Below are 57671 nucleotides of genomic sequence, written 5' to 3'. Positions count from 1 at the left end.
GATCGTAGCTATATCCAAAGCATGCGTAGTTTTCCACTTAACGTAGAAATTAGCACCATGAAAACGTATAGCTTAACCGCTGCTCCTTCACCATTTGGCCCAGCTGCTCCAGCTATGGGTGGTGGTGCTTCTGCAGGTTCTGCAACAATAGAATTAAATACATCGTTGGTTATTTTGCCAAAAGTACCAATGAAAGCTAGATATGCTGATCCTCGTGTAGGTTATTTCACAGTAGGTTATACCGACTTTGATTTAAATCCACAGGGTGTAAAAGAAATCGACTTAATTAAACGTTGGAGATTAGAACCTAAACCTCAAGATTTAGCAAAATACAAACGCGGAGAATTAGTTGAGCCACAAAAACAAATTGTGTATTACATAGATCCGGCGACGCCAAAGAAATGGGTTCCTTATTTAATTGCTGGAGTTAACGATTGGGCAAAAGCATTCGAAAAAGCTGGCTTCAAAAATGCAGTTGTAGCTAAAGAAGCACCGACATTTGCACAAGATTCTACTTGGAGTATCGATGATGCTCGTCACTCGGCAATTGTGTACAAACCTTCTGAAATTGCTAACGCTAGCGGACCAAGTATTTCAGATCCACGTAGTGGAGAAATTATGGAAAGTCATATCAACTGGTTCCATAATGTGCAATCATTAGTACACGATTGGTACATGATTCAAACTGCTGCAACTGATCCTAGAGCTCGTAAAATGGTTTTTAGTGATGAATTAATGGGCGATTTAATTCGTTTCGTTTCTTCTCATGAAGTTGGACACACTTTAGGTTTGTTGCATAATTATGGTTCAAGCTCAACCGTTCCTGTAGAAAATTTACGTAATAAAAAATGGGTAGAAGAAAATGGACATACACCTTCTATTATGGATTATGCTCGTTTCAACTATGTTGCGCAACCAGAAGATAATATCACAGCCAAAGGATTGTATCCTCGCATTGGTGATTATGACAGATGGGCAATTGAATGGGGTTATAAATACTTTCCAGATACGAAAACTCCGGGAGATGAAGTGGAGAGATTAAACAAAGCTGTAATCGAATCTGCTAAAAACAGACGCTTATGGTTTGGTACTGAATCTAATCCTGATGATCCACATTCGCAAAATGAAGATTTAGGTGATAATGCCATGAAAGCAAGTGATTATGGTATTAAAAATTTAAAAGTGATTTTACCAAACTTACCAGCATGGACAAAAGAATCTAATGAAGGTTATGATAACTTGTCAAATATGTATGGTCAATTGACAACCCAATTTGGTCGTTACATGGGTCATGTGGCTAAAAACGTAGGTGGTATTTACGAAAACCCTAAAATGGTAGAGCAAGCTGGCTTAGTTTACGAACGTACACCAGCAGCTACTCAAAAAGAAGCAATGGATTTCTTAAACAGACAATTGTTTACTACACCAAAGTGGTTGTTAAATCAGTCTATTTTAGATAATATCGATCAAAATCCATTAGAAGTTGTAGCTAAACTACAAGGGTCTACTTTAAATCGTTTATTGAGCAATAGTACATTAGGTAAATTGGTTGCTGCTGAAGCTGCTGATGGTTCGACCGCTTATAAAATCACAGATTTATTTACAGATTTAAATGGCTCAATTTTCACCGAATTGAAATCGAACTCAGCAATAGACGTATATCGTCGTAATCTACAAAAAGCATACGTAGAAAAATTAATTGCTATAGTAAAACCAGCTCCAGCACCAACAGCTACTAATGCTATTTTGGTAGGTAGAGGAGGTGCATCAAGTGGTTTAACTGCTTCTCAAAGCGATGTAATGTCAGTTGTAAAAGGTCAATTGCGTGATTTAGACAATCGTATTAAATCTGCAGCTACTTCACAAGCAGATTCATTAAGCAAATACCATTTGTTAGATTTAACAGATCGTATTGAAAGTGCTTTAGATAGTAAGAAAGATTAAATAATTTACATGTTAACTAAAGCGTCCTGATGTAAGTTGGGACGCTTTTTTTATTTAGTAGTTTTAGCTAGCAGTGCGAAAATGACAACAGTTGATGCAACAACAATAGTTCCTGCGCCTAGAACAACATAATGTGCAGCAGTACGTCTACTTTTAGTTTTATAATAAGCAGCAGTTCTATACGCATTAACGTAAACCGAATCTGTTAATAAAGAAGGATCGCTTACATTTAATTCGCTAGGTTTAAAAAAGTCAGAGCTACTAGTATATCTATATTTTCTAAAAGTATGCAACTTAGATTTTTCTAATTTAAAAAGGTTTCTGACATCTTTATCTGCAGTTTTTTCAATAGCATCTTTATTTACAGTTTGAGCAATTGATTTAGTTGAAATAAAAAATATTAATAATGTGCTGAATAGCAATTGTTTCCCCATGAATAAATATATAAATTATTTTGAAGCTGTGCGTGATACGAATGTTTTAAAAGTTAAAATTCTTTATCAAGTTAAAGGTTCTAAATAAATGCACTCCTATTGAATACTTTGTATGTAAGTAGTGGTTCTGCACACCTTTGTAGTCTTCATTATGAAAAAACAAACCAATTTATTGTAAGAAAAATCATTTTGCGTGATAGGAAATGTCCTTTGCGTGATAGGAAATGTCCTTTGCGTGATGGGAAATGTCTATTGCGTGATGGGAAATGTCGATTGCGTGATAGGAAATGTCCTTTGCGTGATGGGAAATGTCTATTGCGTGATGAGAAATGTCCTTTGCGTGATGGGAAACGTCCTTTGCGTGATAGGAAATGTCCTTTGCGTGATGGGAAATTTACTTTGCGTGATGGGAAATGTCATTTACATGATGGGAAAACCCCTTTGCGTTCAATACAAAGTCCTTCCACTAAAGAAAACTTATTATTATAATGTATGCAATTAATTAGGCTAATAAAGAAGGAGAGTTGAAATTAAATAAAATATTTAAGTACTTAGTTATTTAGTATGACATAATATTTCTTAAGTAAGTTATGAAAATAATAAAAATCCAGATCCTGCTTTGCATCACAATTTTTAGTTTGTCGTTTAATTCGATGGCTCAAACTAAACCCAACATTGTTATTATAGTTTCTGATGATCATGCTTATCAAGCTATAAGTGCCTATGGTAGCAAATTGATGCAAACACCAAACATAGATCGCATTGCAAAAGAAGGAGTTCGTTTTGATAAAGCTTATGTAACCAATTCCATTTGTGGGCCAAGTAGGGCAGTTATCCTGACAGGAAAATACAGCCACAAAAATGGCTTTAAAGATAATGAGAGTTCGGTATTTAATGGAGATCAAGATACCTTCGTAAAACAATTACAAAAAGGAGGCTATCAAACAGCATGGATTGGTAAATGGCATTTAGAAAGTAAACCCCAGGGCTTTGATTTTTGGCAAATCTTACCTGCTCAAGGGCAATATTATAATCCTGACTTTGACATGATGGATGGCACTAAGAAGCGTTTTGATGGGTACGTATCCAATGTAATTGAAGATGTAACTGAAGATTGGCTGAATAAAAGAGATACCTCTAAGCCATTTTGTTTGGTGATAGGGCACAAGGCTACACATCGCGTTTGGCTACCAGATACCGCCGATCTAGGTAAATTTGATAATATTACTTTTCCATTGCCACATAATTTCTACGATACCTATACAACCAGACCAGCAGCAAAAGTTCAAGACATGACCATTGCAAAAACTATGATTATGGGTTATGACCTTAAAATGTTTGGATCTGATGGAGCAGAAAGCAAGGATGGCAATTTTAGTAGAATGAATGCAAAACAAAGAGCCAAAATAGATGCGTATTATAAGCCAATTGAAGTAGATTTTAACCAAAAAAAACTAACAGGGAATGCATTAATTGAATGGAAATTTCAGCGCTACATGCGAGATTACCTGAGCACGGCAAATTCATTGGACCGGAACATTGGTCGTACATTAAATTATTTGGATAAACATAATTTGACCAAAAACACAATTGTAATTTACCTATCTGATCAAGGATTTTATATGGGCGAACATGGTTGGTTTGATAAACGATGGATTTATGAAGAATCTTTCCGTACACCTATGGTGATGCGCTATCCGGGAGTTGTTAGACCGGGCACGGTTTCTAACAACTTTGTAATGAACCTGGATATTGCGCCAACACTATTGGATGCCGCTGGTGTGGCAATTCCTAAAGATGAACAGGGACAATCAATGTTACCTTTACTTAAAAATAAGAATGCCAAGGGACGCGATGCGATATATTATCATTACTATGAAAATGGAGAGCATTCTGTTTCTCCTCATTTTGGCGTCAGAAACCAAGGCTACAAATTGGTTCGTTTTTACAAAAGAGTAAACGCTTGGGAGTTGTATGATTTGAACAAAGACCCTAATGAAATGAATAATTTGTATGAGCAAAAAGCATATCGTAAAATCATTTCACAGCTGAAAGTTAAATTGAATCAGTTAATTGATAAGTACGACGATCAGGATGCAAAGAAGATACTCACAGAAAATAAATAGTAGCATACTAAAAAGCCTTCGAAATCTCGAAGGCTTTTTTAATTAACAAGTGTTTATGAAGTATTATTTCATACTATCACTAATTTTTTGAATTTTATCTAAGTGTGCTTTTACGATAGGAGCAGTTTTGCTAGCAAAAGCCCTAAGTTCTGCATCTTTACCATCCTTTGCTTCTTTTTCCATTAAATCCAATGTCTTTTTGTGACCATCTACCATGGCGTTCACATACTCTTTATCAAAATCGCGACCAGTAAGTTTATTCAAGTCGTTCATTTTTTTAGTGTGTTCCTCATCTAGGGAAGTAGGAAGAGCCATGTTTTTAGAAGTTGCTATGGTTTTCAATTCCGCATTTGCTTTACCGTGGTCATTTACCATCATATCAGCAAATGCTTTAACTTCTGCATTAGTTGACTTACTCAAAGCGATCTTTCCAAACTCAACTTCTGCCATTCCACCAACAGCGGCTTTACCAGCAAATTCTCTGTCATCTTCTGTTGTTGCCATAGCTCCAGTTGTATCTGCATTCATCGTAGTATCCATAGCTTGGTTTAAACTATCGGTATTTGCATTCGAATCTTTTGAGTTTGAATTACAGCTTTGAAAAGTGAAAGCCAATAGGGCAATAACACTTAAATAACCTAATTTTTTCATAGTAAAATATTTTTAATTGATAAATTGATATATGCTTTCAACAATATAATTCGCAATATGTTTCAGATTAGCAAAAATTACTATTGACGTTTCTTATCGTACATTTTCAATTGTTTTTTTAGAATTTCTCTTGCCATATGAATTCTAGTCTTCACTGTTCCAATTGGGATATCAAGGTCATCCGCAATTTCGTGGTACTTATGACCTTCGAAATGAAGTATAAATGGCAAAGAATATTCCTTAGGTAATTTATTTAAGAGTGTATGTACATCGTTAAGAATGAACCTGCTTTCAGCAAGGTTTTTGGAAGAACTTTCCAAAAGCGTTACCGAAGATAAATCTACAGATTTAAGAATGATAGCGTTTGACCTAACTTCTTTTCTGTAATCATTAATAAATGTATTTTTCATAATGGTAAACAGCCAAGCTTTCAAATTAGTTCCCTCTTTAAAATTTTCAAAGTAACGAATTGCCTTCAAAATGGTATCTTGATAGAGGTCGTCCGCGTCATTTAAGTCTTTTGTAAACCTGAAAGCGAATGCCTTTAGTGGACGAGTGTGTTCATTTAGTATTACATTGAAATCGGATACTTGCATAATAGCTGGTTTTAATTATCGATTGATAGTAAGTTAACAATTGAAACAGGGCTACGTTTGGTGTATTTATACTGTTTCTTTAGGCTATTTATACGGTTTCTTACCAAGTGTTCACCTTGTTTTTCTTTAGGCAACAGTTAATAGCTAATTATGAATAAATACGTATTCTGTCGTGGTATATACGGTATTTAACGCTATATGAAAACTTTTAGTGGGTATTTTCTATTTAGTTATTAAGCTAATAGCTTAAGATTTTTGCGATAATTTATAGATCAAAAAAATCGCTTTTCATATATCATGTCAACAAATAAAACAATGGTAAATAAAGACGCAATTTCATTTCTTAGAAGGCATTTGGGTGCTAATAAAGAAGACATTATTAAAGCAGTATCAGCAGTAGGTAATAACCTTGAGAAAATTGAATTGTATTTATTGCAACAAAAATTGGTTTGTTCTACAAAATACGATGGCTTAAAATACGGTATTAAAGGGCTACGCTAATTTGATTGGTTAGTTAAGTAGAACATGGCTTACTATGTTTTGGAGAAGTTATGCCTATCCAATAAGCTTTGGATTATTTAATAAATGCCCACATCAGTCCATCCACCAATTAGCAAGACGCTTAAAAGTAGGAATAAAAGGTCTTATTTTATTAAATACTATTAATCGTTAAAAACCAATAGTCTGTATAACTTGTTAAATTGGTATTAGGTACTATTTTCAGGAACATATTCCAAAGTATTGCTATGAATTACGGTTGTAGCGTTCGAAAGCAATAGCCAATTTCAACCATGAAAAATAATAAGGATAAAATTATATCGAATTATAAACAACAAATTGAAGAGATAATTTCAAATCATGAACATCAATCCTTAACAGAAAATAAGTTAGTTACTTTATTAGTAGAACTCCAAATAGCCGAATCAGAACTGGAAGTGCAGAATGATGAATTAAGCATGTCTGCAAAAATACTGGAGACTGAAAGAGCTGAATTTGCTGATTTCTTTAATTTAGTTCCTGTTGGTTATTTTATTCTAGATCATTTAGGTAGAGTAACCAAAGCTAATGAAATTGGCCTTAAATTGCTTTGCGTAGAAGAAAGTGTTTTGCTAAATCAGCAATTTCAACGTTTTATTGCCCCAGATAGTTTAGAGAAATTCTACTCCTTTTTGCATAAAATGAGACCCAATGAAGCTAAACAGACTGCAGAAATTAAAATGCAGCTTTTTAATGGAGATCAAATTTATACAAAAATGGAAGGTATTGCTGTGCATAATTTGTTTTCTGATGTTTTAGTGTATTGTGTTACTGTTACTGATATTACAGCAAGTAAACTGGCAGAGCAAAAGCTTCAAGTAACTACAGAGCGTTTAGAAATGTCGTTAAAAGCTTCTGGTACTGGAACATGGTCTATTGACTTGATAGAAAATAGGGTATTTCTTGATGAGTTTAGTTTAAAGCTACTAGCCCTCCATTCTTGGGAGTTTGATGGTAGCATAAAAAAGTTTCTTGAGCTTGTCCATCCAGAAGATCAGTTTTATGTAAAAAGACAATTGCTAAATGATACTAACAATGAAGAAAAAATTGATTTAGAATTTCGAGTAATCATTAAAGGACAGACCAAATATATAGCTACAAAAGGTCATCGCATTCAAACGGAATTAGGTAAGCAGCTATCGATCGGAATATTATTAGATATGACCGAAAGAAAAAAAATCGTTCTTGCCAAGCAAGACCTTCATGATGAGAAACAAAAACTAATTCTAGCAACTACACTAAATGCGCAAGAAAATGAAAGGCAAAAAATAAGTAGCATATTGCATGATAGTATTTGTCAGCTTTTATATGGGATAAGACTTCATTTGCCTTCTATGAAATTGAATGATGATTCTAAGGCCGAATTTCAAATGGTAAATCATCTTTTAGATCAAGCAATTAAAGAAACAAGAGAACTTTCGTATGAATTAACCCCTTCTGTACTGCGTGATTTTGGTTTTGTTGAAGGCATTCGTGAAATGGCACAACGCTTAAGTTTTAAAAACTTTAGGATTTCTATTAAGTTAAGTGAAGAAGCAAATCTTTTGTCAGCAGATTTACAGTTGTCAGTATTCAGAATAGTTCAAGAATTGATTAATAACTCTATAAAACATGCAAATGCAGATAAAGCAGAAATTAATTTTTATACAGAAGGTAATAAGGTAACCATTTTGGTATATGATAATGGTAATGGTTTTGATGAGGATTTAGAAACATTAATGGCTCGAGGATCGGGTTTAAGGGGAATTAGAAGTAGACTTTCGCTTTTAAATGGACATATGGAAGTCGAATCATCTAATGTAGGAACACAAATTAAAATAAGCTTTACACATTAATAAGTTATGTTAAATATATTGTTAGCGGAAGACCATAACATAGTACGCAATGGAATTAAAATGCTGCTCGAGGCCGATGAGGAAATAAATGTTGTTGGTGAAGCTTTTGATGGAAAGCAAGCCTTAGAAATAGTTAAATCTGATTTGGAAATTGATATTGTACTAACAGATATTAATATGCCAGAGATGGATGGTATTGCATTGATAAAAGAAATAAAACAAATTAAACCTCATATTCATGTAGTGGTTTTATCTATGCATGATAATGAAAAATACATAATTCAGGCATTTGCTGAGGGGGCAATGGGATATATTTTAAAAAATGTAAATGCTGATGAACTTGTTTTTTCTTTAAAATTTATTGCTAATGGAGGTAGGTATCTTTGTTCAGAGCTAACCATGAAAATTGTAGAAAAGATGTTGGATTCGAAACAACTACAATTAGAAAACCATTTACCAAACATAGATTTTTCTCTTCGAGAAATTGAAATCCTTCAACTTATTGCGGAAGGATATACGAACCATGAGATGTCTGAAAAACTATTCCTAAGTAAAAGAACAATTGAAGGGCATAGGCAGAGTTTAATAGATAAAACTAATTCTAAAAATACGGCTGCCTTAATTAAATTCGCTGTTCGAAATGGCTTTATAAAATAGGCTAAATACTATTTGAAATTTATTTCATAATAAATTTCATTACTAAAGTCTCTAGATATAAATTACGACACTATAAATCTTTTAAATTCGATGAACTAAAAACAGCTATAAATCGTAAATTCGAAACCAAATAATATTACATGAATCATTGGCTAGTCAAATCAGAACCTTTTAAATACAGTTGGGAAAAATTTAATAAGGATGGACGTACTTTTTGGGATGGCGTTCGCAATTACCAAGCTCGTAATAATTTAAGAGAAATGAAGGAGGGAGATTTAGTGCTTTTCTACCACAGTAACGACGGTAAAAACGTTGTTGGAATTGCTAAAGTGGTAAAAGAATTTTATCAAGATCCAACAACTAGCGATCCAAATTGGGTGGTTGTAGATTTAGTCCCAGTTCAATCTTTAGCCAAACCAGTTTCATTAGAACAAATCAAGGCTGAAGAAAGCTTAAAAGATATTTCTCTAGTCAGACAAGGTCGATTATCAGTTATGCCATTAAAGGCAACAGAATTCGATAAAATATTAGAAATGGGAAGTTAATCCTTAAAAAACAAAGCTTTTAATTCGCTAGCATCATTAGGTTCCATTTTTCCACCAAGAATTAAACGCAATTGTCTACGGCGTAATGCACCGTTGTACAATTCAATTTCTTCTTCCGTTTCTGGTTTTAATTCAGGTACCGGAATAGTTCTTCCACTCTGATCTACCGCTACGAAGGTATAATAAGCCTCATTAGATTTTGCTCTAGTTCCTGATGGAATATTTTCTGCCCAAACATCTAAGCGAACTTCCACAGATGTGTTAAAAGAGCGAGTTACTTTGGCCTCAATTGTAATTACATCACCTAATTTAATAGCATGTTTAAAAGAAACATTATCTACAGATGCAGTCACCACAATTCTATTGCAATGCTTCTGTGCAGAAATTGCAGCAGCAATATCCATCCAATGCAATAAACGTCCTCCCATTAAATTGTTTAGAGTATTGGTGTCGTTGGGTAACACCAATTCATTCATTATTGTATGGGAATTCTTCGGGCTTTTAGCTTTTGTACTCATGTGCGGCAAAAGTACAGAAATTTGGGTGTTTTTTTACAAAAATGTAGGTCATTAAATTATTGATGAATAGCTTAGGCTTAATAGGTTAGTAAAAACTTAATCAAAAAGCAAACATATAGGCTAATTTAAAGTTATAGTAATTTGTAAAAGCACACTATGCAAAATCAAACTCTCCTTCAATATTTTCATTGGTATTATAATGAACAAGATAATTTATGGACGAAAGCAAAAAATGAAGCAGCAAATTTAGCAGAACTAGGTTTTACTGCAGTTTGGTTTCCGCCTGCATATAAAGGTGCCAATGGTGGGTATTCTATTGGTTATGATACCTATGATTTATATGATCTTGGTGAATTTGATCAGAAGAATAGCGTACACACAAAATATGGAAGCAAAACTGAATATATTGATGCAATCAATGCTTTACATGAGCATCAAATTTGTGTTTTGGCTGACGTCGTTTTTAACCATAAAGCTGGTGGTGATGAACTTGAAAAAATAGAAGTTAGAAAAGTCAACCCAGAAAATAGAAACGAATTTATTTCCGAAGTGATGGAAATAGAAGCATGGACGAAATTCACTTTTCCTGGCAGACAAGGGAAATATTCGGAGTTTATTTGGGATCATCACTGCTTTAGCGGTGTAGACTGGGCGCAAGATCTAAATGAAAGCGCCATTTTTGCTATTCAAAATGAATATGGTGAGGGATGGGAAAAAGTGCCGTCAAATGAATTAGGTAATTACGATTATTTAATGTTTGATGATATCGAATTTCGAAATCCTGCAGTAAAAGAAGAATTAAAACGTTGGGGAAAATGGTATTATGACACCTGCAAAGTTGATGGTTTTAGGCTAGATGCTGTTAAACATATTTCACCAGAATTTGTGATAGAATGGATAGATGAATTGAAAAAGGATTGCAATAAAGATTTTTTCATCATTTCAGAAAATTGGAATATAGCAGATGTAGAAGAATTAGAGCAGTATATAGAAATTACTGGAGGAAGAACACAATTATTCGATTCGTTATTACATCACAATTTTTATTTAGCCTCAACAGGAGGTAAGGATTACGATTTAGATAAAGTTTTTAACAATACATTGGTTGAGAGAAATCCACAACTAGCCATCACTTTTGTAGATAATCACGATTCGCAACCCTTACAGGCATTAGAATCATTTATAGATTTTTGGTTTCGCCCCCTAGCTTATGCTTTAATTTTATTAAGAGAACAAGGAATTCCCTGTGTTTTTTTTACAGATGTTTATGGTGCAAATTATGAAGACGAAGGTAAAACAGTCGAGTTAATTTCGTTGCCTGAATTACCTAAATTATTAAATGCTCGACAGTATTTGGCATATGGCGAACAAAAAGATTATTTAGATCATAATAATTGTATTGGCTGGACAAGAAGTGGCGATGAAGAACATCAAAATTCTGGTGTTGCTGTTCTAATGAGCAATGGCGACGAGGGTTTTAAAGCTATGGAATTGGGACAATCCTTTAAAGGTAAAACCTTTATTGATGTTTTAGGAAATCGAAAAGAAGAAGTAATAATTGATGAAAACGGTGTTGGAGAATTCTTTTGTAATGCAGGCAGTGTAAGTGTGTGGATTTTGAAAAGCTAGCTCATTTGCTCAATAGTTCATTGGTGCTAGATAGTTGAAGAATATCTTTTAGCATTTATCACAGATAAACAAATGACACTAATAATATGAATGAACTATTTTTTAACCGAATTCACATTTGTAAATCCAATTAACTCATCCCATCTGCCACCAGGTTTACGGTAATACACTAATACTTGATAGCTGTTATCAGTTTCAAAAAACGAACCTTCGAAAATGGTGTCATCAAACTTTTCATCTTCAGTTACCCAAACATATTTAAAGTCATACAAACCCTGTTTCAGTTTAACATTTCCGTAGAAACAATTTTTAACTACATCGTAAATTAATTTACTTTCGTCGTTTAGCGTGTAATTATTAAATCGACCAACAACATAAGCATTTCCTTTAGCAGTTGGAGGTGGAGCATTTAATGTAAAAAGAACATTTGCATAATCGCTGTCGGTTATATTATCTCTTCCGTCCTGATTACGAATAAAAAAGTTTCCATTTTCATCTAGCTGAGTACTATATTTCGCATTTCCATTAGGCTGATCAGGAAATAAAATCACGTTCAATGTGCTATCCTTATAAAAATCTTGTACATGCTCAGCTTTGTAGCGGAAACTTCTAATATCAAATTTGCGAAACTCATTTCCTGCCCAAAATTCGTTCGTATTTAATTCATTATAAATTAACGAACCTTGTTTTACAAATGTTGGTTTAGTATTGATAATTGCGGTCTGAGGAATTCCATTTTGCATCACCACAGCTTTTACATCCATATAAGGATTTTGGATAGGCATTGGATGAAATATCGTAAAATTCACTTTTTGTTTACTCATCCTAAATGCAACCTGACTGCTTGGCACAACTTCTACACCTACACTTGCTAAATTATCTACAATGTAAAAACGCTGCGTTATCACAACTTTCTTAGGATCATTGTTTTCGTAAACCTTTAGTAAATAATTGCCAGCTAGTTTAGGTTTAATTTGATCATTTGGAAGTGTAAGCTGATAATGGGTGAATTTTTGGAGGGTATTAAAAGAATAGCGATACTTAAAAATAATATCCTCTTTAAACGTTTCTAAATAATCTAATGCATTTATTTTAGAAGGTTTCCAATCGAAAGTACAATGTTCAATGGTATAATTGTAATTTTTGCTGCCTCCTTTTAAATCATCAAATGCAAAAGTAATAGTTTCATTACTGCGCAAAGCGATAATTGGGAAAGACTGTTCTTTATTTGTATTATAACATTCAACTGTTTTTATGGTGGGTTGATATACTTTATTATCGTACACAACAATTGGATTTTGTGCAAAAGCGTTCACATAAAACGCTAGCATAAAAAATATCAACCCAAGCCTTTGCATATTATGCTTCTAGTTCCATTATTTCTGAAGCTAATTCTTCCCAAGTTTTTTGGGCATGATCTAACAGCGCTTTTTCTGCTAAATACTTTTTATTAGTTTCATCCAATTTATGTTGATTAGAAAATACTTCTTCTTTCGCTAATTCTGCTTCAACAGTTTTAATGCTTAATTCAAAAGCTGAAATCTCCTCTTCAATTCTTTTCAATTTCTCGTTCAACTTTTTTAGTTGTTGTTGTGCATTTGCTGGAGCAGGTTCTGTTGCTTTTGGTTTCTTTTCTTCAGTAGGCCTAACAGGAATTGGTTTTGGCGTAGGAATTACCCTTTTGCTATTCCATTCTTCGTATTCTGCATACGTTCCAGGATATTCTTTGATTTTTTCTTCCTCAATAAACCAGATCTTATTAGCTACATTATCTAAGAAATACCTATCGTGAGATACTGCAATAAAAGTCCCTTCATATTGTTGTAAGGCCTGAATTAAGATATTTACCGACTGGATATCCAAGTGATTGGTAGGTTCATCTAAAATCAAGAAATTCGAATCAGTTGTTAACGATTTTGCTAATGCAACTCTCGATTTTTCTCCTCCAGATAATACTTTAATTTTTTTGAATACATCATCTCCAGTAAATAAGAAACAGCCTAAAATAGACCGTAATTCTGTATCCGTATGTTTAGGTGCAAATGCTTGTAATTCCTCTAAAATGGTATTATCAAGATGCAACGACTCCAACTGATGTTGCGCAAAGAAAGTAGTGGTTACATTGTGACCGGTTTCGCAAGAACCTTGAAATTTCTCTGTTCCAGCAATCATTCGTAACAAGGTAGATTTACCTTTACCGTTAGCACCAATTAAGGCAATTTTATCCCCTTTTTCTATTAATGCCTCAGCATCATCTAAAATATCAATGTTTGGATAACTTTTAGTAGCATGTTCAATTCTTACAACATGTCTGCCGGAAGGTTTAGAGAATTTAAAACTAAAATTTACTGTCGGATTATCATCATCAACATCTTCTACACGTTCCATTTTATCCAAGGCTTTCATCCGCGATTGGGCCATTTTAGCCTTACTTGCTTTCGCTTTAAAACGTTCAATTAAACGCTCTTCTTGCTTAATTTTAGCTTGTTGATTTTTAAATTCGCCTTTCTGAATTTCGCCACGCAATGCTTTTTCTTCTAAATAGAAAGAATAATTTCCAGCATAAACAGTTAGCTTTCCTTTTCTAGATTCTACTGTTTTGCGTACAATTTTATCTAAGAAATACCTATCGTGAGAAACAATAACAATTGCCCCTTCAAAACTTCCCAAATAAGTTTCTAACCACTTAATAGAAGGTAAATCCATGTGGTTGGTTGGCTCATCCAGTAATAAAATATCTGGGGTTTGTAGTAGAATTTTAGCTAACATTACACGCATGCGCCACCCACCAGAAAATGTATTTAATGGACGATGTTGATCTTCTGTACTAAAACCTAGACCGGCTAAAATCTCGTTTGCACGGTATTCAATGTTATAACCATCTAAAGCCTCAAACTCTTGTTGTTTATCGCTTAGTTTATATAAAATCTCTTCACTATAATCAGTTTCAATCTTTTTTAATAATTCCTCAATCTCATCATGTAATTGGTTTTGGCGCTCAAAAGCTTCCATTGCCACATGCAAAATAGTATGATGCGAATCGTATGATAATAAATCTTGGTTCAAATACCCAATTTTTAAATCTTTCGCCATCGATATGCTACCAGAAGATGGAGCATATTCTCCCACAATTATTTTAAGTAAAGTAGACTTACCAGTACCATTCGCACCGATTAGTCCAACTCTATCGCCTGGTTTAATGTGCCAGTTCGCTTCGTCATATAAGGCTCTTGAGCCAATTAAGAAGGTTAAGTCGTTTATAGAAATCATTTCGGTGCAAAAATACGATTTTTAAGCCTGTTTTCAAGTATAAGTTTTTGAAATGAAGGGAAGTAACTAAGTCAAATCCTAGTGCTCACATCAAATTTTATTTCTTTAGAAAGTTTGCAATTCTAAATTTAATCTATACATTTGTACTGTAATAAAAATAATTACAGAATGAACAACGGAAGATTTTCTATCGCTTTGCATATTTTAACACTACTAGATAAAGCTAATGGAGAGCTATTGTCTTCAGAATATTTAGCGGGTAGTATCAATATTAATCCAGCAATGGTACGTAAAGAGTTAATCAATTTACGTATTAATGGTTTTGTTCAAAGTAAAGAAGGTAAAAATGGAGGATCCTCATTGGCTATTTCTGCTAACGAAATTACCCTTGGAGCAATTTACCAAAGTGTAAAACAGATTTCACTTTTGGGAAGTCAAAAAAATACACCAAATCCAAAATGTCCAGTTGGAAAAAATATTAACGAACACTTAAATGATTTATATAACGATACAGAATTGATTTTAATTAAGCAATTGAATAAACAAAGCTTAGCAGATTTTAGCAGCAAATTCAGTTAGCTTTTTTTTATTAAAACTGTAATAAAATTAATTACACTTAAAATTAAATATATGAAAATAGCATTAGTAGGCGCTACAGGATTTGTAGGTAAAGCCATTTTAAACGAATTATTAACAAGAGGAAACGAAGTGATTGCCATTGCTCGAAATGTTGACAAAATTGAGGTAAGTAATGAAAAATTAATTAAGAAAGCTGTTGATGTTTTTGAAACAGAAAAATTAATCGAAATTTTAAAGGGAGCAGACGTTGTAATAAGTGCATATAACGGTGGTTGGACAAACCCAAACATTTATGATGATATTATTAATGGCTCAATTTCAATTCAAAAAGCTGTAAAGGAAGCAGGAGTGAAAAGATTTATATACATTGGGGGAGCAGGTACATTACAGATTGATGGTCATCAGTTAGTCGATGGTCCTGATTTCCCAACCGAATATTATCCAGGTGCATCTGCAGTAAGAAGTTATTTCAATACTTTAAAACAAGAAAAGGATGTAGATTGGGTGTTTTTTAGTCCAGCAATTGAAATGCATCAAGGAATCACGACTGGTCGTACAGGTAAATATCGTTTAGGTAAAACCAGTCCAGTATTTAATGAAGAATGGCGTTCAATTTTATCAGTAGAAGATTTAGCCATTGTAATTGCAGATGAAATAGAAAATAAATCACATCATCAAGAGCAATTTACTGCAGCATATTAACTCATACGAAATATAGTATTTCTTAAGCCGAAACATTTTGTGTTTTGGCTTTTTTTTGTCGTGAATATTAAAATATAAAAATGCTTCTTATCTTCGTGTCATGTATCGCCTCATTAAACCTGTTTTTTTTAAGTTCGACCCAGAAAATGTGCATCACTTTGTGGTAAAACGCTTAAAATGGTTTCATGATTATTTTCCATTCGGAAAAACTATTCTGAGAAGCAGTTATGATGTGAGTTTTAAAGGTCTAGAAAGAGAAGTTTTTGGCATTAAATTTAAAAATCCCGTTGGTTTAGCAGCAGGATTTGATAAAAATGGCGAATACGTTGAGGCTCTAAGCAACCTAGGTTTTGGATTTATAGAAGTTGGAACGGTTACGCCTTTGCCACAACCAGGAAATGACAAACCACGCATGTTTAGGCTACAAGATGATGAGGCAATCATCAATAGGATGGGCTTTAACAATAAAGGAGTAGACGTGATGGCAGAGCGTTTACGTTTGCTCAAAGAAAAAGAACCTCAAATTGTTATTGGTGGAAACATTGGTAAAAATAAAAATACACCTAACGAAGATGCAGTAAGCGATTATATCAAATGCTTTGATCGTTTGTTCGATGTAGTAGATTACTTTGTGGTAAATGTAAGTTCGCCAAATACACCTGGTTTGAGAGCCTTGCAAGAAAAGGAACCATTAAAGGAATTGTTGAATACTTTGCAACAACGCAATCTTAAAAATGAGATTTCTCGCCCTATTCTTTTAAAAATTGCTCCTGATTTAACTAATGAGCAATTAAATGATATAGTAGAAATTGTGAAAGAAACTGGTATTGCTGGTGTTATTGCTACAAATACAACAATAGATAGAAACGGTTTATACACCGAAGAAGGACTGAAAAGTGAAATGGGTGGCTTAAGTGGAAAACCACTAACGCAACGTTCTACAGAAGTTATTCGTTATTTAGCAGAGAAATCTGGAAAATCTTTTCCAATTATTGGTGTTGGTGGTATACATTCAGCCCAAGATGCAAAAGATAAAATAAACGCTGGAGCTTCCTTAGTACAATTATATACTGGTTTTATTTACGAAGGTCCAGGTTTAATTAAGCAAATTTGTAAGGAACTGGTTTAATTATTTATATTTTTCTATTATAGTCTTTACTCTATACTTGGTTATTTTAGCAATAAGATCGAATGGAATTGGTTGATTTAATGGAAATTGTACAGACCCTTTAGCGCTTTTATATTTTGATAATTCCTTTTTAAATACTTCAATTCCTCGTGAACCAGGATATAAACCAATATGGTTTTTGTAACCTGCAAAATGGATTAGATTTTAGTTTAAATAAAAAGTAGGAATACCATAACTGATTTTTTCTTTTGCCTCGGGAGCTATATTCCTAATGGTTTCTCTAACCTGTTGTAAAAGTTCTTGGACTTTAGAGGGGAAGCCTCTAATATAATAATCAATGGGAGAGAGCTCTTTTTCCATGCTGAAGAATGATTTTAATTATATACAATTTGCACCTAAACTTTAAATGATTCATTAGGTTCTAAATAATTTTTCAGTGCAGTATATACAAAGTAAGTCCAACCACCATTGAAACTTGTTTTTTCAAATTCAGCTCCTAAACCGGCAAAAGTTTCTAAACCAGCATGTGTTATTCTTAATAAAGTTTCTTCTCCTTTATCAAATAATTCCCAAGTTACAAACGAATTTCCTGGGTAATTATCATATCGCCAACTATATGTTATTTTTTTACCATCCACAACTTCGGTTACTTCACACAAATGAAGATATTGTTTTCCATCTTCTGGACCCCCAAGAAAATCAAACTTAAAACCAACTTTAGGTTTAAAATCCTCTAATTGGAAATACCAATTTCTCATTTCGTTAACATCGGTAATTGCACTCCAAACTTTAGCAATAGGAGCGTTATATGTTCTTTCAACAATTACATTATTTGATTTCATAGTATTATTTTTTAGGTTCTACTTTAGCTGTGTTAGTTGATAAATAAATTTCGAGTGCGTCCAGTTTGTCGTTCCAAAATGAACTGTATTGTTCTATCCATTTAGAAACTTCCTTTAGTTTTTGAAATTTAACTTCGCAAAACCGTTCACGTCCTTCTTTTTTAATGGAAACTAAGCCGCATTCTGTTAAAATTTTGATATGCTGAGAAATAGCAGGTCTACTCATGTCAAAATTTTCTGCAATGGCATTTAAATTTAACGATTGAAAAGCAATTAGGTTTATAATTTCTCTTCTAGTTGGATCAGAAATTGCCTGAAATACATCTCTTCTCATAATTACGTAAGCGTTTACTTACAAATTTATAAGTAAGCATTTACTTACGCAAATTTATTTACATTATAATTTTAAATGAAGGGAGGAGAGAGTTATCGAAAATATGGCGCACAAAAAAGCATCCCAAAAATAAATCTGAGATGCTTTTAAATTCTTAAAAGAAAAAAAATGACTAACCTTTAGCCTCTAATTGAGCTAATACAGCGTTGTTTTTAGCCAGCTGATCTGTTTTAGATTGCTTAGAACGGCTTCCTAACTCTAGGTTAGTAGCTAACTTTAAAGTTTTAACTTCTAAACGAGAAACGTTTTTATTATATCTGTCTTTTCTTTTTAATCTTGTTACTGCCATGATAATGAGCTTTATTTCTTTAATTAATATAAAATATGAGGTCGAGAGCGGATTCGAACCGCTGTACAAGGTTTTGCAGACCTCTGCCTAGCCACTCGGCCACTCGACCTTTTAAATTCAAGGTTGCAAAAATAACAATTATATGTTAGGATACAAAGGGAATGCTTAAAAATTCAATTTATTTATTACCTCTACTTAATTCACTACAAAATATAGCAGCAGAAACCGCCACGTTTAATGATTCGGCTGCACCAATACGCGGAATAGTTACTGGAATAGTAATTTTTTCAATCAACTCCTCCTTAATTCCATGTCCTTCGTTCCCTAATAAAATTAGACCTTCTTTACCCCAATTTGTGCTATAAATATTGTTGCCATCTAATAAGGCACCAAAAACAGGAACTTTTACTTCTTCAAAAAGAGAAATAAGGTTAGTATAAATAATATTTACACGACATAAAGAGCCCATAGTAGATTGCACTGTTTTGGGATTATAGGCTTCAACTGTGTTTTCAGAACAGATTACATTTTTTATTCCGAACCAGTCTGCAGTACGAATAATTGTTCCGAAATTTCCGGGATCTTGTACATCATCCAATACCAAAGAAAAAGAGTTTTTCAAACTTTTAACATCTAATTTCTGTTTAACAGGGATATGTACTAAAGCTAAAATTCCTTGAGGAGTTTGTAACGTACTAATCTTCTCTAATTCGCCGTTGTTTACTTCAAATAACTTTATATTTGCGGTGTTTTTGGGTAAAGAAGGGAGATGCGTAGGTGTGTAATAGATACTATGTAGTTGGTAGTTAGAGTTTATGAATTCTGTGATAGATTTTATACCTTCAATAATAAATATTCCACTTTCTTTGCGGTACTTTTTTTGATGTAGAGATTTTATAAAACTGATTTGAGATTTTGAAAGCATACAAGTATAACTATAAGCAGCAGGTACAAATTCTTACAATATTACTATTTATTCTTGTGTTTATCGCAGGATGTTCTTCAACAAAATATATTGAAGATTATCAATCTATTGTTAAAAAAGTGAAAATCGATAGCATTGATAAAACCTTTGAAGAGGAAGCTTATAATTATGTACAAAAAGATATAAGACCACCAGAAGGCTTAGGAATTAATGTGGCTATATACAATCTTTTTAATACAAAAAACGGAAAATACAAAACCAGTAATATCAAGCCACTAGGTTCTCCGCCACCAATTTTAGATAGTAATTTAGTTGAAATTTCTCGTGTCCAGATTGAAAAATACTTAAAAAGTAAGGGCTTTTTTATGGCCAAAGTGAAATCTGAAATTGAAGTGAAAGATAAGAAGGCCAAATTAAGATTTATTGCAGATGAAGGTCCGGCATTTTTTGTAAATAAAATTAACTACGAAATTCCCGATACTACAGTTAAAACACTTTATCTAGCAAATAAAAAATTATTTACTCACTTAAGAGAAGGCATGCAATATGATGAGGATTCGTTGGTTTACGAGAGAGAACAAATTTATCAGCTCATGCGCCAAAACGGATATTATGATTTTGTAAGACCTTATGTAAGATATGAGCCAGATTCGAATCAGAATAATAGCAGAGTAATTGTTAAATTAATTATTGATAATCCGTTAGATAGTAGCTTAAAACATAAAGTTTATACCATTGGCGAATCGAATATTATTATTGCCCCAAATTCTGAAGGATTTACAGATTCGCTAAAATTAAACGACAGAGTTTTTAGAGGCATTAGATATACAGATCTTTCGAAAAGATTTAGAAGAAACCCAATTGTTCGTTATGATTTTATTAGAGAAGGTGAAATATATGATATTAGGAAAGAGACTTTAACTTACGATAGATTATATGAATTAAACGTATTTAAAAACGTTAAAATAGATTATACGAAGGCAAAAGATAGTAGTAACAAAGTTGAACCTGTGATTATGCTCATTCCGCAAAAGCCGATGAGTAACCGTATTGAAGGTGAAGTACCTTTTAATAGCGGGACAGTAGGATTTACATTGAGTAATACATATACCAATAATAACTTTTTAAAAGGCGCTGAAAAATTTCAATTTCAAGTTAAAGGTGGTCTCCAATCTCGAATAGGCAAAAACCAATCTATATTTAGAGATATTTATCAAAAAGATTTTTCAGTTAGCGCAAGTTTAACTGTACCAAGATTAATGGTGCCGTTTGCCATCCCTTTAATGGGTAAAAACGGAATGCCGTACACTACATTTTCTTCAAGTTATTTATATGCCTTACAAAAGGATATTACTGTGCGTAAGATATTTATTAATTCAATAACTTATGATTGGGTTGAAACAAAATCTAAATTACATTCTTTTACGCCACTTAATTTCGAGTACCGTTTTGGTAGTGTTTTAATAGATACACTTGACAAAAGCGATATTGATAAATACAATAACAATAAAGAAATTTTTGAAAAGAACTCTTATAACATTAAGCTTCTTGGCCGTAAAGATTTTACGCTTGGTATTAAATATGCCTATTCATTAAATGCTAATAAACTCTTAGAAAATAGATCATTTATCTATTTCAGAGGTAATATAGATCTTGCGGGTAATCTTTTGCAATTAGCAACTAGTATTTCTGGAAATAAACATGATCCACAAAATGGAGATTATGGTACAATATTCGGTTTGCCATTTAATCAATATGTTAGACCAGAAATAGATGTGCGTTGGTACAAAAGTTTAGGTGGAGATAGACAATTTATTGCCAGAATAAATGGTGGCGTAGGTTATGCTTATGGAAATTCTATTGCCGTTCCTTTTGAGAAATTATTTTACGCTGGTGGCTCAAGTGGAGTAAGAGCTTGGCAAGCCCGAACTTTAGGTCCAGGTAATTATAACAGAGAAGTAATTACGAGTGCTGAGGCTAGAAACTCATCTTATGGTATAGATCAATTAGGACAAATGCGAATAGAAAGCAATTTAGAATATAGATATATGCTAATTAGTAAGCTGTTTGGTGGAAAGCTAAAAGGTGCAACTTTCGTAGATATGGGAAATGTTTGGAATATCTCACCAGGTAATCCTCAGCCTGAAACCTATTTTAAACTTAATGAATTAGGTAAGCAAATAGCAATTGGTGCTGGTATGGGTTTTAGATACGATGTGCAATTCTTTGTTTTCAGATTTGATTTAGGACTAAAAATTAAAGACCCTCAATTTAAAGGGTCTGAACAATGGGTTATTAGCAAATTTTTAAGTGGCGCTAGTAATTTTAAAAACAACTATTACCTTACTCATAATCCAGATCGCTATCGTTTTATGCAATATAACTTTGGTATTGGAATGCCTTTTTAGACTATTTTTTCTTTAGCCGAAATCAGACTAAATTTCTCAAATAATCGAAAGTGGTTTCGAAAAATGTAGAGATATTTAATCCGTTGCTGTAGCTGAAATACATGAAAATTAATAGCAAAATAATTGCGATGTAAATGAATTTCTTAAATGCAAAGGCTAAAATTATAATGATTAATGGAATGATAATCAGAAATATACGGCTAATTGTAAAGGGATTTAAATTGCCATCTTTTTTGTAAACATACAGCAGTTTACTATGTGTACCAGCATCATTTTGATGTTTGATGTAAACAAATGTTGATTTATCAATAGGTAAAGGTAAAATAGCAACGCCATCATTAAAAGTTAAAGCTTGGGTAAAGCCGCTAATGCTAAACGTGTAAGTGCCGTTTATTTTCTCTAATGGATTATCCAATGAATCAGCTGCTATTATAGCTAATTTACTATTCTTTAATAAACTTTCCTTTACCAAAAAATTATTGATATCGGCATTCTGAGCAAAACTTTTACTGCCTAGTAGCAGTAAAAAAACTATGATTATGTTTTTCATTCTAAAGATCGTTTATTATAAATTAGGTAGCCTAAATGTAGTAAAACACCATTTCTTTTCACAGGATCATCGTATAAATTATAACTTAAACTTATCGGTCCTACTGGAGTATGGTAAACTAAGCCTGCAGTGCCGGCATAATGCCATTTACTAAAGGCTTTTGCATATTCAATTCCTTGAACTCCACTTTTTTCAAATTCTTTGTAAGGTAAAAATAAATAACCTTCTAATCGAAAATCAAAATTACGCTTAATATTAAAAACATTTTTTAAGCCGCCAGCAAAATAATTTGTTGCCCTAAAATTAGTTAAAAATAGAGATTTGCTGTCTTGTAAAGGATAAAATGCTGGAGCTGCTAAAAGTGTTTCGTAATAATTAAAATATAAGGGTTGATTAGAAATCACACCTTCTGCCAAGTAGCCTAAACTATAGTTTTTGGTATGGAAAAAATAATTCTCATCACTTAGTTTTATACTTGTCCATTCTCTAAATGTGCGCTTAATAATGCTATTTTTAACGAATGAATTATAAGTTCCAAATACATTACCTGGAGTATAATTCTCTTTGCCAGTTAAAAAACTGGCACTAAAGAATAAATTATGACCTCTGTCGGCATATTGTTTTCTGTTAAGCGAGCTTTGCTCAAATAGTACACTGGTCTTTAGTCCGTTAAAAATTGTTCTATCCAAAACATCACCGACTGTAAAAGTATTTGTAGGACTATACCTATCATTGTTGTTAATAAAAGCAGCGCTTAAAGTAATTCTAGCGTTGCGATTTAATGGCATTCCTAATTTAAGATCTATCTTTCTATCTGCTTGCTCAATGTAAGTTGGGTGTGGGTTTTCGATGAAAATTTGGCTGGTATTATAATAATTCCAGTGGTTATAAGTTAACTCTGCTGCTAAAAATAAGGGTAGCCCAGATGGGTAATCTACTCGTCCACTAAATTGAACTGATTCGTAAAATCTACCCGAATAAAAATTTGTCCCAAACGTATAGGCCTTACGATTTAAATAATTGTATTGCAAACCCAAATAAACATTGCTAATTGGTCGAGAAGAAATATTTCCACCGAAATCAATTTTAAAACTTTTCTTGGGCTTAGCTACAATTTCGAAATTATAACTGTCTGTTTCTGGTTGATAAGAAATTTTAGGATAAACAGTTTCAAATGTTTCGTCAGCTACTAATTTATAATATCCTCTTTTGATATCTTCAAGATCAAAAGTTGCTTTATCGCTTTTAAATAGCCTTTCAATATATTTTTTTTGTTGAGAATTAACGCCAGAGACTGTTACATTGCTGAATACTAAATCTGGTTTGCGCTCATTAAATTTTGTTCTTTTGGCTAGTAATTCTTGTGATGTAACTCGTCGTGATATTGAGTTTTTAATTTTACCCATATCTGCCATCGTAGCTTCATAACCACGTTTAATTAACTCTTCCACAGGTGTAAAATTTGTTGTGCTGTAATCGACCAAGTCGGGTTGTATGTAAACGCCATTTTCTCCAACTAGAGTAGAATCAGATTTAGAAAGAAACATATATACCAAGAGACGATTCATCAATCTATCATCGTTCTTCGGATATTCATTAAAAGTTTTCGAAGAAACATTTGCGCCAATAATGAAATCAGGTTTAAACTCATTTTTCATAATATCAGCAGGAAAATTATTATACAAACCGCCATCAAAAACATATTTTCCATCTAATTTAATTGGTCTATAAATTAAAGGAACGGTCATCGTAGCTCTTACAGCTTCTGCTAAACTTCCTTTACTTACGGTAATACTTTTTTGAGATAAAACATCAGAAACCATACAGCGATATGGTACAAAAAGTTGATCGAAATTATCTTTTGAAATCGCGGAAGCTTGGGAAAATAATTCTAACAAGGCAAAATTAAGGGGAATATCATTTACTAAGTTAGATCTAAAGCTTAACCTTAAACTGGTGTCGATTGATAATTTAGCTGTTAAAACTGAAGAATTAGCATTGTTTTTCTGAAAGTAAAAACTGTAATCACTTTTGTATTTTCCGTTAACCCAATCTTGAAAATCTGAACTTAATGCAATTTTTTCCATTTGTGCTGGAGAATAACCAGCTGCATACATTGCTCCAACAATGCCACCCATTGATGTTCCGGTAATATAATCTATAGGAATATTATTTTCTTCAAGTGCTTTTAATGTGCCAATATGAGCTAATCCCTTAGCACCACCACCACTTAAAACCAAGCCTACTTTTTGGCCTTTTACCTGTAGCACCAAAAGCAAAAAAAAGAAAACGAATAGCTTTTTAGGATACATCACCCTATAAAAATATTGTTTTCTTTTGAAATTAGTTTAAAATAAAAATAGAATAGGTTAAATAAGACGCAAAGCTGACCCAAAGAATATAAGGTAAAAATAGCCATCCTGCTACTTTGTCAATGCGATAAAAAATGAAAGCATTTACAATAATAGTTAATAGTAAAACGCCTATTTCTATTAATGCAAAACCAATTTTATGTTCATAAAAAAATAAGTAGGACCACATTAAGTTTAGCAACAGCTGCAATACATAAATAGTTGCTGCCCATGAATAGCCCATAGAAAATTTTCTTTTTCTCCAAACTAAATACGAAGCAATTCCCATTAAGATATATAATGTTGTCCAAACTGGTCCAAATACTGAATTAGGTGGATTGAAAGATGGCTTATTTAATGTAACATACCAAGTTTTTGTAGATTCAAAGGTTAGTAAACCGCCAATTGCACCTATAATAAGTGGAATGATGATGCATATTATAAATGGTAAAAATTGAAATTTAAGATGTCGACTAGGCATGAGATATTTTTATTATCTACTCATAACAATTAAACATATAGGTTGTTTGGTAAATAAAGGTCTAAATTATTTATTCAAGTAAAACAATTTTCATTTTATGGGGTTTTTGATATGCTATGAATAAAAATTCTTTATATTTCGTAATTATGTATCCAATTAGAGAATAGCTGTATTCTATACTCAGTAACTCTTAAAAGAATTTTAAATCAGCTAAATTGTTCAAAAACTAAAATGAATTATAAAAATCTGCAACAAGAAGTGGAAAAATATGTGTTGGAATATTTCAATACTCACCACGATGAAAAATTGGTTTATCACAATTTAAACCACACTAAAGATGTGGTAAAGTCAACAATGCAAATTGCTAATCATTATCAGTTAAACGAAAAGGATTTTTTTATTGTAACGACTGGGGCTTGGTTTCATGATACTGGTTATTTCGAAGCACCTTTAGCTCACGAGCAAAAGGGAGCAGATTTGGCAGCAGAATTCTTGAAAAAACTTGATGTACCAGCAGCCGTAAGAGATGAAGTAATGCAAGTTATTTTATCTACAAAAATGCCGCAAAGACCTACTAACCAGCTTGAAAAAATTGTTTGCGATGGCGATCTTTTTCATTTAGGGACAGATGATTTTAGAAAAAAAGGCAAACTCATGCACAAAGAAATAGAGTTGCTTTATGATAAAGAGATCAGCAAAAAACAATGGCGTAAAACGGATATAGAATTCTTAGAAACTCATCAATATCATACAGATTATTGCATTTTATTGTTAAATGATCAGAAATTGAAAAATTTAGAAAAATTAAAAAGCAAGCTTAAAGACGATGAAGATAAAGATGAGCCAGTTTTAATTAGTACAAATAAAAAAGTGACAAAGCCTGTTAAAGATGATAATCCATTTAAGCAAGAAAAATTATTAACTAAAAAGGATAAAAAAAGACCAGACAAAGGTATTGAAACTATGTTTAGAATTACCTCTGCTAATAATCAGCGATTAAGTGATATGGCTGATAATAAGGCGCAGTTGTTAATTACCGTAAACTCTATTATTTTATCATTAATTGTGAGTTTGGTACTTAGAAGACTAGAAGATAATGCCTTTTTAATTGTTCCAACATTTATTTTGTTGATGGTAAGTTTATCAACCATTATATTTTCAATTTTAGCAACACGGCCCTCAATTCCTGATGGTTTATTTACAGATAATGACTTAGAACGTAAAAAAGTAAATCTTCTTTTCTTCGGGAATTTCTATAAAATGGCTTTAAATGATTATTCAAAAGGGATGATAAGAGTGATGAACGACAATGAATTTTTGTATGGCACTTTAATTACCGATGTATATTCTCAAGGAGTAGTATTAGGTCGTAAATATAAACTTATCAGAATAGCCTATAATATTTTTATGTTCGGGTTAATCGCTGCCGTTTTAGCTTATGTAATTTCTTATATCGCCTACGGTAAACTGTCTTAAAATGCCCGAAACTGTATTAGAAAACGTTTTTTACGATAGAGATTTAAGTTGGCTATCTTTTAATGAACGTGTTTTGCAAGAAGCAGAGAGGGAAAGTGTACCTCTATTAGAACGGATTAAATTCCTTTCTATTTATTCATCTAATTTGGATGAATTTTATCGCGTTCGTATGCCAGTATTATTGGCATTGACTAAATTGAGTAAAAAAGAAACTAACAATATTCATTTAGAAGAAGATTTATTAACTGAAGTAAATACAGCTATTCGAAATCATCAACAGCAATACGGACAGATTTTAAAATCAGGAATTATTCCTCAACTTCAGAAAAATAAAATCAACTTTGTTTACGGAAACGATGTACCAGATGCATTAAATCCGATAATAAGTAGTTATTTCTTGAGCCAGGTTCTAGCATTTTTACAACCCGTAAATTTGGCTGAGGCGAAATCTTCATTTTTTCCTAATAACAATGAGTTATATTTTCTCATTAATCTAATACAAAATGAAAAGGAAGAAACGATTATCCTAAATATTCCATCTAATAATTTACCTCGCTTTTATAAAACTACTATAGGTGAAGAAACATTCATTGTATTTTTGGATGATATTGTTAGAAGTAATTTAGATGTACTTTTTAAAGAAGGTGAAATAGTAGGATGCTTTAGTTTTAAAATTACAAGAACAGCAGAAATTGATCTTAAAGATGAATATGCTGGTAACTTAGCAGATCAAATAGAAAAGCAATTGCAAAAAAGAGATTTTGGATTTGCAACACGATTTTTGCATCAGCCTGGAATTCCAGAAGCTACAATGAAGTTAGTGGCAAAAAAACTGAGTTTAAAGAATGCAAATGTAGTAGAAGGTGGTAGATACCATAATTTAAAAGATCTTTTTTCATTTCCAGTAAATATTCCAAAATTAAGTAATCCTGAATGGCCTAAAATAAATTATCCAACAATTATAAAAGGCAAATCCTTGTATGAAGAGATTTTGGAGAAAGATATGCTTATCAATCCGCCTTATCAATCATACGATAGCGTTTTAAGATTTTTTAATGAAGCTGCTATTGATGTTCAAGTTGAAGAAATTTATATTACACTTTATCGTGTAGCAAGCGATTCTAAGATTGTAAATGCCTTAATCAGCGCCGCAAAAAACGGAAAAAAAGTATTCGTTTTAGTAGAATTAAAAGCCCGTTTTGATGAAGCGAACAACATTAAATGGGCAAAAAAAATGAAAGAGGCGGGTGTAGAAATTAGTTACAGTGTAACCGCTTTAAAGGTACATGCTAAAATAGCACTGGTTAAGCGTAAAGTAGGTTTACGTTACATTTATTCAGGTTTATTTGCCACTGGAAACTTTAATGAAGCTACAGCTAATTTTTATACAGACCATGTTTTAATGACTGCTCATCAGGGCATGTTAAGAGAAATGGAACTACTCTTTATTTTTTTGGCGAAAAGAATTAAACCAACCGATCCAGATCTGATTCAGTTCAATTATTTATTGGTGGCTCAATTTAATTTACAACAGCGATTTATAGCTTTAATACATCGTGAAATACTTCATGCTAAAAAGGGAGAAAAAGCTTCTATCACTATTAAGCTTAATAATTTAGAAGAAAAAGTGCTAATTGCTAAACTTTACGAAGCGTCGCAAGCTGGTGTAAAAATAGAATTAATTGTTAGAGGTATTTGTAGATTAATTCCTGGTGTGAAAGGAATGAGTGAGAACATTAAGGTTAGAAGAATTGTTGATCGTTACTTAGAACATGGCAGGGTATTTGTCTTTCATAATCAAGGTGATGAAGAGATTTATTTAGGTTCTGCTGATTGGATGAACAGAAATATTTATCGAAGAATTGAAGTCTGCTTTCCAATTTTTGATGAAGCCATAAAAAAGGAAATAAAATCAATGATAAAACTTCAATTAGAAGACAATGTTCAAGCTGTGTTATTAAATGACAAAATGATTAACATTCCGATCGTAACAAAACAAGAACCAAAACAATCTCAATATCGTATTTATCAATTGCTAAAACAGTAAAATGATGGTAAACAAATTAACAAATAAGGCGAATAAAAATTATGTTGTAGTATTAGGACTGCTTGCATTTGTAGCAAGTTTTACGGCATTATCATGCGTAGAGAAAAAAGGTCCTGGTCCTGAAAGTCCAGTGGGATATGATTTGAATAAACCTCATAAATACCAAATGCCGGATATTTTACAAGAAATATCTGGAATAGCATTTAATAATGGCGATAATAAAACAGTATATGCCGAAATGGATGAAGATGGGAGTTTATTTACTTTACCATTGGGATCGAAAGAGGAAAAAGTAACAAAATTCGGTAAAAAAGGCGATTATGAAGATATTTCCATTATTAAAGGCTGGGCTATTTTATTAAAAAGTAATGGCACTTTATATTCTTTTCCATTAAGTGAAGCCTCTAAGCCAGAAGCTGCAAACGTTAAAGAATCTAAAGATTTGGTGCCCAAAGGTGAATATGAAGGTATGTATGGCGATGAAACAACCGGACAAGTATATGTGTTATGTAAACAATGCAGTGTAGATAAAGGAACTAAAAAAACAAGTGGTTACATTTTGACCCTACAAAGTGATGGTTCTTTTAAATCAACAGGAACATTTAATACAGATGTGAGCCAAGTAGATAAATTAACAGGTAAAAAGAAGGGTACTTTTCATCCTTCGGCTTTAGCTATGAATCCACTAACGAAAGAATGGTATATCGTTTCATCCGTTAACAAAGCTTTAGTTGTAACCGATGCCAATTGGAAAATAAAAAATGTATATCATTTAAGCTCTAATATATTTAACCAACCTGAGGGAATTGCCTTTGACGCTGCTGGAAACTTATATATTTCTAATGAGGGAAGTGAAACGCAAGTTGGAAATATTTTAAGGTTCGATTATAAAAAGCCTAAATCATAAATAAAATTAATTGCTAAAGTTCAAATTATCAATATGTTAAAAAAGCTACTCCTCATTGTATTCTTGTTTCAAGGGTTTGTTGCATTAGCGCAAGACTCTGTGAAATATCGAGTTATTTTAATCGGCGATGCTGGAGAAATGAATACTGGACAAGCGGAATCGCTAAAAAATGCAGCTAAGCATGTAATTAAAGGTAAAACATCTACCCTTTATTTGGGAGATAATATCTATCCTGTTGGGATGGCTATTCCTGGTTATGGAGATTTTGCAGAGACAAGCAAAATTTTACAGTCCCAATTTAAACCGATGCGTGATGCAGGTGCTGCGGTTTATTTTGTACCTGGGAATCACGATTGGGATAAATCAGGCCCAAATGGTTTAGCTAAAATTCAAGCACAAAGTGAGTATTTGGAATCATTTAACGACCCTCTCTTAAGGATGATTCCTGCGAATGGTTGTCCAGATCCTGTAGCAATAAAGTTAACAGATAAATTAACTATTATAGCTTATGATAGTGAATGGTGGTTATTTCCATATAACAAAGCAAACCCAGCTGCAGATTGCGATTGTCAGACGAAAGATGAAGTAATTGCTCGTATGGAAGACTTAATGGAGCAGAACAAAAACAAGATTATCATATTGGCTTCACATCATCCATTTCAAAGTTATGGGGCACATGGTGGATATTTTACATGGCGAAATCATCTGTTGCCATTAACATTGCTAAATAAAAATTTGGTTATTCCTTTGCCAATTATTGGCTCTGTGTATCCGTTACTGCGCTCAACATTATTAAGTCCAGAAGATTTAAATCATCCTTTGTATAAAGATATGATGAAAAGTGTTAATGGCGTTTTTGGTAAAAAATCGAATGTTATTTATGTAGCTGGACATGAACATGGTTTGCAATTAATTAAAAGCGATCAGTTGCAAATTGTTAGTGGCGCAGGATCTAAAATGACTCCCAATAAAAAGGGGAAAAACTCTTTGTTTCAAGAAATGAACCAAGGTTATGTTATTGCAGATCAGCTAATAAATCATGATATGCGCTATGAGTATTATATTTATGCAGACAGTGGTGTAAAAAAAGTTTTTAGCTATACACAACCATTTAAAGAATTAGCTGCTTCTCAAAAAAACGAGTTTAAAGTAATTAGAGCAGATAGCATTAGTGTAAAAGTTCATCCATCTTATGATAGTGTAGGTAAATTTCACCGTTTTCTTTTTGGAGAAAATTACCGTAAGGATTATGCGCAAGAAACCAAAGTTCCAGTATTGCGTATTTCTGAAATTAAAGGCGGTTTAACACCAACGCAATTAGGGGGAGGTAATCAATCTCATTCGCTTCGATTAAAAGATAAGAGTGGAAAAGAGTGGGTATTGCGAAGTGTAGAAAAATTTCCAGAAGTTCTTTTACCACAGGGACTTAGAGAAACATTTGCCAAAGATATTGTAAAAGATAACATGTCGGCTCAACACCCTTTTGGGGCGCTGGTTGTGCCTACAATTGCCGATGCTGTAAATGTTCCTCATAGTACGCCAATTATTGGTTGGGTTTCTCCTGATGTTAATCTTGGAGATTATTCTGCACTTTTTGCGAATACCCTTTGCTTATTGGAAGAAAGAGAACCGTTAGGTGATTCGGATAATACCGCAAAGATGTTTAAGAAATTAGATGATGATAATGATAACACCTATGATGGCGAATTATTGTTGAGAGCTAGAGCACTTGATGTAATGCTCGGCGATTGGGATCGTCATGAAGACCAATGGAGATGGAAACCTGAAAAAACAGAAAAAGGCGCTAAGTATCTAGCAGTGCCAAGAGATCGTGATATGGTTTTTTATAGCACAGATGGATTTATTCAGCGTTATGCACAATCTTCATCACTTTTGCCAATGATGCAAGGATTTGAAAGAAATATCAAAAATATTAATTGGTTTTTGTGGGAAGGAAGAGCGATGAACAGCAGATTGATGTCGCAATTTACAGAAGCAGAATGGGATAAAATTGTACAGGATTTTTGTGCCAAATTAACTGATGATGTTTTTGAAAAAGCATTAAAAAAATTACCAGAACCTAGCTATTCTTTACGTCATGATCAATTCTTAAAACAATTCCAAGAACGAAGAGCAGCTTTGCCAAAATTGATGAATGAATATTATCATTTCTTCAATAGAATTGTTGATATCCAGGCAAGTAATAAAAACGAAAAAATAGTGATTACTGATTCTGCTAATCAATATTTAAAAGTACAGATCAATAAAATTTCTAAAGAAGGCAACATTAAAGAAGAGATTTTTAGCCGAAATTTCGATCCAGAAATCACTAAAGAAATTCGTTTATATACTAAAGATGGAAATGATAGTTTATTACTGGATAACAAAACCTCTAATATAAAATTAAGAGTTATCGCAGGGGCTGGTAAAAAGGTTTATGATGTGCCAAATTCCTCTCGAACTGTTCAATTATTTGGTAGAAAAAATGATAACTCAAAATTCGAAGGAGATGATCAGAATAGATTAAGTAAAAGAATGTCTACCGATACTTCAAATGTTTCTTACTTAGGTAAAGATATGTATCATAGATCTTCATTAACACTCAATGCTGGTTATAATACAGACGATGGGTTGTTGCTTGGTTTAAATTATAAGATTACCAATCCAGGATTTAGGAAACAACCATATGGTAATTCACAGCATTTTTCTTTTTTACACTCATTTGCTACAACTGCATTTAGATTTAACTATTTTGGAGATTGGTTAAAAGCTGTTGGCAAAGCCGATTTTACATTAAAGGTAGATGCTTATGCTCCAGATAATACACAGAACTTTTTTGGAGTTGGAAACGAAACAAAATATGACAACGAGAAAAAATATTATCGAGCTAGGTTTAACATCTATCAAATAGAATCAACATTAAGATGGCGTAGACCTAAATCTACTTTTAGTATTGGACCAAATTTCCAATTATATAAATATGATAATGAAGATAATATAGGAAGAATTACTACAAATTCTTCAGAATTACATTCTTATGATAGTACTACAGTAACAAAAAATAAATTATATGGTGGAATTGTAGTTAATTTTGTAAACAATACCCGTGACAATGAAATTCTACCAACTTTAGGAAGTTATGTAGATTTTAAATGGTCTGTTTTTAAAAATTTAAATAAATACGCTAACTCATATGGTCAATTTACAGGAAGCATTTCTTTATATAAAAATTTAGATGGAAGAGCTAATTTTGTATTGGCAGATCGTTTTGGTGGAGGAATAACAGTTGGTAAACCAGCGTTTTATCAAAATTTATTCTTAGGTGGACAAGGGAATTTGTTAGGCTACCGTCAATTCAGATTTGCAGGACAGCATAGTTTTTATAACAATTTAGAATTGAGAGCCAAACTAGGCGATTTTGTTAGTTATGTATTACCAGGTCAGGTTGGCCTAATGGGATTTTATGATGTTGGTAGGGTATGGAAAAACAACGAAAATTCAAATGTATGGCATCATGGTGTTGGTGCTGGTGTATATTTTGCCCCTGCATCTTTAACTATATTTCGTTTTGTGATGGGGCATTCGAACGAAGGATGGTATCCTTATGTATCGATGAATTTTAGGTATTAATTAGAGAAGAGATGAACACAGAGGTAATACAGATTAATAAAAATGCATGCATAACATGTCAGGTAGAATTTACGCTGTCTTTTAGGCCTTTAATTGCTTATTTAAAAAGCAGATTAAAAACTGAACAGACATTAAAAGCTGAATTTTACCGATTTTTATTAGAGAAGATAGAACGTGAGGAAGCATTACAAAATGATATTAAAGCAGAAGATTTAGTAAAATATAAAGATACGCTCGAACTTATATTTACCATTTTAACTCCATTAATGGCAAATGAAAAAGATTTATTTTGGGCTTTAAGTACACCTGTACCAGATAAAATTTTTTTTAGCACAGATTCATTTCATGAGTTTTTATCCTTACATGCAGAGCAGAAAAAGCAAAATAAGGATGTTGTGGATGAAACTTCTAAAGAGAAACAACAACTGCAATTTATTTATAGAATGATATTGGATAGGTTCTATAATTATACCTCTATCTTTAAAAATGAGATTTTATACGCCTACACCAATCCAGAAACACATTTAACTACTTATTACAATATCAATGCAGATACTCAATTTATAGATATAAAGTATGAGGGAGAATTACCAGAATTAAATTTCGAATTATTAACCATACATATACAAGAGGGAAATGAAATTGAATTATTACAAAAGCTAATTCCACTAAGCAAATTTAAATTCGATGGATTTACCGTAATTTCTTTGGCAGATGTTACGCTTCAACATGCTATTGATGGTATTCGCGATGCATTAGTTAACCACACCTATGAAAATGAAGCATACGAACATGTAATTCAGGCCTTAAAAACTTTAGTAGGTGATGGTCATATTGAGTTTGGATTATTGCCATTTTTAATGGTAAATAACAAATTTGTTTTTGATAGTCATCAAAACTCACAAAGTATTTTACTTGATTCTGCTAAGAAATATGATCTCGAAGAGGAAACATTTTATAGTTTAGTTAATGAGTATAAAGATAACCCAAGACCAGTTTTTTTCAATAATTTAGACAGTGAAAAAATAGAAAAATTTCCATTTTTAGATGTATTGCAAAAAAATGGCATTCATTCTTATTCATTTGTACCAATTTTTTATAATAGTCAATTGGCTGGTATTATGGAGATTTATTCACTTCAACCCTTAGAAGTGAATGAAAAGCTATTATCAAGATTACATTCGGCTTTACCACTTTTAGGGCAACTGCTACAATACAGAATTGAAGAATTTAATACGAGAATGGACAGCGTATTAAAAGATAAATTTACTGCATTACAGCCATCTGTACAGTGGAAATTTAATCAGGTAGTTTGGGATTTTATAAAAAATAGTAAAGGCAAAAAGAAAACTCAAGAAATAGAAACAGTTACATTTAAAGGTCTGTATCCATTATTTGGTGCAATAGATATTCGTAATTCTACAGTTGAACGGAACTATGCGTTAAAAGAAGATCTTAAAATACAATTAGATATTTTAAGTGAAACATTAACTAATTTAAGAAATATTATTCCCTTAGATTTAATTGATAAAATTCTATATAACTGTAAGGATTGGATTAAGAAAATAGACGATTTTATTAGTTCAAGTGAAGAAGCATTACTAAATGAATTTCTTGAATTGGAGGTATATCCAATGCTTACCCATATCGAAAAAGGGCATCCGCAAGCAAAAGAAATTGTTCAAAATTATTTTAATAGCATTAATTCAGAAAAGGGCGTTGCTTTCGAACATAGAAGAACCTTAGAAACTTCAATGCAATTTATTAATACTGCAGTAAGTGAGTATTTAGAAGATGCACAACAAACTTTGCAAAACTCATATCCGTGTTATTTTGCTAAGTTTAGAACTGATGGTGTGGAATATGATATTTATATAGGACAAGATATCGCACCAGATGTGCCATTTGATTTATTGTATTTAAAAAATATTCGTTTATGGCAACTTACAGCAATGGTGGAAGTTGCTCGTTTAACAAATGGCTTGGTGAGTCAAATGCCAAGAGCTTTACTAACTACTCAGCTAATATTTATCCATTCTAATCCAATAGATATTAGTTTTAGAAACGACGAAAGAAGATTTGATGTTGAAGGAGCCTACAATATTCGTTACGAAGTAGTTAAGAAAAGAATTGATAAAGTATTAGTAAAAGGTACAGAAGAAAGATTAACTCAGCCTGGTAAAATTTCATTGGTTTATTTTAATGCTTTTGAAGCAAATGAGTATTTAGAATATATTAAATACCTGCAAGAGCAAGAGTTTTTACAAGATGATTTAGAAATGCTAGAACTTGAAGAATTACAAGGCGTAAGTGGGTTAAAAGCATTAAGAGTGGGTGTTAATTACATGTCATGCGATTTTTTTGATGAACAGTGGACTAAACTTAAAGAATCCATTAAAAATAAATCTGCTAAAATAGGAACAAAAAAAGTTAAGCAGGTATAAAATCACGATCAAAAATTCTGCAGTCATTTTCAAGATGGAAATGAAATATAGTAATAGTTAATATGGCATTATAAAATTTCTAATACTTTAAAATTTTATCTATTAGGGAAAAATTTTAAGTGATAACTTAGGTTTTTAAAAAAAAAATTATTACTTTTTGCTTGTAGAAAATCTACTAACTACACCCTAGCTAACTTACTATTAATGAAAATTTTAATTGCAGAGGACGAAGAGCTAACCCTCAAAACTTTAGAATTAAGGCTAAAGAAAGATGGACATGAAGTGATCCTTGCAAGAGATGGGCGAGAGGCTATAAGTAAAATACAAGAAAACCTACCCGATTTAGTCATATCGGATATCATGATGCCTTATGTTTCTGGATTAGAAATTATAGCAGAAATAAAGGAAAATCTCTCAGATCATAAAATTTCAATTATTATTCTTTCTGGTATGGGTCAAGAAGATATTGTTTTAGAAGCATTTCAGCTTGGTGCAGATGATTACATTACAAAGCCGTTCAGCCCAAATGAATTAACAGTTAGGGTTAGAAGATTTGATTTGATGAAAGCAAGATGATTTATCTTGAAATTATAACCATAACTTTTTTGAGTATTGCATTGCTCATGGTCTGCTTTATCATGATTAATTTAACGATAAGAAAAAGCAGACGAAATAAATATGCTAAATGGAAGCTTATGGCTGACTTGTTAATCAGGAATGCAATTTTTTCTGAACAAGAGGAAAATGCAGACGATAATCCATTTCCAATTACTGGTAGAACCACCAAAATGCTGTCTAACAAACATTTTAAGAGGTTACTAACCAAAGAATTGATATCTGCAAAAAAGAACATTTCAGGAGCTTCCGCCATAAATTTGAAAAAGCTTTACATCCAGTTGCATTTAAATGAAGATGCATTAGCCAAGCTAAATAGTAGTGAGTGGCATGTTAAAGCTCAGGCCATACAAGAGCTTGGTATAATGGAGCAAAAGGAATACCTCAATAAAATTTACAGACTTACAAATAATAAAAATGATTTAGTAAGGATGGAAGCTCAAACTAATATTGTTAAGCTTTATGGCTTCAAAGGACTTAGATTCTTGGATGTAATTTCATATCAGCTTACAGAATGGCAGCAGATTGCTTTATTAAAAGAACTTTCAATGCTTCCTCCAGAAAATTTTAATAAAATTGAAAAGTGGCTTAAATCTAAAAATACTAGTGTAATAGCATTTGCACTTAAATTGACAAGAACTTATCACAGATTTGAGCTTTACGATCAAGTAATTGAATGCTTAAGTCATGAAAATGAAGAAATTAGATTTGAAGCTATTTATACGCTAGAAAAAATTTACAACATTGATACAGCCGATGTTTTATTAGAAAGATATGAATACGAAACCTTAAAAAATCAAAAGGCAATTGTTAGTGTGATGCAAAATATTGCTTCTGATGAAAGCATACCAATGTTAATAAGCTTTTTAAATCAGGGAGATAATGATTTAAAGCGAATGATAGTTCGCACTGTTGCTCATATTAATACATCAAGTTTACTTCAGTTAAAAGAATTACAGACTGCTCAAGAATATCCTTTAGAGCAAATTATTAAACAAATTGAAGGAGAGATAAAATGAGTTGGCAGTCCATCGTTGTAGATACATTTACAAACATTATTTTAGTTTATTCTTTGCTGCTTTTAAGTCTTTATATCTTTATTGGCTTATATTCAATTGGGGAAGTAAGAAAGCATTTGCTCAAAAATAGTTTCACTGATTATAGAGCTTTGGCAAGTTCATCATTAGCACCAAGCATAAGTATTTTAGCTCCAGCCTACAACGAAGGTGCAAATATCATCGAAAACGTAAGATCGCTCTTGTCCATTTACTATAATAATTTAGAGGTGATTATTATAAACGATGGCAGTAAAGACGATTCGCTAGAAAAATTGATAAATGCCTATAGTCTATATAGAACGGATCATTTTGTAAACCAACAAATACAAACTAAAGCAGTTCGAGGGGTTTACAAAAGCAGTAAAAAAGTTTATCGCAAATTAATAGTAGTTGATAAAGAAAATGGTGGGAAAGCTGATGCACTTAATGTTGGAATTAATATTTCCCAAAAGGATTACATTGTTTGTATAGATGTAGATTGTATTTTAGAACAAGATGCACTCCTTAAGCTTGCAAAACCATTTTTAGAAACCACATCGCACCGAATTATTGCAACTGGTGGTGTAATTAGGATTGCAAACGGATGTAAAATTGAAGATGGTAGATTGGTGCAAGTAAATTTGCCACATGAATTTTTACCAAGAGTACAAACTTTAGAGTATATCAGGGCATTTCTATTAGGTAGGATGGCTTGGAGTAGATTAAATGGATTGTTATTGATTTCAGGGGCTTTTGGTGCATTTGATAGAGATATTGTAGTAAAATGTGGTGGCTATAACCACAATACCGTTGGTGAAGATATGGAGCTTGTGGTGCGAATGAGAAGGTATATGGAGGAATTGAACTTGCCTTATAAAGTAAAGTTTATACCAGATCCTTTATGCTGGACAGAAGCACCTGCAACTTTCAAAATATTAGGTAGACAACGTAATAGATGGACTAGAGGGACTATTGAAACACTTCAAATGCATAAAGTGATGTTCTTTAATCCTAAATATGGATTATTAGGAATGTTAAGTTATCCTTATTGGTTCTTCTTTGAATTTTTAGCGCCTATCATAGAGTTTGTAGGAATGGCATGCTTCTTAATTTTGGCGCTGTTCGGTTTAACTTATTGGCGCTTCTTTTTTGGTTTACTAGGAATGGTTTTTAGTTTCGGAATAATGTATTCTTCTTTTGCTATTTTAATGGAAGTATTAACATATAACCAGTACAAAAGTAAAAAAGATATATTACGGCTATTTTTAACCGCACTTTTAGAACCATTCCTATTCCATCCCTTTGGAGTTTGGTCTGCAATAAAAGGAAATATTGATTTATTAAGAAAAAAGAACTCGTGGGGCGAAATGACTAGACAAGGTTTTACAACCGCTAAAAATTCTAAGAGTTAATTATGAAAAACAAAACAATTCATTCATATAACCTAATAAGAGTATATCAAGCAAGTCAAGCATTTGCAAAAGTGATGATTGTTTGGCTGGGTATTTTATTTTTACTCAGTGTTTTAGAGTTAATCTTAAACGGCATAACACGTCAAATTCCGCCACGTTTATTTGCTGTTTTAGGGTGGTCATGGTTAATGGATATTATTTTTTGGTTAAAATGGATTTGGCTAGAATATTTAATTTTCGTACTCATTTATTTCTATTCACAAAAAGCCGCTTACGCAATTAGTTATATTGTGTTAACCGTACTTGCAATAGCCCAACTTGTTTTAATGGGCTATTTTAATACCTCATTAGTGCCATTAGGAGGCGATTTATATGGTTATTCTATTGCGGATATTAAACAAACTATTGGTGCATCAGGCGGATTAAGTATAGGTATTTCTATAGGTTTTTTAGTCGTTGTAGTTGGTGTTATCATCGCATTTCGCTTTTTACCTAAAAAAGTTAATGTCAATTCTAAAGTCGGTATGTCATTGCCTATTTTGTCGTTCTTGTTATTATTTATTCCAATCAACAGTTATATTGGACTTCCTAATCTAGATTCAGATTTTTCTAATAACTTGGTAATCAATAAATCTGATTATTTCTTTAGCGCAAGTTATGATCATTTCTTTCCGCAAAGTGAGGAAGTTGATATTTACGCGGATAATTACATTGGCGATTATGAAAATGGAAATACAACTACAGTAGCTTCGTTTAATTACCTAGACGAAAATGAATATCCATTTTTACATACTGATGAAACACCAGATGTATTAACTCCTTTTTTAAAACCAAATGCTAAACCTCCGCACATTGTAATTTTGTTAGTTGAGGGCTTAGGTAGGGCATTTACTAATGAAGGAGCTTATCTAGGTAATTTTACTCCTTTTATTGATTCATTGTCGGGTAAAAGTCTGTATTGGAAAAATTTTTTAAGTGAAGGCGGACGTACTTTTGCTGTTTTACCATCATTGATAGGTTCATTGCCTTTCGCAAAAAATGGTTTCTTAGAAATGGGTAATCAAATGCCAAACCATTTATCGTTATATAGTTTACTTAAGCATAACGGGTATCACACTTCTTTTTATTATGGAGGGGATTCTAAATTTGATAATATGAATGCTTTCTTAAAAAAGAACGCTGTTGATGAAATTAATGATGAATTTACATTTCCAAATGGTTATCAAAAACTTCCTGCTCATAATGGATTTACTTGGGGATATACTGATGATCAGTTATTTAATTATTACTTAAATACTAGAAAAGCTGAAGTGGAAAAAGCGCCAGAGCTAAATGTAATTTTAACTGTTGCAACTCACAATCCATTTTTTATTAATAACCAAGACAAGTATTTGAAACTATTTGAGCAACGAATGGACCAATTGAAGTTTGATGATTCGAAAAAATCAGATTATCGAAATTACAAATTGCAATATTCAAGTATCATGTATACAGATGAATCCTTAAGAAACTTTTTTGCGAAGTACCAAAAAAGAAGTGATTATGCGAATACCATCTTTTTCATAACAGGAGATCACCGAATGCCAGAAATTCCAATGAGCAATAAGATTGATCGTTATCATGTGCCTTTAATTATTTATTCGCCTATGTTAAAACGTACTGCACAAATGGAATCTATATCTACACATTTCGATATCACTCCAAGTATATTAGCTTACCTAAAGAAAAATTTCGCCATTAAAACACCTGCAGTCGTAAGTTGGTTAGGCCAAGGTTTAGATACTGCTCGTAATTTCAGAAATGTACATAGTTACCCTATGATACAAACGAAAACAGATATGTTAGACTTTGTAATGGGCGAATATCATTTGAATGGAAATACTTTATTTAAGTTAAATAATGCAATGGAAGAAGTTTCTATACAAGATGAAGCAGCTTATAACCAATTAAAAAATGCATTTGATAACTTCAAAAAGAAGAATTCTAAAATTGCGAACGGAGGTAAAATAGTTCCAGATTCTTTAATTAAAAAATATAGTCCACTTATAAAATAGTGTACTATCTCTTTTTAGCGGTTTCATCTTTTAGAATTGTAGTTAACATAGGTCGATAAAAGTTCCAAAAGAAACTTTTACGTTCCATCGGATCTTGCGTATCAAACATTAAAAACTTGAAAAATCCTATTCCTTTAAAATAAGAAGAAGTCATAGTTATCGGATTATCACAGAAATCACCAGAAAAATAGTAAAATTGATAGTCAGCAGCATTGTGCATTAATACAGCTGGGAAACTTTCTGGAATACCGTATTTCTTTAATTCAATTTTCCCGCTCTGGTTAAGATAAATCTTAAAATCAGCTACACGCTCATTCACCTTTTGATCAGGAACTATTACATCAAACCAAAATGGATATTTGATTTTTTCTGGTAAAGAGAATTTATCCTGTCCATGTTTTGAACTCACGATATAAGGCAGTGGATTAGTTAAATGAGTACTATCTTCTAAAATAACTACCTGATCTAAATCACTTACAAAAGCAATTCCAGAGCGTTTAAATGGCCATTTTTTATCGTTAGCTGCTTTATAGTTTTGTACTAGCCATTTAGGTAATTCGGTATTAACAGCTGTATCTAAACTGTTAAAATAACGAGCAGTCCAACCTGTCCAGTGCATTCCAAAAAGCTGTTCAAATCGATTTCTATTTTCTACAGTAGTTGGAGAACCTATTGTATTAAATTCTGTGATAATAAGCTTGTGCTTAGCTTTCATCATTTCTAAAAAATCCAGATCATTTTTGCTAAGCCCTCCATATAATATACCAGAACTTCTTTCCGAATTATGTTCATTGTACCATTCTTTCTTATAAATACCATACGTATCGGTAAAATAAGCTAGGTTAGCATCATCACTTAATTGCTTAAGTTGATTATTGTTAAAACGCTCTAAACCCTTTAGCCTAAATTTCTCTTTATCCTTCGGGAAAAATCCAAAATAATCATCACCAACATGATATCTTTTTTTACTCGTTTTGGTTAGTTTTTCATGATTTAGAATCCAATCCAAAGAAATATGTTCCTGCCCATCTCTTGTTAAAACTGTTTTATCAACAATGGCAACAACCAATTTTGTTTTTGGTGTCAGAAACCAAACAATCAACATTAATACTGGGATGGCAGGTATGAGCCACAAAATCAATAACCATTTGTTTTTTTTCATAAGAATTAGAATCTCCTCAAGTAGCCAATACCAAAATCTAACTGATTACCTTTTGTATCTTTTAAGTATTCTTGGTTATCGTAACCTACTTTCAGCATTAGTACATTAAAGGTTTTAATAGATTTTCTATATCCTAATGAGATATTATTAGATTTTAATCGGTAGTTATTTGAGTTAAGAAGTACATTATTCTGATTATCATCTGGAGATAAACCGGTTCCAAGTGCTAAACTCACATAATCATCAACACCACCAAAATAATAACGCGTTGTTAATGCATAAGATTGAGAAACAGCGTTGTTTGAAGGAGTTAAATAGGTGCGGAAGTTAAACCAAAAGCTCTTGTAATATTTGCTAACAGATGCTGTATAAATCCAAGTGTTATCACTAAAATGCAAAAATCTGAAACCAGCCTCTGCTTCAAAACTGAGAGGTAAATTAGCATAAAGTGAAAACCCACCTCTATACTTAGGGAAAACTCCAACTGTATTAGAAACTCCACCGCTTACATATGCATAAAAAGTATTTGAAATGCGTGGATACATGTCAAGTTCAAATTGATATCCATTTGTATTAAATCTATTAGCATAGTTTACCCTGCCAATAATTGATCCATACTTAGTTTGTCTGCCGTAATCAACACTTATCAAATGCCAAGGATCATCAAATTGTTTATCAAAATAAATATAATCATAACTTAAACTTACTTTGTTTTTCGCACTATTCTCTTTAATTCTACTTGCCAAAGAGCGAGCCTCAGTTAACGAAGGATTCTTTTTCAAAACTTCACTTACCACTTCATCTGCTTCTTGCCAACGTTTTAAATCATTTAATACTTTTGCTTTTAGTAACGCTAACGGTTCAGAAGTAGGGACATGTTTAAGTCCATCGTTTACAACACTTAATGCTTTCTCAGAGTTATCATTCCAAAATTCTAAATTTCCTAAGCCAACATATGCATCTTCATAGTTTGGTTGTTTAGCAATTACTTCATTAAAAGCCAAACGAGCACTATCTGGTTTTTTCGTCCAAGTATATAAACGACCTAAAAAAACACGTATATCTGCATAATCAGGGCTTCCTTGCAAAGCAGTTTTACTTAAAGCAATAGCTTTTGGATAATTACTTTCATCAAATGCTGCTTTACGAGCCTGGGCAAAAAGATCATCAGCAGATTGTGCTTTTACACATATAGCAACAGAGCTTAACAGTATAAGTACAAAAATAGATACACTAAATTTCATAGTTGTCTTTAATATTTAGGGATGCATTTAAAGATAATTAAAAAAGCAAAAAATGCAAGATAATTAACCAAATAAAGGTTTATAGTTTAATTGGTAAAGTTGGGAAATTCTTTTGATAGGATGGATAAAAATCAATAAGCTAAATTTAATTTTTAAAAAAATCCCTATAAAAGCTTTTAATGGCACTTTCGAATTATCTGACATAAATATGATATGCATTTTTAAAAGTGTTTATACATTTGCTTAACGGTGTTAGATTATTTATAGCACTTAACTTATAAATGGGAAGTAAAGAAAGAATTCAGCGTCAGAAAGAAGATACTCGTAAGAGTATTTTAGATGCTGCTTTACAAATTGTAAAACAAGAGGGTTGGGCTGCTTTAAGTATGCGCAAAATTGCTGATGTAATTGAATACACAGCCCCAATTATTTACGAATATTTCTCTAATAAGGAAGGTATCTTATTTGAATTAACCAGACAAGGTTACATGCATTTAGGAGTAAAAGTAAAAGCTGCTAGAGATAGCAAAACGGATCCAGAGGAACAATTGGAAGCCATGTGGTTAGCTTATTGGGATTTTGCTTTTGAGGAAAAGGAGTTTTATCAATTAATGTATGGAGTACAGGTTAACTGTTGTGAACTCTATACTAAAATGCCTGAAGCAGAATACACAACGGATTTGTTTTATGATGCAATTGAAAAATTACTGACGAAACAACCTGTCTCAGAAGATACATCGTGCTTAAAATATTATACTTTCTGGTCTTTAATACATGGATTAGTATCTATTAATTTAGTTCAAAAAGGCGCTAATGATGAAATTAATCAGCAAATTTTAAGAAGCGCTATTAAGGCGATTATTAAAACTATTAACGACTAACCTTTTTTTTGTCCAATAATCTAACGCTGTTAGATAAATTATAAACGTTAAAAATAAACTAATAAAATCTCAATAAATATGAATAATATCTCCAAACTTGCACCATTATCTAACAATGTTAAATTATTTAACGAATGGATAATTCTATTAGTTATTACAATTGTTTTGTTTTTAGCTAGTTGCACCAATTCATCAGATCAGATGGCTGCAGCTCCTGCTCCAGCATTACCTGTTATTACAATCAGCCAAAGTTCACAACAAACATTTGTAGATTATCCAGCTTCAATACAAGGTGCTACCGATTTAGAAATTCGTCCGCAAATTGCAGGAACTATAGACAGGGTTCTTGTGAACGAAGGACAATTAGTAACGAAAGGACAATTGTTGTTTCAAATTTCAGAACTTCCTTTTAGAGCCCAATTGAATACTGCAAAAGCTGCATTGCAAGCTGCAAAGGCTGCAGTTTTAAATGCACAACTCGAAATTGATAAGTTAACACCTTTAGTTCAGGCAAAAGTAGTTTCTGCATTTCAATTACAAACCGCAAAAACTGCACACGAAATTGCTTTAGCAAACGTAGAACAAGCAAAATCTAATGTGAACAGTGCACAAATCAACTTAAATTATACTCAAATTAAAGCACCAATAAGTGGGTACATCGGCAGATTACCTAAAAAGCAAGGAAGTTTAGTTGGTCCAACAGATGTTGAATCTTTAACGCAACTTTCTGATGTTCATGAAGTGCATGTCTATTTTTCTTTAGCAGAAACAGACTTTATCAATTTTAATGCAAAATATCAGGGTAATTCAGTGGCAGATCGTATTAAACATTTACCTCCGGTTTCTTTAGTATTGGCAGATCAAACAATTTATCCTTCAACAGGAAAAATAGACATGATCGATGGTCAGTTTGATAAAACTACAGGTGCTATTACATTAAGAGCAAGCTTTGCAAATGCTCAAGGTTTATTAAGATCTGGCAATACTGGTAAAGTAAGATTAGGCATCGAACACAATAATATCTTGTTAGTGCCTCAAGCTTCTACTGTTGAAATTCAAGATAAAGTATTTGTGTTTGCAGTAGGCAAGGACAATAAAATAAGTAAGCAACCAATTAAAGTATTGGGTATAAGTGGTACTAATTATTTGGTAGAATATGGTTTAAAATCAGGTGACCAAATTGTATCAAAAGGTTTCGAAAGTTTAAAAGAAGGAGATTTAATCCAACCTGAAAAAGCAAAAGTAGTAACTGCTTATAACGCCTCAAATAAATAATAATCATTAAGATGTTCAAAATATTTCTAAACAGACCGGTTTTAGCAACGGTTATTTCTATTCTTTTAGTAATTCTAGGTGTACTGGGATTATCTAAATTACCACTACAACAATTCCCAGATATTGCGCCACCGGCAGTTCAGGTTATGGCTTTTTATCCAGGTGCAAATGCTGAAACTGTATTGCGTTCGGTTGCCCCATCATTAGAAGAAGCAATTAACGGCGTAGAGAATATGAGTTATATGAGCTCAACTGCTAGTAATGATGGCTCATTGGTAATTACAGTTTATTTTAAATTGGGTACCAACCCAGATCAAGCTGCAGTAAACGTTCAAAACAGAGTTTCTCAAGCCACAAGTCAGCTGCCAACAGAGGTTGTGCAAGCGGGTATTACAACAGCTAAGCAGCAAAATAGCTTAATTATGGTAGTAGACCTTTTCACTGATGATGAGAAAAACTACGACCAAACATTTTTAGCCAATTACGCACAAATCAACATTATTCCAGATATTAAACGTATTCCAGGAGTGGGTTCTGCAAGCATTTTTGGTGGGAATAAAGATTATTCGATGAGGGTTTGGCTAAATCCTAGTAAAATGGCAACCTACGGACTAACGCCAAAAGAAGTAATGGCTGTTATTCAAGATAAAAACTTAGAAGCTGCGCCAGGAAAATTTGGCGAAAGCAGTAAAGAATCTTTCGAATATGTAATTACCTATAAGGGAAAATTAAACAAGCCAGATGAGTATGGTGAAATGGTTATTAAAGCTAATGCAGATGGATCAGTTTTAAGACTAAAAGATTTAGCTCGAATTGAATTTGGCGCTTATTCTTACACCAACTTCACAAGGGTAAATGGAAAGCCAGGTATCAATATTGGAATAGTACAATTGGCAGGCTCTAACTCCAATCAAATACAAATTGCTATTGCAAAGCTGATGGAAAAATCTTCAAAGAACTTTCCAAAAGGAGTAAAACATTTAATCTTATATAACACGAAAAATTCATTAGATCAGTCAATTGATCAAGTAATACATACATTGATTGAGGCTTTTGTGCTAGTTTTTATTGTTGTATTTATCTTTTTGCAAGACTTCCGTTCTACTTTAATTCCTGCAATAGCAGTTCCAGTGGCCATACTAGGTACGTTTTTCTTTATGTGGATTTTTGGTTTCTCTATTAATCTACTTACCCTCTTTGCATTGGTATTGGCAATCGGTATTGTCGTTGATGATGCGATTGTGGTTGTCGAAGCGGTACATGCAAAAATGGAACATCGCCACTTAGCACCTAAAGCTGCAACTGCTGCTGCAATGAGTGAGATTACTGGAGCGATTATTTCGATTACCTTAGTGATGTCTGCTGTGTTTTTACCAGTAGGATTTATGGAAGGATCCACAGGTTTATTCTATAGACAATTTGCTTTCACCTTGGCAATTGCTATTGTAATTTCAGCAGTAAATGCATTGACTTTAAGTCCAGCTTTGGCAGCTTTATTTTTGAAAGAAATTCATCACGCAAGTGCCGAAAAGAAAACATTTAAAGAGAAATTCTTTGCAGGATTTAACTCAGGATTTGAAAAAATCACCAATCAATATACCAACACTTTGAGATTTTTAGTTCGTTTCCGTTGGTTAACCTTAGTTGGATTGGCTGCTGTAATTGTTTCTACAGCTGTAATGATTAAAAGAACACCATCAGGGTTTATTCCATCAGAAGATCAGGGTTTTTTAGCCATCTCATTATCAATGCCAGCTGGAGCATCTTTAGATCGTACAACAGATGTAATTAAACAAGCTGAAAGTTTATTAAATGGAATGGAATCTAAGCAAACCTTAATGGGCTTATCAGGTTTCAACATGCTTACTCAATCATCTAGTCCATCGTCGGGAGTATTATTTGTACTGCTTAAATTAACAGATGATAGAGGCAAAATAAAAGATATTGATGGCATTATGAACAAAGTCAGAGGTAAATTATCTGCCATTAAAGGAGCTAATTTCTTTGTCTTCACCTTTCCAACTGTTCCTGGTTTTAGCAATATCGATGGGTTAGATATGGTGTTGCAAGATAAAACAGGTGGTTCATTGGATAAGTTTAGTGCAGTCTCTAACAATTTTATCGCAGAGCTAATGAAACGTCCTGAAATCGCCTTCGCATTTACCTCATTCAAATCTGATTATCCTCAATTAGAAATGAAACTAGATGAAGTTAAAGCAGCGCAATTGGGTGTAAGCGTTAAAGATATCTTACAAACCATGCAGGCTTATTTTGGAAGTGCACAAGCATCAGATTTTAATCGTTTCGGTAAATATTACAGAGTTGTTGTACAAGCAGATAAAAATGATCGTGCGAATGCTGCGGCAATGGATGGTGTGTTTGTTAAAAACAAAACTGGAGAAATGGTACCGATTAATACTTTAGTAAAATTAGAAAGAGTTTATGGACCAGAAACAGCATCACGTTACAACTTATTTAATTCGATAGGATTAAATGCAATGACAAAACCAGGTTTTAGTTCAGGTGATGCTATCAGGGCAGTAGAAGAAGTGGCAGCGAAGCAATTGCCTGGAGGTTATGGTTATGAATTTTCTGGAATGACCAAAGAAGAACTTTCTTCTGGTGGGCAATCTGCTATCATCTTTATCCTGTGTTTATTATTTGTTTATTTCTTGTTATCTGCTCAGTACGAGAGTTACATTTTACCTTGGGCAGTAATTTTATCCATTCCAACAGGAATATTTGGAGTATTTGCTGCAATTGGCTTAACAGGAATTTCAAATAATATTTATGTACAAGTAGCACTAGTTATGCTGATCGGTTTGCTCGCTAAAAATGCCATCTTAATTGTAGAATTTGCTATTCAGCGAAGAAGAGCAGGGAAATCCTTATTATCAGCATCGTTAGAAGCAGCAAAATTAAGGTTACGCCCAATCATCATGACTTCATTAGCCTTTATTGTAGGTATGATTCCAATGATGAGAGCAGTCGGTCCATCAGCATTGGGAAATCACTCTATTAGCATTGCAGCAGCAGGAGGGATGGTTTTTGGAGTTGTATTAGGCGTATTCATTATCCCTGTATTGTTTATCATCTTTCAGTTTTTACAAGAAAAAATTACAGGCGCTCCATTAGCAGTTGAGCATGCAGAAATTCATTCGGAAAATCATGGAAACTAATCAGAATATACAAACACAAGAGCAAGAACAACCTATTTTAAGTGAGTTCTTGCCGCTAATTTCCTTGTGGTTAAGGAAATGGTACAACTAAAATATAACAAAATGAAAACAATAATAAATAGTTCTCTCGCAATTTTGCTTTTGGTGTTAAGCAGTTGTAGTCTTACAAAAGACTTTGCAACACCCATTAAAGATGTACCCGTGAATTTTAGAGGAGGAGAAACCAACGAAGATGCTAGCATTGGCTCATTACCGATAAAAGAGTTTTTTAGTAATCAAGCGATGCTGAATTTGATAGATAGTGCGCTGCTTAGAAACTTCGATTTACAAATTGCCTTAAGAAATATTGATGCAGCAGAACTGATGTTGAAAAGAGCAAAATTAGGAAACGTTCCACAATTGAATTTGCAAATTAATGCAACTTCAAACCGGCCTTCAGACAATGGTTTAAATGGATTGAGTACTTCTCAATTTTTAAATACCAACCATATCGAAGATTACAATGCAAATTTAGCGTTGACTTGGGAAGCGGATATTTGGGGTAAAATTAAAAAACAAAAAGAAGCTGCATACGCTGGATATTTACAATCTGCCGAAGTAAAAAAGGCAGTACAAACTAAAATCGTAGCAGAAGTAGCATCAGGTTTTTACCGATTATTAATGCTTGATGAACAATTAGCTATTGCAAAAAGAAATGTAGCGTTAAATAACAATACATTAAAAATGATAAAAATGCAGTTTGATGCGGGACAAGTTACCTCACTAGCCATCCAACAGGCAGAAGGACAACAATTAAGAGCAACTCAACTTATCCCTCAAATAACACAAGAAATAAGCATTCAAGAAAATGCATTAAGTGCTTTAACCGGAAAATTTCCTTCGGCTATTGAACGAGCTACAACGTTAGCACAACTGACAGTTTCAGATCAATTGGCAACTGGGGTTCCAGCAACAATGCTGAGCATTAGACCAGATGTTAAAAATGTGGAATTAGGATTAAAAATAGCGAATGCTAAAGTTGGCATTGCAAACGCAAGATTATACCCCAGCTTAGTTATTTCTGCAAGCGGCGGATTAAATTCTTTTCAAGCTAGTAATTGGTTCACTATTCCAGCTTCTTTATTCGGTGTGGTTGGTGGAGGAATCACTCAGCCAATTTTTCAGCGTAAAGAGTTAAAAACACAATTTGAATTAGCAAAAGTAGAAAGAGACCAATCTGTTTTATTATTTAGACAAGCCGTAATTGGAGCCGTGGTTGAGGTCTCAAATGAACAAGCTAAAATTGTGAACTTAAAATCTGAATATGCTATTGCTCAAGATAGAGTGAAGACATTACAATTAGCAGTTAAAAATTCAGATCTGCTTTTCAAAAGTGGTATGGCAAATTACCTAGAAGTAATTACAGCTCAAGGAAATTTATTACAAGGAGAATTAGATTTAGCATCCTTAAAAACAGCACAACTAAATGCAAGTGTATCTTTATATCGAGCACTTGGTGGAGGTTGGCAGTAATTAATTTTCTAAAGCCTTACGTCATGTTCCAGCTTGACTGGCCATCTTAATGGAAAAAATATGCATTGCTTAATGCTTTAAGATCCCCACTTGTGTTGTGAAATGACGAAAATAATATTAAAAAAAGGCTTGCAATGAAATTGCAAGCCTTTTGTATTGCTAATTATTACGAAAATCAATTAAAAAAAATAGCAAATAATAAAATAAAGATATTAGAAGTCAACACTTGGAACTAAAGATTTGTGCCATACATTTTAAAACTATTTGTAGCTTTATTTCCAAATGAAAAAATATATGTTTCCAATTTTTTTAGCAATATTAGCAGCATCAGCTACCATAGGCGCTGCAATTTGGCAAGCTCTCGAGAAGAAGGAAGCTTATAAACAGGCTAGGGCTAACCAGGTTAAGGCAGATAAAAATCAAGCTAAAGCTGAAAGCAATCAGAGAAAGGCTGATTATTATTTTCGAAAACTATTAATAGCCAATGAGGAAAACAGAAAATTAAATTTAGAAGTAAATGATAAGGCTTCTAATATAATTGAGTCAAATAATAAATTGATTCAGGCACAAGCAGAAACAATTTTAAAAATTTTCGGTTCTGGATATATTAGAATGGAAATAGGTGGATTAAAGGATGAACAATTTAAATGCTATTTAGTTAATGTTTCAAAATATCCAATATATGATCTCGAAATTGCGATTACAAACTACAACGAAGTCATAAAATGCCCATCCAAAGTAGAGAATGGAAAAATTTTAGTTTCAAATGCATGCATAGAAGCGAATACCTTTTATGTAAGACACCCTATTTTACCTGCTGATAAATCAGCTGGCATAAAATATACATTGCCTAAAGATATTACTCATTTTTTATTTACTAAAATATCATCAAGGCATAATACAACCTTTCAATATTCAATTATACAATTCGACAAAAGCAAAAATAAGACTTTGCATGCTTATAGGATATATGAAGTTGACATCAAAAATAATATAAAATTGATTGAAGATAATTCTCTCGGAATTGATGATAGTATATGGGCAAAAAATTTCCATGACGAGTCAAAATTGTTGCTGGAGTTCTAACAAGTTGCTTTATGTAATATAAAATTGATTATTCTTTCCTTAAGATATTTAAACAAAATAAAAGGATTGCAAAGTTTGTTTGCAATCCTTTTTTGTATTTCCGATGATGGCTAATTAAAGTTTGATGATCGATTTTATAATTTTGTATCTATCCATCAATAAGAATAATCTACAGGAATAGAAGTATTTAGAATAAGTATCTATTCGTTAATATTGTGGAATTTTAATTTCGAATTTGGTGCCTTTTCCTTCAATAGAACTAATCTCCATCTTGCCTTTCAAGCCATCAATTAAGTGTTTAACCATGGCTAAACCAAAGCCATAACCCTTTTCTCCTTCAGTACCATCAGAAGATGTTTGGGAACCTTTTAGAATGTTTTCAATAGATTGATCATTCATCCCAACTCCCGTATCAGTTACTACTATATTCAAGTAATAAATATTTTCAATCGTTTGTAAATCTAAATCTACTAAAACATCTCCTCGCTCAGGTGTAAATTTCATTGCATTAGAAATCAAGTTGCCTATAATTTGGAGCAATTTATTTTTGGAGAAAATGATAGTTTTATTTGACTCATTAATACGTACATCAAAATTGATATCCTTATATTTAGCTTGAGGAGTATATAACTTTAAAAGTTTCTCTTTTAGTACAACTAGATTAAAATTTTCATCTAGCAAAGGTTTAGAAATTCTTTTTTCAGATAAAATTTCATCTGCTAAATCTAAAACCGATTTACCACTAGTATGTATCAAATTAACCATTTCTAAAATATCAGAAAGTTTATTATCGTCAGCTTGATCCTGAATAATTTCAGATACACCAATAATGCCGGCTAATGGTCCTCTAATATCGTGAGCAACCTTTTTACTTGTTTCCTTTTCAACTAAAAGCTTGTTTTTAAGATCTTGAATAACTTTTATAGTATTTAATCTCGTTATAATTTCTTTGGCAATTATTTTTAAAAGCTCAATTTTCTCTGGAGTCAATTTCTTACGGTCCTTATCAAGTACACACAAAGCCCCAATGTTATGTCCAGTTTTTGTTTTTAAAGGAACACCTAGGTAATAACGTAAATTAAGTGGATTAGCCACATAAAATTTATCTTGAAAACGGGTATCTGTAGAAAGATCTTCCACTTCAAAATAATCATCTTGTGATATGGTGTATTGGCAAACAGAATCTTCCCTCGCCATTTGATCAATATCTAAACCAAAATTCGAAACCGACCATTGGGTGTATGAATCGATCAAGTTAACTAATGAAATATCAGTGCCTGAAATTTTTGCTGCTAAATGGGTAAGGTCTTTAAAAGTGCTTTCTAAATTGGAATAATCAATATCAAATTCGTATAAATTTAATATTCTATCCATTTCATTGGCAGGGATGGGATTTAAATTTGGCATTTTCTAATATTTAGTGTTCAAATATATTTACGTAAAACTAAACCTCAAAGTTTCAATCAAACAGCCTTTCTAAATAAGTAAGGCTGCTGATTGATGTGTTCCCGACGAGATTCGAACTCATATCGATGGTACCGGAAACCATAATTCTATCCATTGAACTACGGGAACAGTTATTTAATGCCTAGCAAAAATATAAAACTATTTTGGATATTAATAATTGGCTTTCTGAAAAGAAAAAGGCACTTTTGCAAAGCAATGTAAACAGAATGAAGATGTAATTTAAAATAGTGCTATGGAAGAACTGCTAGTAGACGAAATATTACAATTGTTAGAAAACGATAGTGATAGGCAGTTAAAAACCTATTTAAATGAACTGAACATTTCAGATGTAGAGCATTTAATAGACGAACTTCCACAACATGCTGTTAAATTCATTGAAACAATTTCCATCAAAAGAGCTGTTAATGTATTTCGTATTCTCGATTTCCCTACACAAGAGCGGATCATTAAAAAACTTCAAAACAATAAACTAACTGAAATCATTAGGCAATTACCACCCGATGATAGAACCGCACTACTAGGAGAGCTTAAAGGGGATGCCGTTAAAAAATTGCTCAGTTTACTCCCAGATAACGATAGAAAAGAAGCATTAAACCTTTTAGGCTACAAAGAAGATAGCGTTGGACGGTTAATGACCCCAGATTTTATTGCTGTAAAAATAGAATGGACCGTAAGCCGAGTGCTTTCACACATTCGTAGATATGGCAAAAACTCCGAAACCATAGATGTGGTTTACGTTATTGATAAAGATGGAGTTCTTTTAGATGATATTCGGATAAGAGAAATCCTTCTTGCAGACCCAGAAGTTAAAATAGCCGAGCTTACAGATAATCGTTTAATTGCGCTAAAAGTAAACGACCCACAAGAAGAAGCGATTAATGTCTTTAGGATGAATAATAGGGTAGCTCTACCTGTAATTGATGACCAGAATATCCTTTTGGGTATTGTAACCATTGATGATATTTTGTGGATTGCCCATGAGGAATACACCGAAGACATGCACAAAATAGGGGGTACCGAAGCCCTAGATGAACCTTACCTAGATATACCAATTCTTAGACTTGTTAAAAAAAGAGCAAGTTGGCTTATTGTTCTTTTTCTTGGCGAAATGCTTACCGCCACTGCAATGCAACACTTCGAAATAGAGCTCGAAAAAGCAGTCGTACTTTCCCTTTTTATACCATTAATTATGAGTAGCGGTGGTAATAGTGGTTCACAAGCCTCAACATTAATTATACAAGCTATGGCCTTAGGTGAAGTAACCATCGCCTCATGGTGGCGAGTAATGCGTAGAGAACTAATTTCAGGATTATTACTTGGTTTGATACTCGGTACCATTGGTTTTATCAGGATATCTGTGTGGCAAAATCTTCATCTTTATGATTACGGAACACACTGGTTTCTAATCGCATTAACTATATTTTTCACTCTAATCGGTATCGTACTTTGGGGTAGTTTAATTGGCTCTATGATGCCAATTATTATGAAACGTTTAAAGCTCGATCCAGCTACCTCATCTGCACCTTTTGTGGCTACAATGGTAGATGTAACTGGAATTGTAATTTACTTTAGTATTGCCGTTTTAGTATTAAAAGGTATATTATTGTAAAATTTCCAACTCTCTATTTTATAGCTCGTCATACCCAACTCGATTTATGGGAATGTTGAACATCTTACATCCCAAACCACAAACATTACCAAGAATGACATACGGCCTTGTAGCATCCCCAAGGGGAAAGCATTCAAACTTATGCAAATACTTTAATAAACCACAACCTAAGACAGAAAGCAGTTCGATCCTTCATCGAACCTTTTTCTGTCGCTTTAAAAGTTTGGATAGCTTAATCCGAGAGATGATACACAGCCTTGATCTTTTGTTTCTTTTCTATCAAGAGAAAAGAAAGAGCCCTTGCGGCGGTGAGCTAAAAAAGAAAATAGATCCTTAGCTATGCTCTGGATGACAAACAAAAAAAAGCCATCCTTTCGAACAGCTTTCCATTTATTTTTATAACCTAAACTTACACGTTAAATCTAAAGTGCATAATATCGCCATCTTCAACAACATAAGTCTTACCCTCAACACCTAACTTACCAGCCTCTTTACATGCAGCTTCAGAACCAAGTGTGATAAAATCATTGTATTTAATAACTTCAGCACGAATAAATCCTTTTTCGAAATCTGTATGGATCACACCAGCAGCTTGCGGTGCAGTAAAACCCTTGGTTATTGTCCAAGCTCTAACTTCTTGTAAACCAGCAGTAAAATAAGTATATAAATCAAGTAAACGATATGCAGCTCTAATCAATTTATTTACACCAGATTCTGTTAAACCTAAATCGGCCAAAAACTCCTGACGTTCTTCGTAGCTATCCAATTCTGCAATTTCTGATTCAATTTTAGCAGAAATAACTAAAACCTCAGCATTTTCATCAGCTACGCTAGCTTTAACTAAATCCACATATTTATTACCATTAATTACCGAAGCTTCATCTACATTACATACGTACATTACTGGCTTTTGAGTAAGTAAACCTAAATCTTCAATAAAATCGAAATCGTCTTTTTCAACTTTTGCAGTGCGGATAGATTTTCCAGTTTCTAAATGAGCCTTAAAAACAGAAAGAATGTCGAAAGTTCTTTTGGCTTCTTTATCAGTTTTAGCCATTTTTTCCACTTTCTGAATACGTTTAGTAACTGTGTCTAAATCTTTTAACTGCAACTCAGTATCAATAATTTCTTTATCACGAATAGGATCCACAGAACCGTCTACATGGATTACATTACCGTCATCAAAACAACGTAAAACATGGATAATTGCACTTGTAGCTCTAATATTCCCTAAAAACTGATTGCCTAAACCTTCACCTTTGGAAGCGCCTTTAACTAAACCGGCAATATCTACAATTTCAATAGTATTTGGTTGAACTTTATTTGGTTTTACCAATTCTGCAAGCTTAGTTAAACGATCATCTGGTACGGTAATTACACCAATATTTGGTTCAATAGTACAGAAAGGAAAATTTGCAGCCTGTGCTTTTGCGTTTGATAAACAGTTAAATAAGGTCGATTTACCTACATTTGGTAAGCCAACTATACCACATTGTAATGCCATTTATATCTTAGATTTTAAAATTTACGATTTCACTCTTAAAGGGCGCAAAGATATTAATATTTATTATGTTTATCTTTGAAAATCAACATAAAGACCCTTAAAATGGAAAACTTAGAACAAACCAATGATGCAAATGAAAAAATCACTTTAATAGTAAGTGAAGAAATGCGCAGCTATATTTATGAAATTGCCAAATGGGCAGGATTTTTAGCTATTGTAGGTTTTGTTTTTACTGGTATCATGATTATTGGCGCATTTACGATTGGAGCCGCTATGAATACAAGTCCTGAGATTATGCTGATGGCAGGACAGATGGGTAAATTTGGCAGTATAGCCTTTACTGCAATTTGCCTGCTATATGCTTTTGCAGTTTTTTATCCAAGCTTACTGTTGTTTAAATATTCTACTAAGGCAAAACATGGCGTACTCTATGGGGACCAAATTAATTTGGATGATGCCATGAGTAAACTGAAATCTCTTTTTAAATATTGGGGCATATTAACCATTATTTTCATTAGCCTATATATGTTGTTAATTGTTTCTTCAATAATGAATCATCAAGTCTAATTAATAATATTTTTCCATTCCGTCAGCAGGTTTCCAATCAGATTTTGGTTCGAAATAATGCCATAAAGTTTTACTAAGTTTTCTTATCAGCGTGGTGCCTTCATTAGTGTGTGTCCATGAAGTATCTTTTTGGTTTTTTGTAGCAATGCAAAATACATAATCGCCATGTGGTGCATTTACCAAAACTACTTCCGAACGGGCTTCGTCTACAGCGCCAGATTTTGATGCGGCTTGCACATACGGAGGTATTTCAGACAATGCCTCTTTGTCAAAATAAATGCGAATTAAATTTCGATAAATACGTTCTGAAGCTGCGGGACTAATCATTTTTCCATCGCGAATAAGTGTTAACAGTGTTGCCATTTCTCTAGGTGTAGTTTGCCCCCAACCATATTGCTTGCGATTTGACTCTCTTCCTGGTGTTCTAGAATTTACACGGGTATATTTTAACCCATTTTGCTCCATTAACTCATTTATAGCTGTTCCTGTTCCTGCCAAACTTTGGCTCCATAAACTTGCAGTATTATCGCTTGTGGTAATCATTAACATTAAAACCTTGCTCAGCCAAATTTTTTCCCCATCCTTAAATGAGCCTAAAATATCTTCACCAGCATATAATAAACTGTCTCGATAGGTTAATTGTGCTTGATAACTGAGTTCACCTTTTTCTATTTTATTTAAAATACCACAGGTGATTGGTACTTTGACCATGCTTGCCGTTGGGAAAATAGTATCTGCATTAAAACTGGCAGTTTTACCTGTTTTTAGATTTTTAACGTACATGCCCACATCACCATTAAAACCTTTGGCCAACTCTGCTAACATTTTAGTGAGTTTGATATCTGTTTTTTCTTCTTGAGCAAATAGATGAGTGGCAATAAAAGTTAAAATTAACAGCAGTTTAAATGATTTCATGGCTAAGTATTTTTGATTAACGAATATAATAACTCAGTTCATTATTTTTAATAAAAAAGCATATGTTCTCCGCTCGTCATTTCGACTGAAGTGCAGCGCAATGGAGAAATCTTTTAGTTGGGTTAAAAGATTTCTCGGCTTCGCTCGAAATGACGTATAGGGAGAAAAGGTAATAGCTTAGTTACTTATCGTCCTTTCGACTGGAGTGCAACGCAATGAAGAAATCTTTGGGTTGGTAAAGTGATTAACCTGCCCT

Annotated in this window: 46 protein-coding genes, 2 tRNA genes and 1 pseudogene (1 of these 49 running past the window's edge); 28 read left to right on the top strand and 21 right to left on the bottom strand. The window is 32.8% G+C overall.

The window, feature by feature from the left end; translation table 11 throughout:
• A protein-coding gene (locus HQN85_RS14650; protein ID WP_173273630.1) for a zinc-dependent metalloprotease crosses the window boundary here: on the top strand, positions 1-1944 show its 3' portion. The gene continues 618 nt to the left of window position 1, outside the view; 1944 of the gene's 2562 nt are visible here — the last part of the coding sequence; its start codon lies beyond the left edge, outside the window; it ends in the stop codon at positions 1942-1944.
• Positions 1945-1994: 50 nt separating this feature from the next.
• Here HQN85_RS14650 and HQN85_RS14645 read toward each other — a convergent pair whose 3' ends face one another.
• A complete protein-coding gene (locus HQN85_RS14645; RefSeq protein ID WP_173273628.1) occupies positions 1995-2378 on the bottom strand; it encodes a hypothetical protein in 384 nt (127 codons plus the stop codon).
• A 99-nt stretch (positions 2379-2477) separates the two neighbouring features.
• Here HQN85_RS14645 and HQN85_RS14640 point away from each other — a divergent pair, with 99 nt between their 5' ends.
• Complete coding sequence (locus HQN85_RS14640; protein ID WP_173273627.1) at positions 2478-2867, top strand: hypothetical protein; 390 nt, start codon at positions 2478-2480, stop codon at positions 2865-2867.
• Positions 2868-3031: 164 nt separating this feature from the next.
• Positions 3032-4504 carry a sulfatase family protein gene (locus tag HQN85_RS14635; RefSeq protein WP_246249837.1) on the top strand — a complete coding sequence of 491 codons (1473 nt, stop codon included), beginning with the start codon at positions 3032-3034 and terminating at the stop codon, positions 4502-4504.
• Between the two features lie 63 nt (positions 4505-4567).
• Here the strand turns inward: HQN85_RS14635 and HQN85_RS14630 are convergent, their stop codons facing one another.
• Positions 4568-5155, bottom strand: coding sequence for a DUF4142 domain-containing protein (locus HQN85_RS14630; protein ID WP_173273623.1), 588 nt, complete (start codon positions 5153-5155; stop codon positions 4568-4570).
• Positions 5156-5235: 80 nt separating this feature from the next.
• Positions 5236-5751: an RNA polymerase sigma factor gene (locus HQN85_RS14625; protein ID WP_173273621.1), complete on the bottom strand. Its 516-nt coding sequence runs from the start codon at positions 5749-5751 to the stop codon at positions 5236-5238.
• Positions 5752-6048: 297 nt separating this feature from the next.
• Here HQN85_RS14625 and HQN85_RS14620 point away from each other — a divergent pair, with 297 nt between their 5' ends.
• From HQN85_RS14620 to HQN85_RS14605, 4 genes are all read left to right on the top strand, one after another.
• On the top strand, positions 6049-6252 hold the full coding sequence (locus HQN85_RS14620) for a hypothetical protein (protein WP_173273619.1): 204 nt from the start codon (positions 6049-6051) through the stop codon (positions 6250-6252).
• A gap of 290 nt (positions 6253-6542) precedes the next feature.
• Entirely contained in the window at positions 6543-8123 is a 1581-nt protein-coding gene (locus HQN85_RS14615) for a sensor histidine kinase (protein ID WP_173273617.1), read from the top strand.
• Between the two features lie 6 nt (positions 8124-8129).
• Entirely contained in the window at positions 8130-8780 is a 651-nt protein-coding gene (locus tag HQN85_RS14610) for a response regulator transcription factor (RefSeq protein ID WP_173273615.1), read from the top strand.
• 140 nt (positions 8781-8920) lie between these two features.
• Positions 8921-9325: an EVE domain-containing protein gene (locus tag HQN85_RS14605; protein WP_173273613.1), complete on the top strand. Its 405-nt coding sequence runs from the start codon at positions 8921-8923 to the stop codon at positions 9323-9325.
• Here HQN85_RS14605 and HQN85_RS14600 read toward each other — a convergent pair.
• A complete protein-coding gene (locus tag HQN85_RS14600; protein WP_173273611.1) occupies positions 9322-9843 on the bottom strand; it encodes an acyl-CoA thioesterase in 522 nt (173 codons plus the stop codon). The genes HQN85_RS14605 and HQN85_RS14600 overlap by 4 nt on opposite strands.
• 156 nt (positions 9844-9999) lie before the next feature.
• Here HQN85_RS14600 and HQN85_RS14595 point away from each other — a divergent pair, with 156 nt between their 5' ends.
• The gene (locus tag HQN85_RS14595; protein WP_173273609.1) at positions 10000-11472 is read left to right on the top strand and encodes an alpha-amylase; all 1473 of its coding nucleotides are present in this window, start codon (positions 10000-10002) and stop codon (positions 11470-11472) included.
• Positions 11473-11567: 95 nt separating this feature from the next.
• Here HQN85_RS14595 and HQN85_RS14590 read toward each other — a convergent pair whose 3' ends face one another.
• Together HQN85_RS14590 and HQN85_RS14585 are read right to left on the bottom strand one after the other, a co-directional pair.
• Positions 11568-12830, bottom strand: coding sequence for a type IX secretion system plug protein (locus HQN85_RS14590; RefSeq protein WP_173273607.1), 1263 nt, complete (start codon positions 12828-12830; stop codon positions 11568-11570).
• Position 12831: 1 nt separating this feature from the next.
• Positions 12832-14742, bottom strand: a complete 1911-nt coding sequence (locus HQN85_RS14585) for an ABC-F family ATP-binding cassette domain-containing protein (protein ID WP_173273605.1) — start codon at positions 14740-14742, stop codon at positions 12832-12834.
• A 168-nt stretch (positions 14743-14910) separates the two neighbouring features.
• Here HQN85_RS14585 and HQN85_RS14580 point away from each other — a divergent pair, with 168 nt between their 5' ends.
• The 3 genes from HQN85_RS14580 to HQN85_RS14570 all read left to right on the top strand — a co-directional run bounded on the left by HQN85_RS14580 (position 14911) and on the right by HQN85_RS14570 (position 17152).
• Complete coding sequence (locus tag HQN85_RS14580) at positions 14911-15321, top strand: Rrf2 family transcriptional regulator (protein ID WP_173273603.1); 411 nt, start codon at positions 14911-14913, stop codon at positions 15319-15321.
• A gap of 51 nt (positions 15322-15372) precedes the next feature.
• Positions 15373-16023, top strand: coding sequence for an NAD(P)-dependent oxidoreductase (locus tag HQN85_RS14575; protein ID WP_173273601.1), 651 nt, complete (start codon positions 15373-15375; stop codon positions 16021-16023).
• Between the two features lie 100 nt (positions 16024-16123).
• Positions 16124-17152 carry a quinone-dependent dihydroorotate dehydrogenase gene (locus tag HQN85_RS14570; protein ID WP_173273599.1) on the top strand — a complete coding sequence of 343 codons (1029 nt, stop codon included), beginning with the start codon at positions 16124-16126 and terminating at the stop codon, positions 17150-17152.
• Here HQN85_RS14570 and HQN85_RS15945 read toward each other — a convergent pair.
• From HQN85_RS15945 to HQN85_RS14540, 6 genes and pseudogenes are all read right to left on the bottom strand, one after another.
• Positions 17153-17512: pseudogene (locus HQN85_RS15945) on the bottom strand (iron chaperone).
• Between the two features lie 35 nt (positions 17513-17547).
• On the bottom strand, positions 17548-17994 hold the full coding sequence (locus HQN85_RS14560) for an SRPBCC family protein (protein WP_173273597.1): 447 nt from the start codon (positions 17992-17994) through the stop codon (positions 17548-17550).
• A 4-nt stretch (positions 17995-17998) separates the two neighbouring features.
• Entirely contained in the window at positions 17999-18328 is a 330-nt protein-coding gene (locus HQN85_RS14555; protein ID WP_173273595.1) for an ArsR/SmtB family transcription factor, read from the bottom strand.
• A gap of 172 nt (positions 18329-18500) precedes the next feature.
• Entirely contained in the window at positions 18501-18677 is a 177-nt protein-coding gene (locus HQN85_RS14550) for a spore protein (RefSeq protein WP_173273592.1), read from the bottom strand.
• A 38-nt stretch (positions 18678-18715) separates the two neighbouring features.
• Positions 18716-18786 (bottom strand) — tRNA-Cys (locus tag HQN85_RS14545).
• Between the two features lie 69 nt (positions 18787-18855).
• On the bottom strand, positions 18856-19602 hold the full coding sequence (locus tag HQN85_RS14540; protein ID WP_173273590.1) for a TrmH family RNA methyltransferase: 747 nt from the start codon (positions 19600-19602) through the stop codon (positions 18856-18858).
• Here HQN85_RS14540 and tamL point away from each other — a divergent pair.
• Positions 19593-22010 carry a translocation and assembly module lipoprotein TamL gene (tamL, locus tag HQN85_RS14535; RefSeq protein ID WP_173273588.1) on the top strand — a complete coding sequence of 806 codons (2418 nt, stop codon included), beginning with the start codon at positions 19593-19595 and terminating at the stop codon, positions 22008-22010. The two genes, HQN85_RS14540 and tamL, sit on opposite strands and share 10 nt — an antisense overlap.
• Before the next feature lie 22 nt (positions 22011-22032).
• Here the strand turns inward: tamL and HQN85_RS14530 are convergent, their stop codons facing one another.
• The 3 genes from HQN85_RS14530 to HQN85_RS14520 are packed head-to-tail and all read right to left on the bottom strand — an operon-like array spanning position 22033 to position 25392.
• Positions 22033-22560 carry a hypothetical protein gene (locus tag HQN85_RS14530; RefSeq protein ID WP_173273586.1) on the bottom strand — a complete coding sequence of 176 codons (528 nt, stop codon included), beginning with the start codon at positions 22558-22560 and terminating at the stop codon, positions 22033-22035.
• Positions 22557-24872, bottom strand: a complete 2316-nt coding sequence (locus HQN85_RS14525; protein ID WP_173273584.1) for a patatin-like phospholipase family protein — start codon at positions 24870-24872, stop codon at positions 22557-22559. The genes HQN85_RS14530 and HQN85_RS14525 overlap by 4 nt, the downstream gene beginning before the upstream one ends.
• Before the next feature lie 31 nt (positions 24873-24903).
• Complete coding sequence (locus HQN85_RS14520) at positions 24904-25392, bottom strand: TspO/MBR family protein (protein ID WP_173273582.1); 489 nt, start codon at positions 25390-25392, stop codon at positions 24904-24906.
• Between the two features lie 231 nt (positions 25393-25623).
• On the opposite strand from HQN85_RS14520, the gene HQN85_RS14515 reads away from it, so the two are divergent.
• The 9 genes from HQN85_RS14515 to HQN85_RS14475 all read left to right on the top strand — a co-directional run bounded on the left by HQN85_RS14515 (position 25624) and on the right by HQN85_RS14475 (position 41014).
• Positions 25624-26868, top strand: coding sequence for a Pycsar system effector family protein (locus HQN85_RS14515; protein WP_173273580.1), 1245 nt, complete (start codon positions 25624-25626; stop codon positions 26866-26868).
• Position 26869: 1 nt separating this feature from the next.
• Positions 26870-28915 (top strand): polyphosphate kinase 1, encoded by a 2046-nt coding sequence (ppk1, locus tag HQN85_RS14510; RefSeq protein WP_173273578.1) that lies wholly within the window; start codon positions 26870-26872, stop codon positions 28913-28915.
• A gap of 4 nt (positions 28916-28919) precedes the next feature.
• The gene (locus HQN85_RS14505) at positions 28920-29822 is read left to right on the top strand and encodes an SdiA-regulated domain-containing protein (protein ID WP_246249834.1); all 903 of its coding nucleotides are present in this window, start codon (positions 28920-28922) and stop codon (positions 29820-29822) included.
• Between the two features lie 33 nt (positions 29823-29855).
• Positions 29856-33452 carry a BamA/TamA family outer membrane protein gene (locus tag HQN85_RS14500; protein ID WP_173273576.1) on the top strand — a complete coding sequence of 1199 codons (3597 nt, stop codon included), beginning with the start codon at positions 29856-29858 and terminating at the stop codon, positions 33450-33452.
• An 11-nt stretch (positions 33453-33463) separates the two neighbouring features.
• Positions 33464-35896: a GAF domain-containing protein gene (locus HQN85_RS14495; RefSeq protein WP_173273574.1), complete on the top strand. Its 2433-nt coding sequence runs from the start codon at positions 33464-33466 to the stop codon at positions 35894-35896.
• 204 nt (positions 35897-36100) lie between these two features.
• Positions 36101-36472 carry a response regulator transcription factor gene (locus HQN85_RS14490; protein ID WP_173273572.1) on the top strand — a complete coding sequence of 124 codons (372 nt, stop codon included), beginning with the start codon at positions 36101-36103 and terminating at the stop codon, positions 36470-36472.
• 119 nt (positions 36473-36591) lie between these two features.
• Positions 36592-37530 (top strand): HEAT repeat domain-containing protein, encoded by a 939-nt coding sequence (locus HQN85_RS14485; protein ID WP_173273571.1) that lies wholly within the window; start codon positions 36592-36594, stop codon positions 37528-37530.
• A complete protein-coding gene (locus tag HQN85_RS14480) occupies positions 37527-38960 on the top strand; it encodes a glycosyltransferase family 2 protein (protein ID WP_173273570.1) in 1434 nt (477 codons plus the stop codon). Before HQN85_RS14485 ends, HQN85_RS14480 begins: the two co-directional genes overlap by 4 nt.
• Positions 38961-38962: 2 nt before the next feature.
• Positions 38963-41014: an LTA synthase family protein gene (locus HQN85_RS14475; protein WP_173273569.1), complete on the top strand. Its 2052-nt coding sequence runs from the start codon at positions 38963-38965 to the stop codon at positions 41012-41014.
• A gap of 4 nt (positions 41015-41018) precedes the next feature.
• Here the strand turns inward: HQN85_RS14475 and HQN85_RS14470 are convergent, their stop codons facing one another.
• A complete protein-coding gene (locus tag HQN85_RS14470) occupies positions 41019-42176 on the bottom strand; it encodes a hypothetical protein (protein ID WP_173273568.1) in 1158 nt (385 codons plus the stop codon).
• A 5-nt stretch (positions 42177-42181) separates the two neighbouring features.
• Entirely contained in the window at positions 42182-43420 is a 1239-nt protein-coding gene (locus HQN85_RS14465; protein WP_173273567.1) for a YaiO family outer membrane beta-barrel protein, read from the bottom strand.
• 281 nt (positions 43421-43701) lie between these two features.
• Here HQN85_RS14465 and HQN85_RS14460 point away from each other — a divergent pair, with 281 nt between their 5' ends.
• From HQN85_RS14460 to HQN85_RS14440, 5 genes are all read left to right on the top strand, one after another.
• Positions 43702-44301: a TetR/AcrR family transcriptional regulator gene (locus HQN85_RS14460; RefSeq protein WP_173273566.1), complete on the top strand. Its 600-nt coding sequence runs from the start codon at positions 43702-43704 to the stop codon at positions 44299-44301.
• Between the two features lie 78 nt (positions 44302-44379).
• Positions 44380-45576 (top strand): efflux RND transporter periplasmic adaptor subunit, encoded by a 1197-nt coding sequence (locus HQN85_RS14455; protein ID WP_173273565.1) that lies wholly within the window; start codon positions 44380-44382, stop codon positions 45574-45576.
• An 11-nt stretch (positions 45577-45587) separates the two neighbouring features.
• Positions 45588-48755 (top strand): efflux RND transporter permease subunit, encoded by a 3168-nt coding sequence (locus tag HQN85_RS14450; protein WP_173273564.1) that lies wholly within the window; start codon positions 45588-45590, stop codon positions 48753-48755.
• A gap of 102 nt (positions 48756-48857) precedes the next feature.
• The gene (locus HQN85_RS14445; protein WP_173273563.1) at positions 48858-50267 is read left to right on the top strand and encodes a TolC family protein; all 1410 of its coding nucleotides are present in this window, start codon (positions 48858-48860) and stop codon (positions 50265-50267) included.
• A 282-nt stretch (positions 50268-50549) separates the two neighbouring features.
• Positions 50550-51353, top strand: coding sequence for a hypothetical protein (locus tag HQN85_RS14440; protein ID WP_173273562.1), 804 nt, complete (start codon positions 50550-50552; stop codon positions 51351-51353).
• A gap of 207 nt (positions 51354-51560) precedes the next feature.
• Here HQN85_RS14440 and HQN85_RS14435 read toward each other — a convergent pair whose 3' ends face one another.
• The gene (locus HQN85_RS14435; RefSeq protein ID WP_173273561.1) at positions 51561-52760 is read right to left on the bottom strand and encodes a GAF domain-containing sensor histidine kinase; all 1200 of its coding nucleotides are present in this window, start codon (positions 52758-52760) and stop codon (positions 51561-51563) included.
• A gap of 96 nt (positions 52761-52856) precedes the next feature.
• Positions 52857-52928: transfer RNA gene (locus HQN85_RS14430), tRNA-Arg, on the bottom strand.
• A gap of 124 nt (positions 52929-53052) precedes the next feature.
• On the opposite strand from HQN85_RS14430, the gene mgtE reads away from it, so the two are divergent.
• Positions 53053-54429 carry a magnesium transporter gene (gene mgtE / locus HQN85_RS14425; RefSeq protein ID WP_173273560.1) on the top strand — a complete coding sequence of 459 codons (1377 nt, stop codon included), beginning with the start codon at positions 53053-53055 and terminating at the stop codon, positions 54427-54429.
• Between the two features lie 409 nt (positions 54430-54838).
• Here the strand turns inward: mgtE and ychF are convergent, their stop codons facing one another.
• Entirely contained in the window at positions 54839-55933 is a 1095-nt protein-coding gene (ychF, locus tag HQN85_RS14420) for a redox-regulated ATPase YchF (RefSeq protein ID WP_173273559.1), read from the bottom strand.
• A gap of 102 nt (positions 55934-56035) precedes the next feature.
• Between ychF and HQN85_RS14415 the strand changes: the two genes are divergently transcribed.
• Positions 56036-56500: a hypothetical protein gene (locus HQN85_RS14415; RefSeq protein WP_173273558.1), complete on the top strand. Its 465-nt coding sequence runs from the start codon at positions 56036-56038 to the stop codon at positions 56498-56500.
• Here the strand turns inward: HQN85_RS14415 and HQN85_RS14410 are convergent, their stop codons facing one another.
• Positions 56501-57415, bottom strand: coding sequence for a serine hydrolase (locus HQN85_RS14410; RefSeq protein WP_173273557.1), 915 nt, complete (start codon positions 57413-57415; stop codon positions 56501-56503). It abuts the gene before it with no gap.
• Positions 57416-57671 lie beyond the last annotated feature (256 nt).

Source organism: Pedobacter boryungensis, from assembly GCF_013204825.1.
GTDB lineage: Bacteria > Bacteroidota > Bacteroidia > Sphingobacteriales > Sphingobacteriaceae > Pedobacter > Pedobacter boryungensis.
This window is presented reverse-complemented; position numbering and strand designations above follow the sequence as displayed.

Coding starts and splice junctions, on each gene's coding strand:
- HQN85_RS14485 (WP_173273571.1), top strand. CDS start 36,592: ATGGCTGACTTGTTAATCAGGAATGCAATTTTTTCTGAACAAGAGGAA.
- HQN85_RS14435 (WP_173273561.1), bottom strand. CDS start 52,760: ATGCCAAATTTAAATCCCATCCCTGCCAATGAAATGGATAGAATATTA.
- HQN85_RS14495 (WP_173273574.1), top strand. CDS start 33,464: ATGAACACAGAGGTAATACAGATTAATAAAAATGCATGCATAACATGT.
- HQN85_RS14440 (WP_173273562.1), top strand. CDS start 50,550: ATGAAAAAATATATGTTTCCAATTTTTTTAGCAATATTAGCAGCATCA.
- HQN85_RS14645 (WP_173273628.1), bottom strand. CDS start 2,378: ATGGGGAAACAATTGCTATTCAGCACATTATTAATATTTTTTATTTCA.
- HQN85_RS14540 (WP_173273590.1), bottom strand. CDS start 19,602: ATGCTTTCAAAATCTCAAATCAGTTTTATAAAATCTCTACATCAAAAA.
- HQN85_RS14515 (WP_173273580.1), top strand. CDS start 25,624: ATGAATTATAAAAATCTGCAACAAGAAGTGGAAAAATATGTGTTGGAA.
- HQN85_RS14620 (WP_173273619.1), top strand. CDS start 6,049: ATGTCAACAAATAAAACAATGGTAAATAAAGACGCAATTTCATTTCTT.
- ppk1 (WP_173273578.1), top strand. CDS start 26,870: ATGCCCGAAACTGTATTAGAAAACGTTTTTTACGATAGAGATTTAAGT.
- HQN85_RS14635 (WP_246249837.1), top strand. CDS start 3,032: ATGGCTCAAACTAAACCCAACATTGTTATTATAGTTTCTGATGATCAT.
- HQN85_RS14415 (WP_173273558.1), top strand. CDS start 56,036: ATGGAAAACTTAGAACAAACCAATGATGCAAATGAAAAAATCACTTTA.
- HQN85_RS14590 (WP_173273607.1), bottom strand. CDS start 12,830: ATGCAAAGGCTTGGGTTGATATTTTTTATGCTAGCGTTTTATGTGAAC.
- HQN85_RS14505 (WP_246249834.1), top strand. CDS start 28,920: ATGGTAAACAAATTAACAAATAAGGCGAATAAAAATTATGTTGTAGTA.
- ychF (WP_173273559.1), bottom strand. CDS start 55,933: ATGGCATTACAATGTGGTATAGTTGGCTTACCAAATGTAGGTAAATCG.
- HQN85_RS14490 (WP_173273572.1), top strand. CDS start 36,101: ATGAAAATTTTAATTGCAGAGGACGAAGAGCTAACCCTCAAAACTTTA.
- HQN85_RS14625 (WP_173273621.1), bottom strand. CDS start 5,751: ATGCAAGTATCCGATTTCAATGTAATACTAAATGAACACACTCGTCCA.
- HQN85_RS14475 (WP_173273569.1), top strand. CDS start 38,963: ATGAAAAACAAAACAATTCATTCATATAACCTAATAAGAGTATATCAA.
- HQN85_RS14595 (WP_173273609.1), top strand. CDS start 10,000: ATGCAAAATCAAACTCTCCTTCAATATTTTCATTGGTATTATAATGAA.
- HQN85_RS14600 (WP_173273611.1), bottom strand. CDS start 9,843: ATGAGTACAAAAGCTAAAAGCCCGAAGAATTCCCATACAATAATGAAT.
- HQN85_RS14580 (WP_173273603.1), top strand. CDS start 14,911: ATGAACAACGGAAGATTTTCTATCGCTTTGCATATTTTAACACTACTA.
- HQN85_RS14445 (WP_173273563.1), top strand. CDS start 48,858: ATGAAAACAATAATAAATAGTTCTCTCGCAATTTTGCTTTTGGTGTTA.
- HQN85_RS14605 (WP_173273613.1), top strand. CDS start 8,921: ATGAATCATTGGCTAGTCAAATCAGAACCTTTTAAATACAGTTGGGAA.
- HQN85_RS14500 (WP_173273576.1), top strand. CDS start 29,856: ATGTTAAAAAAGCTACTCCTCATTGTATTCTTGTTTCAAGGGTTTGTT.
- HQN85_RS14530 (WP_173273586.1), bottom strand. CDS start 22,560: ATGAAAAACATAATCATAGTTTTTTTACTGCTACTAGGCAGTAAAAGT.
- HQN85_RS14465 (WP_173273567.1), bottom strand. CDS start 43,420: ATGAAATTTAGTGTATCTATTTTTGTACTTATACTGTTAAGCTCTGTT.
- HQN85_RS14460 (WP_173273566.1), top strand. CDS start 43,702: ATGGGAAGTAAAGAAAGAATTCAGCGTCAGAAAGAAGATACTCGTAAG.
- HQN85_RS14615 (WP_173273617.1), top strand. CDS start 6,543: ATGAAAAATAATAAGGATAAAATTATATCGAATTATAAACAACAAATT.
- HQN85_RS14560 (WP_173273597.1), bottom strand. CDS start 17,994: ATGAAATCAAATAATGTAATTGTTGAAAGAACATATAACGCTCCTATT.
- HQN85_RS14575 (WP_173273601.1), top strand. CDS start 15,373: ATGAAAATAGCATTAGTAGGCGCTACAGGATTTGTAGGTAAAGCCATT.
- HQN85_RS14555 (WP_173273595.1), bottom strand. CDS start 18,328: ATGAGAAGAGATGTATTTCAGGCAATTTCTGATCCAACTAGAAGAGAA.
- HQN85_RS14585 (WP_173273605.1), bottom strand. CDS start 14,742: ATGATTTCTATAAACGACTTAACCTTCTTAATTGGCTCAAGAGCCTTA.
- HQN85_RS14410 (WP_173273557.1), bottom strand. CDS start 57,415: ATGAAATCATTTAAACTGCTGTTAATTTTAACTTTTATTGCCACTCAT.
- HQN85_RS14470 (WP_173273568.1), bottom strand. CDS start 42,176: ATGAAAAAAAACAAATGGTTATTGATTTTGTGGCTCATACCTGCCATC.
- HQN85_RS14570 (WP_173273599.1), top strand. CDS start 16,124: ATGTATCGCCTCATTAAACCTGTTTTTTTTAAGTTCGACCCAGAAAAT.
- HQN85_RS14480 (WP_173273570.1), top strand. CDS start 37,527: ATGAGTTGGCAGTCCATCGTTGTAGATACATTTACAAACATTATTTTA.
- mgtE (WP_173273560.1), top strand. CDS start 53,053: ATGGAAGAACTGCTAGTAGACGAAATATTACAATTGTTAGAAAACGAT.
- HQN85_RS14550 (WP_173273592.1), bottom strand. CDS start 18,677: ATGGCAGTAACAAGATTAAAAAGAAAAGACAGATATAATAAAAACGTT.
- HQN85_RS14610 (WP_173273615.1), top strand. CDS start 8,130: ATGTTAAATATATTGTTAGCGGAAGACCATAACATAGTACGCAATGGA.
- HQN85_RS14630 (WP_173273623.1), bottom strand. CDS start 5,155: ATGAAAAAATTAGGTTATTTAAGTGTTATTGCCCTATTGGCTTTCACT.
- HQN85_RS14450 (WP_173273564.1), top strand. CDS start 45,588: ATGTTCAAAATATTTCTAAACAGACCGGTTTTAGCAACGGTTATTTCT.
- HQN85_RS14525 (WP_173273584.1), bottom strand. CDS start 24,872: ATGTATCCTAAAAAGCTATTCGTTTTCTTTTTTTTGCTTTTGGTGCTA.
- HQN85_RS14520 (WP_173273582.1), bottom strand. CDS start 25,392: ATGCCTAGTCGACATCTTAAATTTCAATTTTTACCATTTATAATATGC.
- HQN85_RS14455 (WP_173273565.1), top strand. CDS start 44,380: ATGAATAATATCTCCAAACTTGCACCATTATCTAACAATGTTAAATTA.